55 protein-coding genes (2 of these 55 only partly in view) are annotated in these 56675 nt (G+C 61.0%); 8 read left to right on the forward strand and 47 right to left on the reverse strand.

Annotation, left to right across the window (positions count from 1 at the left end; all coding sequences use genetic code 11):
- Positions 1-153, reverse strand: the 5' portion of a protein-coding gene (locus tag AC1DUR_RS07430; RefSeq protein WP_477717725.1) for a Nif3-like dinuclear metal center hexameric protein. Its footprint begins 609 nt before the window's first position; the window shows 153 of its 762 coding nt (coding positions 1-153); the start codon lies at positions 151-153; its stop codon lies beyond the left edge, outside the window.
- A gap of 251 nt (positions 154-404) precedes the next feature.
- Between AC1DUR_RS07430 and AC1DUR_RS07435 the strand changes: the two genes are divergently transcribed.
- A complete protein-coding gene (locus AC1DUR_RS07435; RefSeq protein WP_477717724.1) occupies positions 405-1556 on the forward strand; it encodes a S1C family serine protease in 1152 nt (383 codons plus the stop codon).
- Positions 1557-1712: 156 nt separating this feature from the next.
- On the opposite strand, the gene tatC is transcribed toward AC1DUR_RS07435, so the two are convergent.
- From tatC to AC1DUR_RS07615, 36 genes are all read right to left on the reverse strand, one after another.
- Positions 1713-2531 carry a twin-arginine translocase subunit TatC gene (gene tatC / locus AC1DUR_RS07440; protein WP_477717723.1) on the reverse strand — a complete coding sequence of 273 codons (819 nt, stop codon included), beginning with the start codon at positions 2529-2531 and terminating at the stop codon, positions 1713-1715.
- 63 nt (positions 2532-2594) lie between these two features.
- Complete coding sequence (gene tatB, locus AC1DUR_RS07445) at positions 2595-3077, reverse strand: Sec-independent protein translocase protein TatB (protein WP_477717722.1); 483 nt, start codon at positions 3075-3077, stop codon at positions 2595-2597.
- Between the two features lie 106 nt (positions 3078-3183).
- Entirely contained in the window at positions 3184-3432 is a 249-nt protein-coding gene (tatA, locus tag AC1DUR_RS07450; RefSeq protein ID WP_477717721.1) for a Sec-independent protein translocase subunit TatA, read from the reverse strand.
- A gap of 189 nt (positions 3433-3621) precedes the next feature.
- Positions 3622-3981, reverse strand: coding sequence for a histidine triad nucleotide-binding protein (locus AC1DUR_RS07455; RefSeq protein ID WP_477717720.1), 360 nt, complete (start codon positions 3979-3981; stop codon positions 3622-3624).
- Positions 3982-4032: 51 nt separating this feature from the next.
- Positions 4033-4383: a DUF4870 family protein gene (locus tag AC1DUR_RS07460; protein WP_477717719.1), complete on the reverse strand. Its 351-nt coding sequence runs from the start codon at positions 4381-4383 to the stop codon at positions 4033-4035.
- 50 nt (positions 4384-4433) lie between these two features.
- Positions 4434-4817, reverse strand: a complete 384-nt coding sequence (locus tag AC1DUR_RS07465) for a phosphoribosyl-ATP diphosphatase (RefSeq protein WP_477717718.1) — start codon at positions 4815-4817, stop codon at positions 4434-4436.
- A gap of 17 nt (positions 4818-4834) precedes the next feature.
- Positions 4835-5224: a phosphoribosyl-AMP cyclohydrolase gene (gene hisI, locus AC1DUR_RS07470; protein WP_477717717.1), complete on the reverse strand. Its 390-nt coding sequence runs from the start codon at positions 5222-5224 to the stop codon at positions 4835-4837.
- A gap of 156 nt (positions 5225-5380) precedes the next feature.
- On the reverse strand, positions 5381-6160 hold the full coding sequence (gene hisF, locus AC1DUR_RS07475; protein WP_477717716.1) for an imidazole glycerol phosphate synthase subunit HisF: 780 nt from the start codon (positions 6158-6160) through the stop codon (positions 5381-5383).
- A 160-nt stretch (positions 6161-6320) separates the two neighbouring features.
- Positions 6321-7061 (reverse strand): 1-(5-phosphoribosyl)-5-[(5-phosphoribosylamino)methylideneamino]imidazole-4-carboxamide isomerase, encoded by a 741-nt coding sequence (gene hisA, locus AC1DUR_RS07480; protein WP_444825571.1) that lies wholly within the window; start codon positions 7059-7061, stop codon positions 6321-6323.
- 80 nt (positions 7062-7141) lie between these two features.
- The gene (gene hisH, locus AC1DUR_RS07485; RefSeq protein WP_477717715.1) at positions 7142-7813 is read right to left on the reverse strand and encodes an imidazole glycerol phosphate synthase subunit HisH; all 672 of its coding nucleotides are present in this window, start codon (positions 7811-7813) and stop codon (positions 7142-7144) included.
- A gap of 99 nt (positions 7814-7912) precedes the next feature.
- Positions 7913-8533, reverse strand: a complete 621-nt coding sequence (gene hisB, locus AC1DUR_RS07490) for an imidazoleglycerol-phosphate dehydratase HisB (RefSeq protein WP_477717714.1) — start codon at positions 8531-8533, stop codon at positions 7913-7915.
- Positions 8530-9606: a histidinol-phosphate transaminase gene (hisC, locus tag AC1DUR_RS07495; RefSeq protein WP_477717713.1), complete on the reverse strand. Its 1077-nt coding sequence runs from the start codon at positions 9604-9606 to the stop codon at positions 8530-8532. The genes hisB and hisC overlap by 4 nt, the downstream gene beginning before the upstream one ends.
- On the reverse strand, positions 9603-10946 hold the full coding sequence (hisD, locus tag AC1DUR_RS07500) for a histidinol dehydrogenase (RefSeq protein ID WP_477717712.1): 1344 nt from the start codon (positions 10944-10946) through the stop codon (positions 9603-9605). The genes hisC and hisD overlap by 4 nt, the downstream gene beginning before the upstream one ends.
- 15 nt (positions 10947-10961) lie before the next feature.
- A complete protein-coding gene (hisG, locus tag AC1DUR_RS07505; protein WP_477717711.1) occupies positions 10962-11600 on the reverse strand; it encodes an ATP phosphoribosyltransferase in 639 nt (212 codons plus the stop codon).
- Between the two features lie 138 nt (positions 11601-11738).
- A complete protein-coding gene (murA, locus tag AC1DUR_RS07510) occupies positions 11739-13013 on the reverse strand; it encodes a UDP-N-acetylglucosamine 1-carboxyvinyltransferase (RefSeq protein WP_477717710.1) in 1275 nt (424 codons plus the stop codon).
- A 6-nt stretch (positions 13014-13019) separates the two neighbouring features.
- Positions 13020-13277 carry a BolA family protein gene (locus tag AC1DUR_RS07515; RefSeq protein ID WP_477717709.1) on the reverse strand — a complete coding sequence of 86 codons (258 nt, stop codon included), beginning with the start codon at positions 13275-13277 and terminating at the stop codon, positions 13020-13022.
- A 180-nt stretch (positions 13278-13457) separates the two neighbouring features.
- Complete coding sequence (locus AC1DUR_RS07520) at positions 13458-14213, reverse strand: ABC transporter permease (RefSeq protein ID WP_477717708.1); 756 nt, start codon at positions 14211-14213, stop codon at positions 13458-13460.
- Positions 14214-14529: 316 nt separating this feature from the next.
- Positions 14530-15489, reverse strand: coding sequence for an ABC transporter ATP-binding protein (locus AC1DUR_RS07525; protein ID WP_477717707.1), 960 nt, complete (start codon positions 15487-15489; stop codon positions 14530-14532).
- Positions 15490-15590: 101 nt separating this feature from the next.
- Positions 15591-15860, reverse strand: a complete 270-nt coding sequence (locus tag AC1DUR_RS07530; protein WP_477717706.1) for an STAS domain-containing protein — start codon at positions 15858-15860, stop codon at positions 15591-15593.
- A gap of 14 nt (positions 15861-15874) precedes the next feature.
- Positions 15875-16510, reverse strand: a complete 636-nt coding sequence (locus AC1DUR_RS07535; protein WP_477717705.1) for an MlaC/ttg2D family ABC transporter substrate-binding protein — start codon at positions 16508-16510, stop codon at positions 15875-15877.
- A 183-nt stretch (positions 16511-16693) separates the two neighbouring features.
- Positions 16694-17455 carry an MlaA family lipoprotein gene (locus tag AC1DUR_RS07540; protein ID WP_477717704.1) on the reverse strand — a complete coding sequence of 254 codons (762 nt, stop codon included), beginning with the start codon at positions 17453-17455 and terminating at the stop codon, positions 16694-16696.
- A gap of 32 nt (positions 17456-17487) precedes the next feature.
- The gene (mlaD, locus tag AC1DUR_RS07545; protein ID WP_477717703.1) at positions 17488-17994 is read right to left on the reverse strand and encodes an outer membrane lipid asymmetry maintenance protein MlaD; all 507 of its coding nucleotides are present in this window, start codon (positions 17992-17994) and stop codon (positions 17488-17490) included.
- Positions 17995-18135: 141 nt separating this feature from the next.
- Positions 18136-18930, reverse strand: a complete 795-nt coding sequence (gene mlaE, locus AC1DUR_RS07550) for a lipid asymmetry maintenance ABC transporter permease subunit MlaE (protein ID WP_477717702.1) — start codon at positions 18928-18930, stop codon at positions 18136-18138.
- On the reverse strand, positions 18927-19772 hold the full coding sequence (locus AC1DUR_RS07555; RefSeq protein WP_477717701.1) for an ABC transporter ATP-binding protein: 846 nt from the start codon (positions 19770-19772) through the stop codon (positions 18927-18929). Before AC1DUR_RS07555 ends, mlaE begins: the two co-directional genes overlap by 4 nt.
- A gap of 524 nt (positions 19773-20296) precedes the next feature.
- Positions 20297-21763, reverse strand: coding sequence for a glutamate synthase subunit beta (locus tag AC1DUR_RS07560; RefSeq protein ID WP_477717700.1), 1467 nt, complete (start codon positions 21761-21763; stop codon positions 20297-20299).
- Positions 21764-21819: 56 nt separating this feature from the next.
- Entirely contained in the window at positions 21820-26559 is a 4740-nt protein-coding gene (locus AC1DUR_RS07565) for a glutamate synthase-related protein (protein ID WP_477717699.1), read from the reverse strand.
- A gap of 229 nt (positions 26560-26788) precedes the next feature.
- Positions 26789-27487, reverse strand: a complete 699-nt coding sequence (locus AC1DUR_RS07570; RefSeq protein ID WP_477717698.1) for a transposase — start codon at positions 27485-27487, stop codon at positions 26789-26791.
- A 125-nt stretch (positions 27488-27612) separates the two neighbouring features.
- A complete protein-coding gene (locus AC1DUR_RS07575) occupies positions 27613-28764 on the reverse strand; it encodes an ABC transporter substrate-binding protein (RefSeq protein WP_477717697.1) in 1152 nt (383 codons plus the stop codon).
- 282 nt (positions 28765-29046) lie between these two features.
- The gene (locus tag AC1DUR_RS07580) at positions 29047-30246 is read right to left on the reverse strand and encodes a deoxyguanosinetriphosphate triphosphohydrolase (protein WP_477717696.1); all 1200 of its coding nucleotides are present in this window, start codon (positions 30244-30246) and stop codon (positions 29047-29049) included.
- Positions 30247-30312: 66 nt separating this feature from the next.
- Positions 30313-31428: a 3-dehydroquinate synthase gene (aroB, locus tag AC1DUR_RS07585; RefSeq protein ID WP_477717695.1), complete on the reverse strand. Its 1116-nt coding sequence runs from the start codon at positions 31426-31428 to the stop codon at positions 30313-30315.
- Positions 31429-31519: 91 nt separating this feature from the next.
- Positions 31520-32044, reverse strand: coding sequence for a shikimate kinase (locus AC1DUR_RS07590; RefSeq protein WP_477717694.1), 525 nt, complete (start codon positions 32042-32044; stop codon positions 31520-31522).
- Between the two features lie 177 nt (positions 32045-32221).
- A complete protein-coding gene (locus tag AC1DUR_RS07595) occupies positions 32222-34342 on the reverse strand; it encodes a type IV pilus secretin PilQ (RefSeq protein ID WP_477717784.1) in 2121 nt (706 codons plus the stop codon).
- 35 nt (positions 34343-34377) lie between these two features.
- Positions 34378-34929 (reverse strand): pilus assembly protein PilP, encoded by a 552-nt coding sequence (locus tag AC1DUR_RS07600; protein WP_477717693.1) that lies wholly within the window; start codon positions 34927-34929, stop codon positions 34378-34380.
- Positions 34926-35600, reverse strand: a complete 675-nt coding sequence (locus tag AC1DUR_RS07605; protein WP_477717692.1) for a type IV pilus inner membrane component PilO — start codon at positions 35598-35600, stop codon at positions 34926-34928. The genes AC1DUR_RS07600 and AC1DUR_RS07605 overlap by 4 nt, the downstream gene beginning before the upstream one ends.
- A 25-nt stretch (positions 35601-35625) precedes the next feature.
- Positions 35626-36309: a PilN domain-containing protein gene (locus AC1DUR_RS07610; protein WP_477717691.1), complete on the reverse strand. Its 684-nt coding sequence runs from the start codon at positions 36307-36309 to the stop codon at positions 35626-35628.
- Positions 36306-37385 (reverse strand): pilus assembly protein PilM, encoded by a 1080-nt coding sequence (locus tag AC1DUR_RS07615; RefSeq protein WP_477717690.1) that lies wholly within the window; start codon positions 37383-37385, stop codon positions 36306-36308. Before AC1DUR_RS07615 ends, AC1DUR_RS07610 begins: the two co-directional genes overlap by 4 nt.
- 269 nt (positions 37386-37654) lie before the next feature.
- Between AC1DUR_RS07615 and AC1DUR_RS07620 the strand changes: the two genes are divergently transcribed.
- A complete protein-coding gene (locus AC1DUR_RS07620; protein WP_477717689.1) occupies positions 37655-40069 on the forward strand; it encodes a penicillin-binding protein 1A in 2415 nt (804 codons plus the stop codon).
- A 96-nt stretch (positions 40070-40165) separates the two neighbouring features.
- On the opposite strand, the gene cyaY is transcribed toward AC1DUR_RS07620, so the two are convergent.
- The gene (gene cyaY, locus AC1DUR_RS07625) at positions 40166-40513 is read right to left on the reverse strand and encodes an iron donor protein CyaY (RefSeq protein ID WP_477717688.1); all 348 of its coding nucleotides are present in this window, start codon (positions 40511-40513) and stop codon (positions 40166-40168) included.
- 12 nt (positions 40514-40525) lie between these two features.
- Here cyaY and lptM point away from each other — a divergent pair, with 12 nt between their 5' ends.
- The gene (gene lptM / locus AC1DUR_RS07630) at positions 40526-40768 is read left to right on the forward strand and encodes an LPS translocon maturation chaperone LptM (protein ID WP_477717687.1); all 243 of its coding nucleotides are present in this window, start codon (positions 40526-40528) and stop codon (positions 40766-40768) included.
- Between the two features lie 182 nt (positions 40769-40950).
- Positions 40951-42234, forward strand: coding sequence for a diaminopimelate decarboxylase (lysA, locus tag AC1DUR_RS07635; RefSeq protein WP_477717686.1), 1284 nt, complete (start codon positions 40951-40953; stop codon positions 42232-42234).
- 53 nt (positions 42235-42287) lie between these two features.
- Here the strand turns inward: lysA and AC1DUR_RS07640 are convergent, their stop codons facing one another.
- The 5 genes from AC1DUR_RS07640 to AC1DUR_RS07660 form a co-directional block, all read right to left on the reverse strand.
- Positions 42288-42938 carry a protein-methionine-sulfoxide reductase heme-binding subunit MsrQ gene (locus AC1DUR_RS07640; RefSeq protein WP_477717685.1) on the reverse strand — a complete coding sequence of 217 codons (651 nt, stop codon included), beginning with the start codon at positions 42936-42938 and terminating at the stop codon, positions 42288-42290.
- Positions 42939-42948: 10 nt separating this feature from the next.
- Positions 42949-43947, reverse strand: a complete 999-nt coding sequence (gene msrP / locus AC1DUR_RS07645; RefSeq protein WP_477717684.1) for a protein-methionine-sulfoxide reductase catalytic subunit MsrP — start codon at positions 43945-43947, stop codon at positions 42949-42951.
- Between the two features lie 84 nt (positions 43948-44031).
- Positions 44032-45429 (reverse strand): c-type cytochrome biogenesis protein CcsB, encoded by a 1398-nt coding sequence (gene ccsB / locus AC1DUR_RS07650; protein WP_477717683.1) that lies wholly within the window; start codon positions 45427-45429, stop codon positions 44032-44034.
- Positions 45426-47630, reverse strand: coding sequence for a cytochrome c biogenesis protein ResB (locus AC1DUR_RS07655; RefSeq protein ID WP_477717682.1), 2205 nt, complete (start codon positions 47628-47630; stop codon positions 45426-45428). Before AC1DUR_RS07655 ends, ccsB begins: the two co-directional genes overlap by 4 nt.
- A 176-nt stretch (positions 47631-47806) precedes the next feature.
- Entirely contained in the window at positions 47807-48478 is a 672-nt protein-coding gene (locus AC1DUR_RS07660; protein ID WP_477717681.1) for a c-type cytochrome, read from the reverse strand.
- A gap of 191 nt (positions 48479-48669) precedes the next feature.
- Here AC1DUR_RS07660 and yihA point away from each other — a divergent pair, with 191 nt between their 5' ends.
- Both yihA and AC1DUR_RS07670 read left to right on the forward strand, forming a co-directional pair.
- Positions 48670-49398 (forward strand): ribosome biogenesis GTP-binding protein YihA/YsxC, encoded by a 729-nt coding sequence (gene yihA, locus AC1DUR_RS07665; RefSeq protein ID WP_477717680.1) that lies wholly within the window; start codon positions 48670-48672, stop codon positions 49396-49398.
- A 122-nt stretch (positions 49399-49520) separates the two neighbouring features.
- The gene (locus tag AC1DUR_RS07670) at positions 49521-50471 is read left to right on the forward strand and encodes an alpha/beta fold hydrolase (protein WP_477717679.1); all 951 of its coding nucleotides are present in this window, start codon (positions 49521-49523) and stop codon (positions 50469-50471) included.
- 116 nt (positions 50472-50587) lie between these two features.
- Here the strand turns inward: AC1DUR_RS07670 and AC1DUR_RS07675 are convergent, their stop codons facing one another.
- A complete protein-coding gene (locus tag AC1DUR_RS07675) occupies positions 50588-51490 on the reverse strand; it encodes a lysophospholipid acyltransferase family protein (protein ID WP_477717678.1) in 903 nt (300 codons plus the stop codon).
- Positions 51487-52368: a lysophospholipid acyltransferase family protein gene (locus AC1DUR_RS07680; RefSeq protein WP_477717677.1), complete on the reverse strand. Its 882-nt coding sequence runs from the start codon at positions 52366-52368 to the stop codon at positions 51487-51489. The genes AC1DUR_RS07675 and AC1DUR_RS07680 overlap by 4 nt, the downstream gene beginning before the upstream one ends.
- Before the next feature lie 167 nt (positions 52369-52535).
- Here AC1DUR_RS07680 and metK point away from each other — a divergent pair, with 167 nt between their 5' ends.
- Positions 52536-53723, forward strand: a complete 1188-nt coding sequence (gene metK / locus AC1DUR_RS07685) for a methionine adenosyltransferase (RefSeq protein WP_477717676.1) — start codon at positions 52536-52538, stop codon at positions 53721-53723.
- Positions 53724-53958: 235 nt separating this feature from the next.
- Complete coding sequence (locus tag AC1DUR_RS07690; protein ID WP_477717675.1) at positions 53959-55353, forward strand: sensor histidine kinase; 1395 nt, start codon at positions 53959-53961, stop codon at positions 55351-55353.
- A gap of 536 nt (positions 55354-55889) precedes the next feature.
- Here the strand turns inward: AC1DUR_RS07690 and AC1DUR_RS07695 are convergent.
- Positions 55890-56399 (reverse strand): RidA family protein, encoded by a 510-nt coding sequence (locus AC1DUR_RS07695; RefSeq protein WP_477721493.1) that lies wholly within the window; start codon positions 56397-56399, stop codon positions 55890-55892.
- Positions 56396-56675, reverse strand: partial view of a PhzF family phenazine biosynthesis protein gene (locus AC1DUR_RS07700; RefSeq protein WP_477721494.1) — the 3' end only. The gene runs 626 nt beyond the window's last position; 280 of the gene's 906 nt are visible here — the last part of the coding sequence; its start codon lies beyond the right edge, outside the window; it ends in the stop codon at positions 56396-56398. Before AC1DUR_RS07700 ends, AC1DUR_RS07695 begins: the two co-directional genes overlap by 4 nt.

A 56675-nucleotide genomic window follows, 5' to 3' on the forward strand; every position in this document is an offset into this window, starting at 1 on the left:
GATCAGCGCGCGGCTGGCGGTGACGCCCGAGACGATTTTGTCAATCTGCGCCCGCCCCTCCACCTGCAGGCCGTTGGGGCCGTAGTCCTTGAAGCGGGCGGGCTGCAGCAGTGCATCAAACGCCTGCAGCAAATCCTGTCGGGTGGTAGTCATGGGCTGATTGTCTCAGCTACTGCGCGCAGCGGCATCCCGCCCGGCCCCCATCCGGACCTCGCCCAAACCACCCCGGGAGCCCGCACGGACCGTTGCACGCCAAAACGGCCCCGGAAGCAGCCCTGGAAATGCCGGCTTGAGGGACAATATGACCAGTGAGCAGGCGCTTAACCGGCGGTCGGCAATACATCTGGCTTTGGGACACCCCGTTCACCACCTTCCACCCTCACCTTCTACCCACCTTTTTCCCCATGAAGCGCACCTGGCTCCTGTTTTCCCAGACCGTCACTGTCCTGCTGGCCGCCTACTTTGTCGTGGCAACGCTCAAACCGCAGTGGCTGGGTACCTCCGTCGGTGGGGTATCCGTGATCGAGGCACCGGCCAGCATCGTGCCGCGCGGCGCCGGACCCGCCGGCAGCTTCAGTTCGGCCGCCAAAATCGCCTCGGCAGCGGTGGTCAGCATCAACACCAGCAAGGCCGCCGTCAAAAACCCGCATGCTGACGATCCGTGGTTCAAGTTTTTCTTCGGCGACCAGGGCCGTATCGAACCGCAGGGTGGCTTGGGTAGCGGCGTCATCATCAGCGCCTCGGGCTACATCCTGACCAACAACCACGTGGTCGAAGGTGCTGACGAGATCGAGGTCATCCTCAACGACACGCGCAAGGCCAAGGCCCAGGTGATAGGCACCGACCCCGACACCGATCTGGCCATTCTCAAGATCGACCTGGACAAGCTGCCCATCATTGTGCTGGGCAACTCCGACGCGCTGCAGGTGGGCGACCCAGTGCTGGCCATTGGCAACCCTTTCGGCGTGGGCCAGACCGTGACCGGCGGCATCGTGAGCGCCCTCGGGCGCAACCAGCTCGGCATCAACACCTTCGAGAACTTCATCCAGACCGATGCCGCCATCAACCCCGGCAATTCAGGCGGGGCACTGGTTGACGTGAACGGCCACCTGATGGGCATCAACACCGCTATTTACTCGCGCTCGGGCGGCTCCATGGGCATCGGCTTTGCCATACCGGTGTCAACGGCCAAGCAGGTGCTGGAGGGCATCGTGAAAGACGGCCAGGTCACGCGCGGCTGGATAGGCGTGGAGCCGCAGGAGCTCAACACCGAATTGGCCGAAACCTTCAACATCAAGCCCGCAGCCCTGAAGAACGGTGGGGTGATCATCACGGGCGTGCTGCAGAACGGCCCGGCCGCGCAGGCCGGCATCCAGCCCGGCGACGTGATCACTGCGGTCAACGGCAAGTCCGTGAGCAATGTGAGCCAGCTGCTGACCGCCGTGGCAGCCCTCAAGCCCGGCACGCCGGCACCCCTGACCGTGCTGCGCCAGGATCGCCAGACCGACATTGCAGTCACACCGGGCAAGCGCCAGCGACCCAAAGTACAGCGCTGAGGGATCAGCCGGGTGCAAGCGCCGAGGGCTGGCGGGAGGCTTTGTGCCCATGGGCAAGCCGACGAATGCACGACTGATTTATAGCGGAAGACGCGCATTGGGAGGGGAGCTGCGCGATGGAAGCTATATTGCCCGCCACCGGGCCGGCGCGCAGCCTCAGGGCTTGGCAGCTTCCGTTTCGCTGTCCGCGTCGGGTGCCTTGGTGTGCTTGACAAACACCTGCGCGGCCACAATGCCAATTTCATAGAGCCCACCCACCACCATCAGCAGCATGATCATCGAGCCCGCATCAGGCGGCGTGACCAGCGCCGTGCCAATGGCGGCAATCACCCAGAAATAGCCGCGGTATTCGCGCAGCTGGGCCACACTCAGCACGCCCATGCGCACCAGCAGGATCACGGCGATGGGCACCTCGAAAGCCAGGCCAAAGGCCAGGAACATGCCCAGCACGAAATTGAGGTATTCCTCAATGTCAGGTGCGGCGGTGATTGACTTGGGTGCAAAGCTCTGGATGAAGCGAAACACCTGGCCAAAGACAAAGTAGTAGCAAAACGCCACGCCCACAAAAAACAGCAGAGTGCTGGAGATCACCAGCGGCATGACCAGCTTTTTCTCGTGCGAATACAGGCCGGGCGCGACAAAGGCCCATACCTGGTAAAGCACCACCGGCAGCGCAATCATGAACGCGGCCATGAACAGTATCTTGATGGGCACCACAAACGGCGAGATGACGTTGGTGGCAATCAGCGTGGCCCCCTTGGGCAAGGTGGCCACCAGCGGCGCGGCCAATATGTCATACAACGCGCCGGGCCCCGGAAACAGCGCCAGGATAGCAGCGGCGACGCCGATCGCAATCACCGCCTTGATCATCCGGTCGCGCAACTCCATGAGGTGCTGAACAAAAGGCTGTTCAGTCCCTGCAAGTTCGTCGGGTTTGTCGGGTTTGTCGGGTTTATCAGTGTTGTGATCGCTCATGAAGGGAGTTTGCGCTGGATGAAGGGCGCCGCAATGCGCGGAAAGAGAAGAAGACCGGAACGATCAAAAAGAGGAGGAGCGCCCGGACTGTGGACGAAAACGTGCCACGCGGGCGGCGCCAGACTGCGCCTTGGTCCGCACGCCGGACCGAGCCTTGTACCACTGCGGAGTAGCGCCGGCTTTCAGCCGCCAGTTCTTTTTCGGGTGCTTGTATTCGGGAAAGACCACCATGCCGGGCAACTCGTCAGTAGCGGGTGACGCGGCAGTGCCCGTGGCTTCAGACCATGACTTTTCAAAATCACTGGCATTCGTCTGGATCGAGTTTTCGACGTCGCGGGCGGCGCCCTCCACCGTGTCTTTCATTTTCTTGAGCTCGTCGAGCTCCATGGACCGGTTGACCTCCTGCTTGACGTCGGCCACGTAGCGCTGCGCCTTGCCCAGCAGCGTCCCCACCGTGCGCGCCACGCGCGGCAGCTTTTCGGGGCCGATCACAATCAGCGCCACCGCACCGATCAACGCAATTTTTGAAACGCCGAGATCAATCATGCGGGCAGTCGAGGGTCAATCCGGCCGCCGGGCCGCCCCAACGCTGGCTGCGCCCCCTCGGGGAGCAACGCAGCACGCGAAGCCGCAAGTGGGGGACCAACATTTTTCAAGACTTCTGCTTGGCTTCGACGTCGATGGTGGTTTTGTCTGCAGCTTTGTCGACGGCTTGCGCGTTTGTGACCTGACCAACAGGTTTTTCGTCAGTGGCAGACTGCCCGCCGTCTTTCATGCCGTCCTTGAAGCCTTTGACCGCGCCGCCGAGGTCGCTGCCCATGTTTCTGAGTTTTTTGGTGCCGAACACCATCACCACGATCAACAGCACGATCAGCCAGTGCCAAATGGAAAGTCCACCCATGTTTTACTCCTAATCTGTAATTGCAGGTTTTGTCGGTTTGCAGACAACTGTAGTCATTCTAAATGCCCCACCTGCCCGGGCACCTATTACACACATTGACCTGCGGGTTAGAGGCCGGATCCCGCGCGAGGTTCCAGATTGTCTGACCCCGCCTGCCCGGCCCGCCGGTATTTTTCAGTTTACTTTTTGCTACCCCTTGAGCCACGGCCGGGGCCCGCCGATCACATGGAAATGCAGGTGATGGACTTCCTGGCCCCCTTCGGCGCCCGTATTGGTCAAAATGCGGAAACCGCCTGCAGGGTAGGGATTGCAACCCAGTTCCATGGCCAGCCGGGGCGCCAGCACCATCATGCGTCCCAGCACCCCTTCATGCTCGGGCCCCACCTGCGCCATGGACGGGATATGCACCTTGGGGATGATGAGGAAATGTACCGGCGCCCAGGGGTGGATGTCATGAAACGCGAACAGTTCGTCGTCTTCATACACCTTGCGGCTGGGAATGGCGCCTGCGGCAATTTTGCAGAAAATGCAGTTGTCAGAGTGGCTCATGCGATGGGTGAGGGGTCGGGAGAGTTTTTTGGGGAAGCGCGGCTACCGGAATCAGGACGGCCGCTGGCTGTTAAAGCGCATCCAGCCCTTGATGCAGCGGTACAGGTACCAGAGCCAGACAATGCCGTAAGCGATCGCACCGGGCAAAAACAGCAGCAGCCACAAGGGCGACAGCAGGACCAGCCACAGCAGCGTCCACCAGAACGTACGGATCATGTAGTTGTGATGGTCGACATAGAGCGCATCCGTCTCGTCGGCCCGCCGGATGTAGTTGGCAATGAGCGCGATGACAGCAAACACGCCGCCGCTGAACCAGGCCAGCGTGTGCAGGCCATACAGCACATGCATGAAGAGGCGATCGCCGCTGCTCTTGATTTCAAATTCGGCCAGATCAGTTTCCAAAGTTGGACCTCCACTCAGCAGGGAAAGGTGGCGGAAAATTCCGGAGAAAATCAGGTCTTTTCAGCCGCATCGCGATTTTGCGCCTTGCGCAACGCTTTTTCCTCGATGCCGCTGGTGCCCTCGCGGCGCTCCAGTTCGGCGATCACGTCGGCAGGCTGCAGGCCGTAATGGGCCAGCGCGATCATGCTGTGAAACCACAGGTCAGCCACCTCGCCGACCAGCTTGGCCCGCAACTCCGGGGTCGGGCCGCCATGGTCCAAATCCTTGGCGGCCATCACGGTCTCGGTGGCTTCTTCGCCAATTTTTTTCAGGAAGGCGTCGGGGCCCTTGTGCAGCAGGCGCGCCACATAGCTGGTGCCAGGGTCGCCGCCATTGGCCGGTTTACGGCTTTCGATGATCTGCGCCAGGCGCCGGAGGGAATCGTTGGAGGACATGCGTGGTACGGTTAGGGCTATTTGTAGATGCTGCCGGGATCTTTCAAGACCGGCTCGGTCACGATCCACTGGCCGTCTTTGTAGAGATGGAAAAAGCAGCTGTGGCGGCCGGTGTGGCAGGCAATGCCGGGCTCGTGGCCGAGTTGCGTGACCTTGAGCAAAATCACGTCGTTGTCGCAGTCCAGGCGAATCTCATGCACGGTCTGCAGGTGACCGGACTCTTCGCCCTTGTGCCACAGGCGCCCGCGCGAGCGGCTGTAGTACACCGCCTGCCCCAACTCGGCGGTCTTTTGCAGTGCCTCGCGATTCATCCAGGCAAACATGAGCACATCGCCGCTGGAAGCTTCCTGCGCGATGACCGGGATCAGGCCTTTTTCATCCCAGCTGACTTCGTCTAACCAGTTCATGGGTCTATTGTCGGGGATTTGAATACTTCAGGAGATTGCAACACAAAACCTTCCAGGCCAGGACATCGCGGGGCCGGCTTGGCCGGACCGCAGATGTCGCCCCAGCAGGGGGGAAGGTGTAGCGACACGCAGTGCGCGAAGCCTGCGGGGGTTGCGTCACATTCTGACCGGAATACCGCGCCTGGCCATGTGCTGCTTGGCCTGCTGCACCGTGTATTCACCGTAGTGGAAAATGCTGGCCGCCAGCACCGCGTCAGCGCCCCCCAGCTGGATGCCGTCAGCCAGATGGTCCAGGTTGCCAACGCCGCCCGAGGCAATCACCGGCACAGTCACGGCGTCGCTGACCGCACGGGTCAGGGCCAGGTCAAACCCCGACTTGGTGCCGTCACGGTCCATGCTGGTCAGCAGAATTTCGCCGGCGCCGCGTCGCGCCATCTCGGTGGCCCAGGCCACGGCGTCGAGCCCGGTGTTCTTGCGCCCGCCATGGCTGTAGACGTCCCAGCCGGGGCCGCGGGTTTTGGCGTCTTCTTCACTGCGCCGCTTGGCGTCGATGGCCACCACGATGCACTGCGCGCCGTATTTGGCCGAGGCGTCCTCAATCACCTGCGGGTTGGCCAGTGCGGCCGAATTAAAGCTGGTCTTGTCGGCCCCGGCATTGAGCAGGCGCCGCACGTCTTCCACCGTGCGTACGCCGCCGCCCACGGTGAGCGGAATGAACACCTGCGAGGCCACGGCTTCGATGATGGGCAGGATCAGGTCGCGCCCGTCGCTGGTGGCGGTGATGTCCAGGAAGGTGAGCTCATCCGCGCCCTGGTCGTTGTAGCGCGCGGCAATTTCCACCGGGTCGCCGGCATCGCGCAGCTCGACAAAGTTGACGCCCTTGACCACACGGCCGCCGGTAACGTCTAGGCAGGGAATGATTCGTTTGGCTAACATAAGCCCCCACGGTTGCCCACTTCGTGTGGCGCCCTGCTCCCCGAGGGGGCCGCTGCGCCTGCGGCCCGGCGAAGCCGGTTCCGCGGCCCTGGCCGGAATACCAAACCGTCATGCGCGTCCACTACAGCCCCTCTGCACAACCTGCCACTCGTTGCAGCGCTCATCCGTTCAGCTCATCCGCTCTGGCCTGCGCCGCGGCAAAGTCCAGATCACCGCTGTAAATGGAGCGGCCGCAGATCACGCCTTCAACGCCTTCTTCTTCGACGTCGCACAGCGCTTCGATATCAGCCATGTTCGACAGGCCGCCGGAGGCGATCACCGGGATCGTCAGCGCCTGCGCGAGCCTGACGGTCGCTTCAATGTTGATACCGCTGAGCATGCCGTCGCGGCCGATGTCGGTATAGATGATGGACTCGACGCCGTAGTCCTGAAATTTCTTGCCCAGGTCAATCACCTCATGGCCGGTGAGCTTGCTCCAGCCGTCCGTGGCGACCTTGCCGTCCTTGGCATCCAGGCCGACGATGATGTGGCCGCCAAAGGCGGTGCAGGCATCCTGGAGGAAACCGGGGTTCTTGACCGCGGCCGTTCCGATGATCACGTAGCGCAGGCCGGCGTCCAGATAACGCTCGATGGTGTCGAGGTCGCGAATGCCGCCGCCGAGTTGCACATCGATCTCGCTGCCGACTTCGGTCAGGATTTTCTTGATGGCCGCCTCGTTTTTGGGCTTGCCGGCAAAGGCGCCATTCAGGTCCACCAGGTGCAGGCGGCGTGCGCCCTTGTCGACCCAGCTGCGCGCCATGGCCGCCGGGTCTTCGCTGAAGATGGTGGATTGATCCATGTCGCCTTGTTTGAGGCGAACGCAGTGACCATCTTTCAGGTCAATCGCGGGAATAAGTAGCATGTTGCAGTAAGAGGAAAACAGGTTACGGGGTTAACAAAGACCTGGAAATTTTGACGAATCGCGCTGCTGCCCGGCAGCCTTCAGGGCTTCCAGTGCAGGAAATTACGGTACAGGGCCAGTCCGTGGTCGGCACTTTTCTCGGGGTGGAACTGGGTGGCAAAAATATTATCGCGTGCAATCGCCGCCGTAAAGCGGCCACCATAGTCCGCTTCTCCGGCGATGTGGCGCGCATCCGACGGACGGGCATAAAAGCTGTGAACGAAGTAAAAATAGGCACCGTCCGGCACACCAGCCCAGATCGGGTGCTGGATCGAGGCCGGGCGCCACACCTGGTTCCAGCCCATTTGCGGCACCTTGTAGCGGCTGCCGTCGGGCTGGATCTGCCCGACCAGGTCGAACTTGACGACTTCGCCGGGGATCAGGCCCAAGCCGGGCGTTGCAACACCGGCGGCCCCCTCATGGCTGCTGTCCAACAGCATCTGCATGCCCACGCACACGCCGAACAGGGGCTTGTGCGCGGCGGCGTGCAATACCGCATCCTTCAGGCCGGATTCAGCCAGGGCACGCATGCAGTCAGGCATGGCCCCCTGGCCCGGCAGTACCACGCGCTCGGCGTCCAGCACGTCCTGCGCACGCGAGGTGACCAATACCTCATAGCCGCTGCCCTGAGACACATGCTGGACGGCTTGCGACACCGAACGCAGGTTGCCCGAGCCGTAGTCGACGACCGCCACTCTTTTCACATTAGACATTCATCGATATTTGCTACGAATTCAGGAGCTGATAACGCCCATTCTACTGAGGCAACAAGCCAAAAACAGGGTAAATGCAATTCCATGGCGCGCCGGCGGCTAGAGCGAGCCCTTGGTCGACGGAATCACGCCCGCCGCACGCGGGTCGATTTCCAGCGCCATGCGCAGCGCCCGGGCGAAAGCCTTGAACACGGTTTCGGCCTGATGGTGGGCGTTGTCGCCGCGCAGGTTGTCAATGTGCAGTGTCACAAATGCATGGTTCGCGAAGCCCTGGAAGAACTCGTAGGCAAGCTGGCTGTCGAAGGTGCCTATCATGCCGCTCTTGAAGGGCACATGCATCTCCAGGCCCGGGCGGCCTGAGAAATCGATCACCACGCGCGACAGCGCCTCGTCCAGCGGCACATAGGCGTGGCCATAGCGGCGCAGGCCTTTTTTGTCCCCTACGGCCTGGGCCACGGCCTGCCCGAAGGTGATGCCGACGTCTTCCACCGTGTGGTGGCCGTCAATGTGCAGGTCGCCCTTGGCCTGGATGTCCAGGTCAATCAGGCCGTGCCGGGCGATCTGGTCCAGCATGTGGTCGAAAAAGCCGATGCCCGTCGACAGGCTGGACTTGCCCGTGCCGTCCAGGTTGAGCTTGACGGTGATCTGGGTCTCGGCAGTGTTGCGCGAGACTTCCGCCTTGCGCGGGGCCGGGGTCTGAGCAGTGGGAGGGGTGGTCATAGGGATTTTTCAAGCGCCGCCAGCATTTGCGTATTCTCGTCCGCGGTGCCGACGGTCAGGCGCAAACAATTGGCCAGCAATGGATGCATTTTAGAAACGTTTTTGACCAGCACATGGCGCGACTTCATGCCTTCAAAGGTTTTGGCTGCATCGGGCACCCGCACCAGGATCATGTTGGCGTCGCTTTTCCAGGCCTTGACGCCCTTCATGGCCGCCAGCGCGTCCAGCAGCATGGTGCGCTGCGCGACCAGGGCCGCGGCCTGCCCGGCGAACACTTCCCGGTGCTCCAGCGCAAACAGCGCGCACTCGTAATTGAGCACGCTGATGTTGTAGGGCGGGCGCACCTTGTCGATTTCGGCAATCAGGGCCTTCGGGCCCATCATGTAGCCGATGCGCACACCGGCCAGGCCAAACTTGCTGAGGGTACGCATCAGCAGCACATGGCCGTGTCTGGTAATGCGGTCGATATAGCTTTTGCTGGAAAACGGCTGGTAGGCCTCGTCCATCACCACCAGACCGGGCGCTGCGGCGATGATTTTCTCAATGACGGCATCGTCCCACAGGTTGGCGGTGGGGTTGTTCGGGTAGGCCAGGTAAATGATGGACGGCCGGTGCTCGGCGATGGCGGCCAGCATGGCAGCTTCGTCGAGCTCAAAGTCAGCCGTCAGCGGCACGCCAATGAATTTGAGGCCCTGCAGCTGCGCGCTCATGCCGTACATCACAAAGCCCGGCAGCGGCGCCAGAATGGAACCGCCTTCCACGTCGCAGGCCATGGCGAGCAGCGAAATCAGCTCATCCGAGCCATTGCCCAGCATGATGTCAAAGCCCTCAGGCATCCGGGCGTAGTCTGCCAGGGCCTGGCGCAGGTCGTTGACGCGGCCGTCGGGGTAGCGGTTCAGCGCCAGCGCACCCAGCCGCTGCCCGAGATGGGCCTGCAGCGCGGCCGGCAGCCGATGCGGGTTTTCCATTGCGTCGAGCTTGACCATGCCAACGGAGTCCTGAATGGCATAGGCATGCATGGACTGAACGTCCTGGCGAATCAGCTGTTTGAACTTCGGGTCCAGCGCGGTCATTTATTCACTTTCATCTCGGGTACGGTGTGCAGGCGAAACTCGGCGGCGCGGGCATGCGCCTGCAGGCCTTCGCCATAGGCCAGTTCAGCGGCAATCCTGCCCAGTGTCTGGGCACCCTGCTCGCTCACTTCGATCAGGCTGGAGCGTTTCTGGAAGTCGTAGACGCCCAGCGGACTGGAAAAGCGCGCCGTTCCGCTGGTAGGCAGTACGTGGTTGGGGCCGGCGCAGTAGTCGCCCAGCGACTCGCTGGTGTAGGCACCCAGGAAGATGGCGCCGGCGTGCTTGAGCAAGGGCTCCCATTCATGCGGCTGGCTGCTGGAGACTTCCAGGTGCTCGGGCGCAATGCGGTTGCTGATGGCGCAGGCCTCTTCCATGCTGCGGGTATGGATCAGCACACCCCGGCCGTTGAGCGATTTGGCAATGATCTCGGCGCGCGGCATGGCGGGCAGCAGGCGGTTGAGGGCTTCGTGCACCTTGTCGATGTAGGCCGCATCCGGACACAGCAAAATGCTTTGCGCCATTTCATCGTGTTCGGCCTGGCTGAACAAATCCATGGCCACCCAGTCGGCGGGGGTGCTGCCGTCGGCCAGCACCAGGATTTCGGAAGGGCCGGCAATCATGTCGATCCCCACCGTGCCGAAGACGCGGCGCTTGGCCGCGGCCACGTAGGCATTGCCGGGGCCGGTGATCTTGTCGACCGCGGGAATGGTGGAAGTACCGTAGGCCAGCGCAGCCACGGCCTGCGCGCCGCCAATGGTGAAGGCGCGCGTCACGCCGGCCACATGGGCGGCCGCCAGCACCAGCGGGTTTTTCTCGCCCTTGGGCGTGGGCACGACCATGATGATTTCGCCGACGCCGGCCACGTGGGCGGGAATGGCGTTCATCAATACCGATGAGGGGTAAGCCGCCTTGCCGCCAGGCACATAGATGCCGACACGGTCCAGCGGTGTGACCTTCTGGCCGAGCAAGGTGCCGTCTTCGTCACGGTAGCTCCAGCCTTCGCCATTGGCCTTCTTCTGAGCCTCGTGGTAGCTGCGCACACGGCGGGCCGCGGCCTGCAAGGCATCGCGCTGGGCTACGGGAATCGCATCAAACGCGGCCTTCAGCTCGGCCTGGCTGAGCTCCAGCGCGCTCATGGCCGCGACATTCAGGCCGTCAAACCGCGCGGTGTACTCAAGCACCGCGGAATCGCCGCGCCGCTGCACGTCCAAAAGGATGTCGGCCACCCGCTGCTCTATGGCCGCATCGGCCTCGGCAGACCAGTGCAGGCGTGCCTTGAATTCAGCGTCAAAAGTGCTGGAAGTGGTCGAAAGACGTGCGGGACTGGCTACTAAACTCATAGCATTCTTTGCGGACTATTGCGTGATGACCGAGGAAAAGGCGTCAATCAGCTTGCGGATGGGCGCCTGCTTCAGTTTGAGGGCGGTCTGGTTGACCACCAGATGCGAGCTGATGTCCATGATGCGCTCGACCTCGATCAGGTGGTTGGCCTTGAGCGTGCTGCCGGTTGAGACCAGGTCGACGATGGCGTCGGCCAGGCCGGTGAGCGGCGCCAGTTCCATGCTGCCGTAGAGCTTGATCAAATCCACGTGCACGCCCTTGGAGGCGAAGAAGTCGCGGGCAATGGCCACGTACTTGGTTGCCACTTTCAGGCGCGAGCCCTGCTTCACCGCGGCGGCATAGTCAAAGCCTTCGCGCACGGCCACGCTGACGCGGCATTTGGCAATTTGCAGGTCCAGCGGCTGGTACAGGCCCTGGCTGCCGGACTCCAGCAGGGTGTCCTTGCCGACCACGCCCAGGTCCGCGCCGCCGTACTGCACATAAGTAGGCACATCCGTGGCGCGCACCAGCACCACGCGCAAATCGGGCTGGTTGGTCCGCAGGATCAGCTTGCGCGATTTTTCAGGATCGTCCAGCACTTCGACACCCGCCGTCCGAAGCAGCGGCAGGATGTCATCGAAAATACGGCCTTTGGAAAGTGCGAGCGTGATCACGGTGATGCTTTCAAAGAATTGGGAGGCTTGGCAAGCCCTGTAGTAGCAAGTTCAAGCCGCAGGGCCGGCTTTGCCGGACTGCAGGCGGGCGGCCCCCTCGGGGGGCAGCGTAGTACGCGAAGCGACAAGCGTGGGGGCTCACGTCTTCACCCGTTCTATGTCCGCACCGATGCCGCGCAATTTGGCCTCCATCTGGTCGTAGCCGCGGTCCAGGTGGTAAATGCGGTCCACCAGGGTTTCGCCTTCGGCCACCAGGCCGGCGATCACCAGGCTGGCGGAAGCCCGCAGGTCGGTGGCCATGACGGTGGCGCCGGAAAGCTTTTCCACACCTTCCATGACGGCAACCTTGCCTTCGATCTGGATCTTCGCGCCCAGGCGCACCATCTCGTTGACGTGCATGAAGCGGTTTTCGAAAATCGTCTCGGTCACCGTGCTGCTGCCCTGCGCAATGGCATTGAGCGCCATGAACTGGGCCTGCATGTCGGTCGGGAACCCGGGGTATTCGGTGGTACGGAAGGACTGGGCCTTCATGCGACCCTGCGCCTGGATACGGATGAATCCCTCGCCGGCCGTGATGGTGGCGCCCGCCTCACGCAGCTTGTCGATGACCGCATCGAGGTGGTCGGCCCGGCCATGCCGGAGCACCACATCGCCGCCCGCAGCGGCCACCGCACACAAAAAGGTGCCGGTTTCAATGCGGTCGGCCACCACCTGGTGGGTACAGCCATGCAGGCGCTCCACGCCCTGGATGCGGATGCGGCGGCTGCCGTGACCCTCGATCTTCGCGCCCATCTTGATCAGCATGTCGGCCAGGTCACCGATTTCAGGCTCCTGCGCCGCGTTTTCAAGAATGGTTTCGCCCTCGGCCAGGCTGGCTGCCATCAAAAAGTTCTCGGTGCCGGTGACGGTCACCATGTCGGTGGTGATGCTGACACCCTTGAGGCGCTTTTGACCCGCAGGAAGTTTGGCAATCATGTAGCCGTGCTCGACCACGATCTCGGCACCCATGGCCTGCAGGCCCTTGATGTGCTGGTCCACCGGCCGGGAGCCAATGGCGCAGCCGCCCGGCAGCGACACCGTGGCTTCGCCAAAGCGCGCCAGCAGCGGACCCAGCGCCAGCACGGAGGCGCGCATGGTCTTCACCAGTTCATAGGGCGCTTCGGGCGAGCTCAAGGCGCCGGCATGGAGGGTGACGGTTCCCGGTACATGCGTGCTGCGTTCGGCTTCCACGCCCATATTGCGGATCAGCTTGAGCATGGTGGCCACGTCCTGCAGGCGCGGCACATTCTCCAGCGTCACAGTGTCTGCCGTGAGGAGCGCCGCGCACAACTCCGGGAGGGCGGCATTTTTGGCGCCCGAAATATCGACGGTGCCGGCGAGCGATCTGCCGCCCTTGATGAGTAGTTTGTCCATGCGTCTTTAGTCTGCTGCTTGGTTTGCGTTGTTGGCTGCCCACTCCGCGGGCGTGTAGGTTTTCATGGACAGGGCATGCACTTCGTCGGTTTGCAGCCGCCCGCCCAGCGTGGCATACACACGCTGGTGGCGCTGGATCAGGCGCTGGCCCTCAAACGCACTGGAGACAATGGTGGCGTACCAGTGCCGGCCGTCGCCGGAAAGCTCGATGTGCTCACAAGGCAGGCCTGCGGCAATGATGGTTTGGAGTTCTTCGCTGGTCATACAAGGTTTCAAAAAAGAGTTCGCAGTGCAGGGCCTCGAGAGCTACACGCAGTGAGCGAACGTGGGGGCTCCTCACCCCAGCAGGGGCCGCGGGACTGGCTTTGCCAGACCACAGGCGCAGCGGCCCCCTCGGGGGGCAGCGCATTACACGAAGTGAAAAGCGTGGGGGTCATATTTCTTCTAGTGCCTGATTTTGTAGCCGGTGCGCAGCATATTGACCGCCACCGCGCTGACGATCAGCAACGCGGCCAGCACGATCCCCAGGCTCAGCCAGGGCGACACATCGCTGACGCCGAAAAATCCGTAGCGAAAACCGTCAATCATGTAGAAAAACGGGTTCAGGTGGCTGACCTTTTGCCAGAACGGCGGCAGTGAATGAATCGAGTAAAACACACCGCTCAGGAAAGTCATGGGCATGATGACGAAATTCTGGAAAGCCGCCATCTGGTCGAATTTTTCAGACCATAGCCCCGCAATCACACCCAAGGCACCCAGCATGGCGGCGCCCAGCACCGAAAACAGCACAATCCACCATGGTGCCACAAAGCCGGGCTGGCCAAAAAGCACGGTGACGGCAAACACACCGGCGCCGACCAGCAGGCCGCGAGCAATCGAGGAGCCTACATAGGCAAAAAACCAGTGCCAGTGCGACAGTGGCGTGAGCAGCACAAACACCAGGCTGCCCATGATCTTGCTCTGGATCAGCGACGACGAGCTGTTGGCAAATGCGTTTTGCAGCACGCTCATCATCACCAGGCCCGGCACCAGAAACGCGGTGTAACTCACCTGGTCGTACACCTTCACCTGGTCCTGCAACACATGCCCAAAAATCAGCATGTAGAGCACGGCGGTCAGGACAGGCGCACCCACAGTCTGAAAGCCGACCTTCCAGAAGCGCAGGACTTCCTTGTAAAAAAGGGTCTGCCAGCCGGTCATACTTTGGCCCCCACGCTTGTCACTTCGTGTACTGCGCTGCCCCCCGAGGGGGCGCTGCGCCTGCGGCCCGGCAAAGCCGGTTCCGCGGCCCCTGCTGGAATGGTCTTGGCCCCCACGCTCTCCACTGCGTGTAGCTCTCGAGGCCCTGCGGGCCGCAGCTCGCCAGACGCTTCGCCTCTGTCGCCTGTCCAAACCTGCTCAAGCAGGTTTGGAGCCACAGGCTCCAGCGCCTCGGGGGCTGTGCTGGCTTGGGGCGGCCCAGCGCGGCGCACTGTGGCCCCCACGCTTTTCGCTTCGCGCAATGCGCCTCGCATGTTCATACTGCGACTCCCGTCAGGTTCAGTTCGACAGGCTCTTCCACGACTTTTTCCGCCATCACGTCGAGAAATACATCTTCCAGGTCGGCCTTGCGGATTTCCACATCTTTGGCCACCAGCCCGGCCTCGCGAATGGCCGCCAGGTATTGTTCGATCTCATGGGCACTGTTAGCGGGAAACTGCACGATACGGCCGGTGATTCTGGCCTGACGCGCCAGCTGCGGAGGCAACTCGCTGTCAATCTTGAAGCGCAGGACATTCGACGAAGCCGCCTCCAGCAGCTCCGAGGTAGGCGCCAGCGCCACCACCCGTCCCTGCTTGAGCATGGCAATGCGGCTGCACAGCGCCTCGGCCTCTTCGAGGTAGTGCGTGGTCAGCAACACGGTGCTGCCCTGCCTGTTGAGTTTGGCGATGAACTGCCAGAGGGTCTGGCGCAACTCCACATCAACCCCGGCAGTGGGCTCGTCCAGCACAATCACCGGCGGTTTGTGGACCAGCGCCTGCGCCACCAGCACACGGCGCTTCATGCCGCCTGACAGCTGGCGCATGTTGGCATCGGCCTTGTCAGCCAGCCCGAGACTGGCCAGCAACTCGTCAATCCAGGCATCGTTATGCTTGATGCCGAAATAGCCCGACTGGATGCGCAGCGCTTCGCGCACCGTGAAAAAGGGGTCAAACACCAGCTCCTGGGGCACTACGCCGAGTTTGCGCCGCGCATTGGCGTAATCGGTCACGACATCGCAGCCGTGCACCTTGACAGTGCCGCTGCTGGCCCGCGAGAGGCCGGCCAGAATACTGATGAGTGTGGTTTTTCCTGCGCCGTTAGGGCCCAGCAAGCCGAAAAACTCCCCTTGCCGGATGTCAAAGCTTACGTCGTCAAGCGCCCGGACCACAGGGCCGGTCTGATTTCGCGCGGATGAGTAGGTTTTGGAGACTGACTGGAATGAAATAGCTGGCATGAGCCCATCATTTTAAGGGCTGACGCTTTTTTCTCACGCCCGACCGCTGGAAGGCCCCGCGCAGCGCATGAGACGCCAGCAGAAAGCTGGAAAATCCGGCCTCAGGCTGCGGCAGGAATCAGGTCAGCTACCCCATAGAGCCGGGCCAGCTGTCCCAGGCGCGCCGGCGCACCGCGCACCGCGAACGCCTTGCCCACGGCCAGGGCCTCGCGCCGGCACGCCAGCAAAACCGCCAGCGCCGAAGAGTCAAACTCCTGCAACGCGCTGGCGTCGGCCACCACTTCCGCCGTCTGGGACAGAACGGCCTGCTTCAGCCCGCCCGTGAATTCGGCCGCCACGGCATGCGTCAGGACAGAAGGCAGGGTCAACATGGCAGACGATGCGTTCAGGATTTCTTTTCGCTCGCGTTGGACTTGTTGCGCTGCGCCAGCGACGCGATCAGGCCATCCACACCCTTGGCGCTGATTTCCTGGGCGAACTGGGTGCGGTAGGTTTCCACCAGCCACACGCCCAGCACATTGAGGTCATAGATTTTCCAGCCCGCAGCGGTTTTCTCCATCCGGTAGTCCAGTTGAATCGGGTCGCCGCGTCCAAGCACTTCCGTGCGCACAATCACCTCGGTATCAGCCGCCTCTGCCCGCAAGGGCTTGACGCTGAGCGACTGATCCCTGACTTGTGACAATGCGCCGGAGTATGTGCGGATCAGCAAGGTCTTGAACTCTTCCTGCAGACGGCTTTTCTGCTCCGGGGTGGCCTGGCGCCAGTTGCGGCCGACAGCGGAGGCTGTCATGCGCGTGAAGTTCACATTGGGCATGATCTTGCTGTCAACCAGCGAGATCACCTTGCTCATATCGCCGGCCTGCACCGACTTGTCAGCCTTGATGCTGTCCAGCACATCCGTCGAGACGCGCTTGATCAGCGCATCAGGGGCCTCGTCGGCAGCGTGAACGAAAGAGGCAGGCGCAAGCAGCGCCAGGCTGAGGGTGGCGGTCAAGAGTTGGCCAAGGGTTCTACGGTTCATGGTTTTCCTTCGGTAGAGAAACAGTGCCTGACAGCGACCTGCACGGCAACTCATGCATAGCCACTTCTGCCAAACAGTGATTCAGTAGCTATTTTCCGTGTTTGTTCGGGGCTAAAGATGAAGTTGTACAGCAGTCTTGTAAATCTTGTTTACATGGGCTCTTTGGCTCTTTTCTTTGGCTCTTTAATTCGCAGGCGCCGGAGCGGATGCGGTGGATGCCTGATCCGCGGGAGCCTCCGGCAGGTCGTAGCGCTCTTCTTTCTCGGCTGCCGCACCGCGAATCAGGTTGCGACGGCGCTGTAGATAGATGTCGCGGGAAAAACTGTATTTATCAAGCGCAGCCTCGTCCAGCAGGGTGCCCGCGCCCAGCAGGTTGGCCCGCAGGTCCACAGCACGCAAGGCGATCAGGGAGTTGCGAACCGAGACATCGCTCGTCCGGCTCACCAGATCCCCCTGAACATCAACAAGCGAGCCCACGGAATCACGCACGGTGGAGGGCCCCAGCAGAGGCAGCACCACATAGGGACCGGAGGCTACGCCCCAATAACCCAGGGTCTGACCAAAATCCTCGCTGTGTTTGGGAATCCCCAGGTCGCTGGCAACGTCGAAAATGCCGCCCAAGCCCCACAAGGTATTGACCGTGACGCGAAAAAGGCTGTCAGTGGCCTCTTCAGGCTTGGCCTGCAGCACGTTGTTGAACAGCGACCATACATCCGAGATATTGCCAAAAAAACTGTTGACGGCGGTGCGGATGGGTGCGGGTGTAACGTCCCGGTAGGCAGTCGCTACCGGCTTGACGAGGGCGCGGTCGACACCGTCGTTGAAATTGAACATCGCCCGGTTGAACGGCTCCAGCGGATCGGCCGGGTTGGCATTCGGTCCGGTTGCGCAACCCTGCAGCGCCAGCGTCATGGCAGCTACAGCCCACCACAGGGGCCATTTCATCGTGATTCGTGTCGTTGACGTCGTTCGTATCATCATTTTTTTTCTGGAGTCCCTGATGACGGCGCAGCCCCTGATCCAGAACTGCTGTCCGCCGCTTTACTGTATAAAAACTGGCTGATCAGACTTTCAAGCACCACGGCCGACTGGGTCTGTTTGATCACATCCCCCGCGGCGAGGTTTTTCTCATCCCCACCGGCCTCCACGCCGATGTACTGCTCACCCAGCAAACCGCTGGTCAGTATTTTCAGCGAACTGTCCTTCGGAAAGGCATAGCGGCTTTCCATGGCCAGGCGAACGCTGGCCTGGTAGGACTTGTCGTCAAAAGTGATATTTTCAACCCTCCCGACAACAACGCCAGCACTTTTGACCGCAGCCCGTGGTTTCAGGCCGCCGATATTGTCAAACTTGGCCGTGACGCGGTACGAGGTGTCAAAACTCAAGGTCAGCAAGTTGGCAGATTTGAGCGCCAGAAACAGCATGGCTGCGCCACCTATCAGGACAAACAAGCCAACCCACACGTCGTTTTTTGAGCGTTGCATCTTTTTTCTTTCAATGACTCAGGCCGGCCCCTGCAGCAATTGCAGGCCTGTCGGCCTTCCTGTCTTTGCGGAATCGCCGCATGGCGCACGCAAATGGATTAAATTTTCGCATGGCTGGCTTCAGAAGGTGCGCGCCGCGTTTTAAAGGCTGAACATCCAGGCCGTCAACAAAAAGTCCAGTCCGAGCACAGCCAGCGAAGCCACCACCACGGTACGGGTCGTCGCGCGCGACACGCCTTCCGGCGTGGCCTGTGCCTCAAACCCCTGGTGCAGCGCCACAAAAGTAACAGTTACACCAAATACAAGACTTTTGATCACGCCATTGCCGACGTCGCGCCAGACATCGACGCCGGCCTGCATCTGGCTCCAGAACGAACCCGCATCGACACCGATCATCAGCACGCCGACCACCCAGCCGCCGATGATGCCGACGGCACTGAACACCGCAGCAAGCAGCGGCATGGCGATCACACCCCCCCAGAACCGGGGTGCCAGAATGCGGCGCACCGGATCCACCGCCATCATTTCCATCGCGGACAGCTGCTCTCCGGCTTTCATGAGGCCAATTTCAGCGGTCAGGGAGGTGCCGGCACGGCCGGCAAACAGCAGGGCCGTGACCACCGGCCCCAGTTCACGCACCAGGCTAAGCGCCACCAGCAGGCCCAGCGCCTCCGAGGAGCCATAACGCTGCAGCGTGTAGTAGCCCTGCAGGCCCAGCACAAAACCCACAAAAAGGCCTGACACCGTGATGATGGCCAGTGAGTAATTGCCGAGGAAGAATATCTGGTCACGCACCAGGCCGAAACGGGCCAGCGCCGGGCCCGTCAGCGCCAGCAGGCGTGACATCAGGTGCGCGGCGTGGCCAAGCTCGGCAAGCTGGCTGCGCGTGGTAAAGCCCAAACTGGAAAGCAGGTGGACAGGGCTGTAGCGACTCATGAACGGCCCCTGCCCGCTGCAACCTGATTGCCAAAATCAGTGGCGACATCCGGCCCGGGGTAATGGAATTTCACGGGGCCTTCGCTTTGCGCGTTGACAAACTGATGGACCAGCGGGTCGGTGGAGTTCCGTACCTCGTCGGGCGTGCCCTGCGCGGCAATGCCGCCATTGGCCAGAATGATGACTTTGTCGGCGATGTGAAAGGTTTCTTCGAGGTCGTGTGAAACCACGATGCTGGTAATGCCCAGCGTGTCGTTGAGCTGGCGGATCAGCTTCGCAGCCGTTCCCAGCGAAATCGGATCCAGCCCGGCAAAGGGCTCGTCGTACATGATGAGTTCCGGGTCCAGCACGATGGCTCGCGCAAGCGCCACACGTCGCGCCATGCCGCCTGAAATTTCGCTGGGCATCAGATCGCGCGCGCCGCGCAGCCCCACCGCATTGAGCTTCATCAGAACGATGTCCCGAATCAGTGCATCGCTCAGCGCGGTGTGCTCGCGCAAGGGAAACGCCACGTTGTCAAACACGCTCAGATCGGTGAACAGCGCACCAAACTGGAACAGCATGCCCATGCGGCGCCTCGCCTCGTAAAGTTCGGACTGCACCAGTTTGCCAATATTTTTGCCATCGAACAGGACTTCGCCCTGATTGGCTTTTTGCTGCCCGCCAATCAGGCGCAAGACCGTGGTCTTGCCACCGCCCGACGCTCCCATCAGCGCCGTGACCTTGCCCCGCGGCACCGACAGGGTGACCCGGTCGAGAATGACGCGGTCCCCGGCAGAGCCCGGATAGGAGAAGGTCACATCCTTGAATTCGACCAGCGATGAAGCGGAAATGTCGGCCATGGGAAAAGAAAGGGCCAACGAGCGCGTCGGCATTGCTAGGGAATGCCCTAATGATACGGGGTTTGCCCTGTCTTATCCGCGGCGCCCAGGCCGCACGCCTGCCTCAGAAATGAGCGAATGCCGTCGTCCCGCCACAGCAAGCCGCAGCGATGACACGAGAATCGCCCATCAACCCACTGTTTACGGGCTTCAATCGCTCCTCTTTTTATAGCAATTAACCACTCTGCAACCATCGCCCATCTCAGCGCATCAGGTCGCTCGACAATCACCCGCACATCACATGGTGGCCTTCGCGCAACACAAGCGCCAGCCTGCGTTGTGCTCAATACGAGCCGTGGGTGATGGGTGATGGGTGATGGGTGATGGGCGAAAGGCGTCGCAGCGCTTAGTGTGGCAGGTCACTGTACCCCATGAGGAACTCGTCAACGGAGCGCGCGGCCTGACGGCCTTCGCGCACTCCAAGCGCAAGCTTGGGGTTTATTTAACCGCCCCTTGGGGCGATTTGCGAAGGCCGGGCACAGCGCTTAGCGAGGCAAGTCGCTGTAGCCCATCAGAAATTCGTCGGCAGCGCGCGCGGCCTGGCGGCCCTCGCGAATCGCCCACACGACCAGGCTTTGACCGCGCCGGATGTCGCCGGCCGCAAACACCTTGGGCACATTGGTGGCATAACCGCCCGTGAAGTCAGTGCTCGCTTTGGCGTTGCCGCGGTTGTCCTTCTCGACACCAAAAGCCTCCAGGACCGAAGCGACCGGTGAGATAAAACCCATGGCCAGCAACACCAGGTCGGCCTTCAGCGTCTGCTCCGACCCCGGCACTTCGACCATCTTGCCGTCCTTCCATTCGACGCGAACGGTTTTCAGGCCGGTGACCTTACCTTTTTCGCCCATCAACTCCTTCGTGGAGATCGCGAACTCGCGCTCGCAGCCTTCTTCGTGGCTGGAACTGGTGCGCAGCTTGATCGGCCAGTACGGCCAGGTCATCGGCCGGTTTTCCTCTTCGGGGGGCTGGGGCATCAGTTCAAACTGGGTCACGCTGGCCGCACCGTGGCGGTTGCTGGTCCCGACGCAATCGGACCCGGTGTCTCCGCCGCCAATCACGATGACATGCTTGCCATCGGCCTTGATCTGGCCTTTGACCTTGTCACCCGCATTGATCTTGTTTTGCTGCGGCAGGAACTCCATGGCGAAATGCACGCCGTCCAGATCCCGGCCGGGCACAGGCAAATCGCGAGACTGCTCGGCGCCACCCGTCAGGATGATGGCGTCAAAGTCCTTTTGCAACTGCTCGGCCGATATCGTTTCCTTGGCCCAATTCGTGACTTTGGAATCCTTGGGCAGGCTGCCGATCATCACGCCGGCGCGGAAAGTGACACCTTCGGCCTGCATCTGCTCGACGCGGCGGTCAATATGGATTTTCTCCATCTTGAAGTCGGGAATGCCGTAGCGCAGCAAGCCGCCAATACGGTCGTTTTTCTCAAACAGCGTGACATCATGGCCGGCGCGCGCCAACTGCTGTGCCGCGGCCATGCCGGCGGGGCCGGAGCCCACTACCGCCACTTTTTTGCCGGTCTTGTGCTTGGGCAACTCGGGCCTGACCCAGCCTTCGGACCAGGCACGGTCGATGATGGCATGCTCGATTGACTTGATGCCGACCGGATCGTTGTTCACGTTCAGTACGCAGGCTGCCTCGCAGGGCGCGGGGCAGATGCGACCGGTGAACTCCGGAAAGTTGTTGGTGCTGTGCAGCGTGTCGATCGCGTTTTTCCAGTCGGCACGAAACACCATGTCATTGAAATCGGGAATGATGTTGTTGACCGGACAGCCGCTGTTGCAAAAGGGCGTGCCGCAGTCCATGCAGCGTGCCGCCTGCTTGCCGGCCTGCGCATCGTTCAGCCCGATGACAAATTCCTTGTAGTTTTTCAGGCGCTCGGGCACAGGCTTGTAGCCCTCCTCGATGCGCTGGTATTCCATGAAGCCGGTGATTTTTCCCATGATCAGTCCTGTCGGTTCCGTTATCGTGATGAGTACAAGTTTGCTGCGGCCAGGCCTTACTTGGCCGCCACGGCTTCCTGGTTGGTAGCCACTTGCGAGCGGGTGGTTTCAGTCGCAGCTTCGAGCCTGCGCTCCTTGCGCTCGATCAACGCCCGTTTGTACTCATTCGGGAACACTTTCACAAACTTCAGACGCGCCTCGCTCCAGTTGTCGAGCAATTCCCTTGCGCGTTTGCTGCCCGTCCAGCGGTTGTGGTCCTGCAGCAGGCGCTTGAGCAATTCCTCGTCACTCTCACCGGCATGCCAGTCCGATTCATGGGCGTGCTGCTCGACGGTGCTCACCACCCGGTCCATGGACACCATGGAGGTATTGCAGCGCGTTGCAAACAAGCCGTCTTCGTCGTAGACATAGGCCACGCCGCCGCTCATGCCGGCGGCGAAGTTGCGGCCGGTCTTGCCCAGTACCGCCACCGTGCCGCCGGTCATGTATTCGCAGCCATGGTCGCCCGTGCCTTCCACCACCGCCGTGGCACCCGACAGTCGCACCGCAAAACGCTCACCGGCCACACCGCTGAAAAACGCTTCGCCGGTGGTGGCGCCATACAGCACCGTGTTGCCGACGATGGTGTTTTTATGCGACTCACCCCGGAAGTCAATACTGGGTCGCACCACGATGCGGCCGCCGGAAAGACCCTTGCCGGTGTAGTCGTTGGCATCGCCAATCAGGTACATGGTGATGCCCTTGGCGAGGAAAGCGCCAAACGACTGGCCACCGGTACCCTCAAGCTGGATACGCAGGGTGTCATCAGGCAGGCCTTCAGGATGGCGGCGCGTCAGCTCGCCCGACAGCATGGCGCCGACGGTGCGGTTGACGTTGCGCGCCACCTCAATAAACTGCACTTTCTCGCCTTTCTCCAGAGCGGCTTTTGACTTCTCGATCAGGCGGACGTCCAGTGCCTTGTTCAGCGCGTGATCCTGCTCCATCACATGCAGGCGCGGCACATCGGCCGGCACATTGGGCTGGTAGAACAGGCGGCCGAAGTCCAGGCCGCGGGCCTTCCAGTGCTCAATGCCTTTTTGCGTATCGAGCAGGTCGGCACGGCCAATCAGGTCATCGAACTTGCGCACGCCCAGCTGGGCCATCAACTGACGCGCCTCTTCAGCCACAAAGAAGAAATAGTTGACCACATGCTCAGGCTTGCCGCTGAATTTCTGGCGCAGCACCGGGTCTTGCGTGGCCACACCCACCGGGCAGGTGTTCAGGTGGCACTTGCGCATCATGATGCAGCCCTCGACCACCAGCGGCGCCGTGGCAAAGCCGAATTCGTCGGCGCCCAGTAGAGCGCCAATGACCACGTCACGGCCGGTTTTCATCTGCCCGTCAGCCTGCACGCGAATGCGGCCACGCAGGCGGTTGAGCACCAGCGTCTGCTGGGTCTCGGCCAGGCCGATTTCCCAGGGAGAACCGGCGTGCTTGATGGACGACCAGGGCGAAGCGCCCGTACCGCCGTCATGGCCGGCAATCACCACATGGTCGGACTTGGCCTTGGCCACGCCCGCGGCAATCGTGCCCACACCGACTTCGCTGACCAGCTTGACGCTAATGCTGGCGCGCGGATTGACGTTCTTCAGATCGTGGATCAGTTGCGCCAGATCTTCGATGGAATAAATGTCATGGTGCGGCGGTGGCGAAATCAGGCCGACACCGGGCACGGAGTAACGCAGGTGGCCGATGTAGTCACTCACCTTGCCGCCGGGCAATTGGCCGCCTTCGCCGGGCTTGGCGCCCTGCGCCATCTTGATCTGGATCTGGTCGGCTGACACAAGGTATTCAGCCGTGACACCAAATCGGCCGGAGGCGACCTGCTTGATGCGCGAACGCAGGGAGTCGCCGTCCTGCAACGGAAGATCCACCTCGACCTGCTTGGGGCCGATGACGCTTTTGAGCGTTTCACCCTTTTTGATCGGAATGCCCTTGAGCTCCTGGCGATAGCGGTTCGGATCCTCGCCGCCTTCGCCGGTGTTGCTCTTGCCGCCGATGCGGTTCATCGCGACGGCCAGCGTGGCATGGGCTTCGGTGCTGATCGAGCCGAGCGACATCGCGCCGGTCGCAAAACGCTTGACGATTTCCTTGGCCGGCTCGACCTCGTCGATCGGGATGGCTTTCGACGGATCGATCCTGAACTCGAACAGTCCGCGCAAGGTCATGTGGCGACGGTTCTGGTCGTTGATCAGCTGGGCATATTCCTTGTAGGTGTTCCAGTTGTTGGAACGTGTGGAATGCTGCAGCTTGGCGATCGCGTCTGGCGTCCACATATGGTCCTCGCCGCGCACGCGCCAGGCGTACTCGCCGCCGGCGTCCAGCATGTTGGCGAGCACCGGGTCATCGCTGAACGCCGCCTTGTGCATGCGCAGGGCTTCTTCGGCGATCTCGAACACGCCCATGCCTTCCACCTGGCTGGCGGTGCCGCTGAAGAATTTGGCCACGGTGTCGCGGTTCAGGCCGATCGCCTCAAACAGCTGGGCACCGCAGTAGCTCATGTAGGTCGACACGCCCATCTTGGACATGATCTTGGACAGTCCCTTGCCAATCGCCTTGGTGTAGTTGTAGACCGCCTTGTCGGTGCTCAGGTCGCCGGGCAGGCCCCTTGACAGCTCGGCCAGGGTTTCCATGGCGAGGTAGGGGTGAACGGCCTCGGCGCCATAGCCCGCCAGCACCGCGAAGTGATGCACCTCGCGCGCCGAGCCGGTTTCCACCACCAGTCCGGCCGTGGTGCGCAGGCCCTCTTTCACCAAGTGCTGGTGAATCGCGGACAGCGCCAGCAAAGCCGGAATCGCCACCTGCGTGGCGCTCACGGCGCGGTCGCTCACGATCAGGATGTTCTTGCCGTCCTTGATCGCATCCACCGCTTCGGCGCACAGTGACGCCAGCTTGGCCTCCACGCCCTCGTGGCCCCAGGCCAGCGGGTAGGTGATGTCCAGCGTATAGCTCTTGAACTTTCCCTGGGTGTGCGCCTCGATGTCGCGCAGCTTTTGCATGTCGGCCACGTTGAGCACGGGCTGGCTGACTTCCAGCCGCATTGGCGGGTTGACCTGGTTGATGTCCAGCAGGTTGGGCTTGGGGCCGATGAAGGACACCAGCGACATCACGATGGCTTCGCGGATCGGGTCGATCGGCGGGTTGGTGACCTGCGCGAACAGTTGCTTGAAGTAGTTGTAGAGCGGCTTGTTCTTGTTGGACAGCACGGCCAGCGGGCTGTCGTTGCCCATGGAGCCGGTGGCTTCTTCGCCGTTGGTGGCCATAGGCGACATCAGGAACTTGATGTCTTCCTGGGTGTAGCCAAAAGCCTGCTGGCGATCGAGCAGGCTGAGATCGGTCGCTGGCGTTGTTGCAGCCACTGCGGCTGCCGTCTTGCCCGCCACATCGTCGAGCTTGATGCGCAGGTTTTCAATCCACTGCTTGTAGGGCTTGCTGTGTGCCAGCGTCGCCTTGATTTCCTCATCGTCCACCATGCGGCCCTGCTCGAGGTCGATCAGGAACATCTTGCCGGGCTGCAGACGCCACTTGCGCACGATCTTGTGCTCGGGAATCGGCAACACGCCGGATTCCGAGGCCATGATGACCAGATCGTCGTCAGTGACGCAATAGCGTGAAGGACGCAGGCCATTGCGGTCCAGCGTGGCGCCAATCTGGCGGCCATCGGTGAACACGATGGAGGCCGGGCCATCCCACGGTTCCAGCATCGCGGCATGGTATTCATAGAAGGCCTTGCGGCGCTCGTCCATGGTGGTGTGCTGCTCCCACGGCTCGGGGATCATCATCATCACGGCCTGGCTGATCGGGTAGCCCGCCATGGTCAGCAACTCCAGGCAGTTGTCAAAGGTCGCCGTGTCCGACTGACCCGCGAAGCTGATGGGGTAGAGCTTTTGCAAATCGGCCCCCAGCACGGGAGAGGACATCACGCCCTCGCGCGCCTTCATCCAGTTGTAGTTGCCCTTGACGGTGTTGATCTCACCGTTGTGCGCCACATACCGGTACGGGTGAGCCAGCGGCCACTCGGGGAACGTGTTGGTCGAAAACCGCTGGTGCACCAGGCCGAGCGCCGAGACGCAGCGGGTGTCAGTCAGGTCACGGTAGTAGGTACCCACCTGATCGGCCAGCAGCAGGCCTTTGTAAACCACCGTGCGGCTGGACATGCTGGGAACGTAATATTCCTTGCTGTGCGTCAGGCGCAGGTTCTGGATGGCCGCGCTGGCCGTTTTGCGGATCACATACAGCTTGCGCTCGAGGGCGTCCTGCACGATGACGTCGTTGCCGCGGCCGATGAAGATCTGGCGCAGGATAGGCTCTTTTTCGCGCACCGTCGGCGACATGGGCATGTCGCGATTGACCGGCACATCGCGCCAGCCCAGCAGCACCTGGCCTTCCGCCTTGACGGCGCGTTCCAGCGCCTGCTCGCAAGCCAGACGTGAGGCATGCTCTTTCGGCAAGAACACCATGCCCACGCCGTACTCACCCGGCGGCGGCAGCGCGACACCCTGCTTTGCCATTTCCTCACGGTACAGCGCATCCGGCAGCTGGATCAGGATGCCGGCGCCATCGCCCATCAGTTTGTCGGCACCCACCGCGCCCCGGTGATCGAGGTTTTCAAGGATTTTCAGACCCTGCTGAACGATGGCGTGGGATTTGTGCCCCTTGATGTGCGCGACAAACCCAACCCCGCAAGCGTCATGCTCATGGGCTCCGGAGTACAAACCGTGTTCTTCAAAATGTTTGATTTCAGCAGCCGTGGTCATGGCGATTCCTCATCGGTTTGGGAGAAAAGCGGCACAACAGGCACGCGCCCTCTTCTCCGCAATGTTCATAATTTTTTGCAGGGACTGAGAGCATAGTGCACTGCAACAACAATGCCAAGCACTTTAATTAGGGTCAGACTCTAATTAATGCCATATAAAAACAATCAAATAATAATTGGGGACACATATCAATCACCCGGAAATACCCGACAGGCGCCACCTGGGGCACTCAAGAGGATGCTGATTTGCGAGCCGGACGGCCGGCCCGGTTTTTTTGGACGCGACGCGCGGTCCGCTTTTGCAATTCAGCCACAAAGCCCTCCCCCCCCAGCGCCCAGCCGCCGAGGACTGACCGGGTCAGTGCATCCTGCTGCGCCGGCGAGATTCCCGCACGCACCAATTCGGCGTAAGCCACTTCCCGCTCAAACGGCGTGTTGCCCAGCGCCCAGAACAGCGGATGGGGCGTCACGAGCCTGTCGGCCCGCAAACCGGCGTAATGGCCATGGCTGGACCAGGGGTAGTCTTTGGGATCCCCTGCCAGCCCGTTTCGGACCGGATTGAGGTCGATATAGGCCATGCAGGGCAGCAGATAGCGCTCCGCTTCTATCAAGGTCGAGCGGTAACGCCCTTCCCACAAGGTCCCGGAGCGTGCCTGGCTGTCATTGAAGTAACGCACATAGCGCCGGCCGACAGCCTGCATCATCTGGGGCAGGCCCTCGGCGCTTGCCGGTGTAGCAAGCAAATGAAAATGATTGCCCATCAATACATAGGCGTGCAATGCCACCCCGAATTTGCGGGCGTTTTCTTCCAGCAGGGCCAGCAGCATCTGGTAATCGGCTACCGATGAAAAAATGTCCTGCTGGTTATTGCCGCGCTGAAGGATGTGATGGGGGCAGCCTGCAAGCGTGAGGCGGGGAAGACGGGCCATGGATGGGGTGACTGGAGGTGCCTGGAGTGATGCGTCATGATAATTGGAATCCGACCCCAATATTGACCGCGATAACCAGGCCCCCCTCATTTCGATCTCCAGCGGCCGATGGCCCGGTCGGGAATTTATCGAACGACCTTTCCGTCGGGTGTGATCGTGACCAGGTCGATCGCCCGCACGGATTCATATTTTTTGGCGCGAAGATTGACGCGAAAGCCGCCCACGTCGTAGTCCGTCATGGATTCGAAGGCTTTTTGCAGGCCAGCACGGTCCGGCTTGCCACCGCCCGAGACACTGCGGCGCACACCTTCGGAAAATGTACGGGCGGCGATGTACCCCTCCACGCTTTCGTAGCTGGGTGTCTGGTCGGTCTGGTTCAGCACATCCAAGTATTCCTTGATGATGGGTGTGGCGGTGCTGCGCGGCGAGGGTACAACCTGGGAAATGACGATGCCGCCAATCTCTTTGCCCAACGCACTGAACAAGGGGTCTATGCCGACCACCGAAAAGTTCAGGAACTGGCCACCAAAGCCGGCCCGCCGCATTTTGCGGATGAAGGCGGCCGATGAATTGAAGAGGCTGACCTGAATGATGGCCTGGGGCTCTGCCTTGAGCAGCTGGGCCACTGCCGCATCGACCTTGTCGCTGTTGACCGGCGACAGGGCACTGGCCACGATGGGTGGACGTTTGAGGTCGAGCAGCGCCTGGTTGATGGCGGCCAGCCCGGCGCGTCCCATCGCATCGTCTTCGGCAAACACGGCAATGCGGTCCTGGTTAAGGGTGGCGCAGTGGCGCGTCACCTTGTAAGCCTCATCCGCCAGCGCCGGACGAACATGAAACACATGGGCGAGGGCCGGATCGTGCAGCGCATCCGAGGCGGCAAAAGGTGCAAAAAACAGGGCACCCGTCGGTTTGGCGACAGCAAAGGCGGAATCGCAACTCGCGGTGCCGACAAAGCCGAACAGCGCATCGACGCCCTGATCCAGCAACTGCCGGGCATTGCCGGCCGCCCGGACGGGATCGTAGCCATCATCCAGCGCCTTGACGTCGATCCGATAGCCGCCCGCACCATTTTTTGCATTGATGGCGTCAAAGTAAAGTTTGGCGCCGTTGAGGTAAGCCAGCCCGATCTGGTCGGCTGCGCCCGTCAGCGGCACGGACTGCCCCACGACCACCTTTCGCGCAGCCTTGACAGTTTGCGCCCGGAGCGCGGGACTTGCCACCAGGGCACCTGTGAAAACACCACCCAGAATTAATTGCCGCCGATTGGGAATCATGAAAACACCTTTCCAGATACAAGACAACCAAGCAGCTTTAATGCCTGCGCTGCTACGGGTGCCCAGCACAAATTTTGGGCAGGCCATGCAGGGTAATCCGTGAATCCATCCAAAGCCAGCCCGGAAAATGCTGACATGTCATAAGGCTATGCATTTCCCTCTGCATGCGCGGGTTTCTACCAATCGTGGGGGTCTACTTCATTTCTGCAGCTGTTACGTCCGCGCTGACAACTGGCGATGGATCTGCCACGCTGGCAGGCCGGTGGCATCAGACGCGCGCTGTCAAAGCGAAAAGGCGGCGCGACCCTTGAGGCGCTCATGCTCCCTGGCGGCGAAACGGTCCGTCATGCCGGCGATGTAGTCAGCCACCACACGCTCGGGTTTTGCCCCAGCGGAATAGGGCATGTCGATCCCGGCTGCACGGTCTATATGTGCCTGTGGCATCTGCGCGGGGTCGGCCATATAGGCCTCGAACAAATCGCGAACCACTTGCTTGGCCGCCTGCGTGGTTTGCACCACTTGCGGGTGCCGGTATAAATTTTGTAGCAAAAATCGCTTGAGGGACGCGGACTGTGCCGCCATCTCTTCGGTAAAACACACCAGCGGGGGATGCTGGCGTACGGCCTGGACGTCGGCCGGCGCGGCTGCCTGCAAAGCCATCCGTGTCGCATCGATGACGTTGTAGACCTGCGCACTCAGCATGCGGCGTATGGTTTCAAACAGCAGCCGCCGGCCCTGCAGGCCCGGATGTGCCAGGCCCGTTTCGTGGCGGTACTGGCTGAACAGCGCCACATCCTCCAACTGTTCCAGGCTGAGCAAGCCCGAACGGACACCATCATCAATATCGTGGGCGTTGTAGGCAATTTCATCCGCAAGATTGGCCAGTTGCGCCTCCAGACTGGGTTGCAGCCATCGAGGGCTCGTTGATGCCGATGCGACAAAACGCCGGGCTACGCCACCGGGTTCACGCGCCTCGATATGGCGAGCATTGCGCTTTGAGCAGTGCTTCAAAATTCCTTCGCGTGTCTCAAACGTCAGATTCAGGCCGTTGTAGTTGGGATAACGCTCCTCCAGCGTGTCCACGACCCGCAGGCTCTGCAGGTTGTGCTCGAAGCCCGCGCTCCGCGGATTGTGGTTTTTCAGGCATTGGTTCAGTGCATCCTGGCCGGCATGTCCGAATGGCGTGTGACCCAGGTCGTGCGCAAGGGCAATGGCCTCAACCAGATCTTCGTTGAGCTGCAGGGTACGGGCAATTGACCGCCCCAGCTGTGCGACCTCCAGCGAATGGGTCAGGCGTGTGCGAAAGAGATCACCCTCGTGGTTCAGAAATACCTGGGTTTTATAGACCAGGCGGCGAAACGCCGTGGAATGCACAATCCGGTCGCGGTCGCGCTGGAACTCAGAGCGTGTCGGCGCCGCAGGCTCGGGGTAGCGGCGGCCGCGCGACAGCGCCGGATCACAAGCATAGGCCGCAGCACTCATGACTCACTCATCCAGACAGCTTCCAGCCTTCATGAAATCGGCCACATTTACCGGCCCCATCGCCCATCACGCACAACAGGCATCGATGACTTCGCGCACGAGCGCATCGGGTGCGCCACGCACCGCCGCCTTGCCAGGCCCATCAATCACCACGAAGCGGATTTCACCGGCCTCGGATTTTTTATCGACGCGCATCAGCTCGAGATAACGGCCGGCATTGTCAGTGGCGGACAGCACAGGTCCCTTGACGGGCAGGCCAGCACGCAGGACGAGCCCTGTCAGGCGCTCCACAAAAGCCATATCGACCAGGCCCAGGCGCTGCGACAAATGCGCAGCCATCACCATGCCGCAACCCACCCCCTCGCCGTGCAGCCACTCGCCATAGCCCAGCCCCGACTCAATCGCGTGGCCAAAAGTGTGGCCGAAATTCAAGATCGCCCGCAAGCCCGACTCGCGCTCGTCCTGCCCCACCACCCAGGCCTTGATCTCGCAGCTGCGCTGAATGGCATGCGCCAGTGCGGCTGGGTCTTTGCCCAGCAAGGCATCGAGGTGCCCCTCAATCCAGTCGAGAAACGCCATGTCGGCGATCGGCCCGTATTTGATGATCTCGGCCAGGCCCGCGCTCAGTTCACGCGAAGGCAGTGTGACGAGTACATCCAGGTCGCAAACGACCAGGAGAGGCTGGTAAAACGCGCCGATCATGTTTTTTCCCAGCGGGTGGTTGATGGCCGTTTTGCCGCCCACCGATGAATCCACCTGCGCCAGCAAGGTCGTGGGAACCTGCACAAATGGCACGCCGCGCATGTAGCTTGCGGCGGCAAATCCGGTCATGTCGCCGACCACCCCCCCACCCAGCGCGAACAGCACGGTTTTTCGGTCACAACCGTTTTCCAGCAGCGCATCAAAAATCAGCTGCAGGGTCGGCCAGTCTTTGTGGGCCTCGCCATCGGGCAAAGTCACCTGCAAGACCTTCTCATAACGCGCCCGGAGGGCCTGCGTGAGCCGGGCCGCATACAAGGGAGCCACGGTGGTATTGGAAACAATGAGCGCCGTGCTCGCTTTGGGCAGCTGCTCGTAGGTCGAAGCGTCGCCCAGCAGGTTCACGCCAATGGCAATCGGATAGCTGCGTTCGGCCAGATGGATACGAACCTGCGCCGCAGCGGGGGAGGAGTTTGCTTGCATAACCGCAAGTGTAGAGGCACTCCACCGCCCAGCGGGTGCCGCCGGTCTTTGCGCCGCCACCGCAACAGCGCGGCCGGCGCGTGACATCAGACTAAGGCGCAGGAACCACGCCCGCCAGTTCCAGCTGTATGAGAATCATGTTGACCAGGGTCGACACCGAAGGACGGCCGGTTTCAATCACGAACCGGGCGGTTTCCCGATACAGCGGGTCGCGCGCGATGTAAAGGTCGCGCAATCGCGCCAGTGGATCGGCGACCTGAAGCAGCGGCCGGTTCTGGTCATGCCGCAAGCGCCGAAACACCTCTTCCGGCGCCGAATGCAAATACACGACCTGCGCCCGCACCCGCAAGTGCTCGCGGTTCACGGGACGGAGCACGGCGCCGCCGCCGGTGGAGAGCACACAGGGCGCTCCCTGGGTCAACTCATCGATGACCAGCTGTTCAAGATCGCGGAACGAAACCTCGCCTTCGCGCTCAAAAAACTCGCGAATGGAGCAACCGATACGCTGCTCTATGACCTGGTCTGAATCAACAAACGGCAGACCCAGCCTGCGGGCAAGCTGCCTGCCCACGGTGGACTTCCCGGATCCCGGCAGGCCTACACAGGCGATTTTCAACAGGTTTGCATTCACTTGAATAGGCAGTATGCCAGCGCTGAAGGCATCGGAAAGAAACGCCTCAAAAATTGGGACGCTCAACAAAGAAGCGAAGCTGACGTCCTCCCAGGCAATGTCAGCTTTCGCCCTCAAGCGACTTCCTCTCTATTATCGGCGTGTCCGATACAGACTTTACGTTCAGCGCAATGCGGCCCCGTTCGTCAGCATTTTGGGCGTAATGAACACCAGCAGTTCAGACTTGGTGGCTGAACGGGTTTTGGTTTTGAACAAGTTGCCAATAGCAGGCAAGTCGCCCAGCAGGGGAACCTTGGTCTCATCTTCCCTGTCGTTCTGCTCAAAGATGCCGCCGATCACCACCGTGCCACCGTTTTCAACCAATACCTGCGTCTGGATGTGCTTGGTGTCGATGGCAAAACCATTGGAAGTGGCCCGACCAACGCTGTCCTTGTTGACATCAACATTCAGGATGATGTTGCCCTCGGGTGTGATCTGGGGGGTAACTTCCAGCTTCAGATTGGCTTTGCGGAAGGCGATCGAGGTGGCGCCGCTGGAGGTTGCCTGCTGATAGGGCAGTTCGGTGCCCTGCTCGATCAGTGCCTTCACCTGGTCCGCCGTCACGATTCGGGGGCTGGACACGATTTTCCCTTTTCCGTCAGCTTCCGCCGCCGAAATCTCGAGATTCAGCAACCTTGTCACCGAAGAATTGAACAGGGAGATGGCGAAGGTGGATGCGGGATAACCATTCTGTCCAACGCCAGGTAAATTTACAAAGTCGCCCGCATTGGTTCCAAAGTTCCCCCCGGCGACCGGTGCGGTACCAGCTGGAATGTTCGGCGCAATGTAAGTGCTGCCAAACATGGCATTGCGATTTCCGTTCAAGGTAAATGGCCGACCGCCAAGCCTGACGCCCAACGATTTCCCAAAGCTGTCAGAGGCCTCAACGATGCGCGCCTCGATCAGCACCTGCCGCACGGGAATATCAAGTTTGGCAATCAAAGCCTGAACCTGTTCGAGTTTGGCCGGTATGTCGGTCACAAACAATTGGTTGGTACGCGATTCCGAGATCACGCTGCCCCGCGTGGACAATATCTTGGTGGCACCTGCACCACTGCTGCCCAACAATCCCGCAGCGATATCAGCCGCCTTTGCATAGTTAAGTTTGAAGTCCTGGGTACGGAGCGCTTCCAGGCTCTGGATCGCATTTCTTGACTCGTGGTCCTGCTTGTCCTTCGCGGCAAGCTCGTCCTTGGGGGCGATCAGCAAGACATTGCCCGTTTTACGCATGCCTAATCCCTTGGCCTGCAAAATAATGTCCAGCGCCTGGTCCCAAGGAACGTCTTTCAGGCGCAGGGTCACGGAACCTGACACGGTATCTGAGGTGACGATATTGAAGTTGGTGAAGTCCGCAATAACTTGCAGCAGCGAGCGGATTTCAATGTTCTGGAAATTCAGGGACAGCTTCTCACCGGTGTATCCGGGGCCTTGGCTGAGCTTGTTGGGGTCAACTTTCTGCGGGCGCACTTCCAGCACAAACTGATTGTCGCTCTGATAGGCGCTGTGCTCCCACGAGCCTTTGGGCTCCACGACCATTCGCACCTTGTCACCGGTCTGGAAAGTGGTGACGGTCTGAATCGGCGTGCCGAAATCGGCCACATCGAGACGACGGCGCAAGCCCTCAGGCAGAGCCGTTTTCAGGAACTCAACCACGAGGGTCTGACCCTGCTGGCGAATATCAACACCGACCTGGTTGTTGGCAAGATCCACGACCACCCGACCCGCGCTGTCAGTGCCGCGGCGAAAATCGATATCCTTCAACGGAAGGACGTCGCGGTTGCGGCTCTCGGCAAACACCGGCGTCGCCGCCGCAGAAGGCGCGGCCAAGGCAGCCGGCTCCAGGGTAATCAGCAGGGACTTGCCTTGTATCTCGGCCTTGTACGCCGTAGGAGCCTTCAGATTGAGCACAACCCGGGTTCGCTCCCCCGCCTGCACCACGTTCGCGGAGCGCAGATTTCCGAGGTTGAGGTCAACCGCAGAGCGTCCCATGGCATTGCTCACGCCCGGAAAGTCAAGCGCAATGCGTGCAGGCGCCTGGATGCTGAAGCCGGTAGGTACGGCTGCAAGCGGTTCGGCCAGATCAATACGGATCACCTCCGCGCCGCCCTGGACGGAGCCAGAGAGGGACTGGATGGTATTTTGCGCCTGCGCCGTCGTAGTAGTCAGCGATGCCGCAAACAGCACCACACTCAGAGAAGCGCCGCGCAACACGCATCCAAGCAAACGTTGCAGGCCGCCTCGCATCGCCTCTGCCTTTAATGCCGATGTCTGCTTGTTATTCATTTTGATCCCTCTAATAACTGTAAAGTCGCTGGCCGCTCTATCCATTCACCTGCAGCGTCTTGCACGATTTCCCGCAGGGCAACACTGGTTTCAGTCACCTTGGTAATACGGCCATAGTTCTGACCCAGATAGTTACCCACTCGAACCTGGTAAATCAGGTTATCGACCCGCACCAGTGCCACGGGCTGGCCGACTTTGATCAGGCTTCCGACCATGACCACGGCGTCCAGAGGAGACGCTTCCAGAGGCTCCTTGCGCCGGCTCAGCTCAGGGGCTACCAGGGCCGCGTTGGCCGTCCCCCGATTGGATTCGCGCTTCAAGGCCTGTGTCAGTTTCTGGTTGCTGAAAGGCTCTATCGAGCCGTCCTGGTTATAGGCTTGCGGCGTGAACTTGGTTGGCTCAGGTAAGGGCTCGACCTTGGGCTTGGTTGCGTTTCGCTGATCCACCATCCACTGTTTCAGCTCCTCCTGTTCGGACGAACTGCAACCGGCCATTCCGAATAAAAACAGCGTCAGGCTGGCGATCAATGCAGAGCGACTGATTCTCATTTCTTGGCCCCCTTGGCAGGAGCGCTCTTGCGCTGCAAGGCCACCTCTTCACCGTCGAGGTAACGAAAAGTCTTGGCCGTGGTATCCATTGTCAGATTGCCATCCTTGGCCGGCAGGATGCTCAGATTGTTCAGGGTGACAATACGGGACAGATTGGCAATATCCGCCGCAAACGCCCCAAGATCGTGATAACGCCCCGTCACGCGCACCGCAATCGGTAATTCCGCGTAGTACTCCTTGACGCTCACCTGACCCGGGCGAAACAACTCAAACTGCAGGCTGCGGCCCAGACCGGCCTGATTGATATCGGACAGCAGGGCATCCATCTCGGCTTTGCTCGGCAGCTGCTTTTCAAGCTGCGTCACATATTGCTGAACCTGCTCACGCTGCTTCTTCAGGGCATCCAGATTGACGGCCTGCACAAGTTTCTTCTTGTAGTCATCCCTGAGCTGAACTTCTTTTGCTTTTTCTGCAGTCAATTCTTCGTCAGAGGCGTTCAGCCCCAAAAACCAGATGGCGACCACCACCAACACAGTCACGGCAAGGCATAGGAGATAGCGCGGTAAAGCCGGCCACGAGGGTGGATCATTCGGATCAAGCCCGCTGAACTGGGCTTTCAGGCTGCGTTGGAAACTGCCTAAATCGACAGAAGATTTTGGTTTTTTTGCCATGATCAGTTTCGTTCAACCCTGGTCTTCATATCTTGGCCGCTGCCGACGCCGAGGCGACGGCAGCTGGCTTGGCTGCGGCAGAAGACGCCGCAGGAAGCGCACGCCCAGCCACTGAACTTGAGGCTGCAGAATTTGCAGCTTTCGGATCACTGGCCCGCTTGAGCCCTACGCGCATGGAGAAGTTGGCTACCCGCCGCTGGTCACGCTGGCTCAGCGCGACCGAGCCGGCGACGATTTCCACGAGTTCCGGTCTCGTCAACCAGGGGCTGTTGTTGGAAAAATTGCGCAACAGTTCGGAAACCCGCTCGTTGGACTGCGCAGTACCGGTGATGAGGACGGTCTGGTTGTCCTGCTTCATGCTGTTGATATAGACGCCATCAGGCAATTGCTTGACCAATTCGCTGAGCAGGTAGACCGGCAGGTTGCGGTTTCCCTGCAAATCTTCCACTGCGCTCTGGCGAGCCCTCAGCGCGGCGATCTCCGCCTGCAAGGTCGCGATCTCCTTGATTTGGCCCTCAAGGCGGGTGATTTCGGTTTTCAGGAAGTTGTTTTTCGCCTGCTGGCTTTCAATTTGAGCCAGATACCAGGTGTACACAGCACCGGAAATCAGCACGCCAACCAGTGCGGCGACACCCAAGGTCGAAAAAAATACCTCGCGCCTGCGCTTGCGCGCCGCTTCCCGGTGCGGGAGCAGATTGATCAGAATCACTGCACGAACCTCCGCAAGGCCAGACCGCAAGACGTCAAATAAGATGACGCTTCACGCCGCATTTTCTTTTCCCGGACATCGCTGCCCAGCTCCATGCCTTCAAAGGGATTGGCCAGCAGGCAGGCAAAGGAAGTCTGCTGCGTGACGGCATCATTGAGCCCAGGCAATGCGGATGAGCCGCCCGCCAGCATCACGTAATCGACTTTGTTATGGGGCGTGCTGGTGAAGAAGAACTGGAGCGCCCGGCCGATTTCCTGTGCCATGCTCTCGACAAAAGGTTTCAGGACACCCGATTCGTAATCTTCTGGCAGGTCGCCACTGCGTTTTTTGCTCTCCGCTTCTTCGGACGAAAAACCGTATTGGCGAACAATCAACTGGGTGAGTTGCGCGCCACCAAAGGCCTGATCGCGCTCATACAACACATCATCGTTCTTGATGACCTGCATGCTGGTGGTCAAGGCGCCCACTTCAAACAGGGCAACCAGCGTATCCACTCCCTTGTTGGGCAGGCTCTCGATCAGCCGTGCCGTTGCCAGCCGGGACGCGTATGACTCCACATCGATCACAATGGGTTTCAGCCCGGCGGCTTCGGCCAGACCCTGCCGGTCCTGCACCTTCTCCTTGCGGGAAGCGGCAATCAGCACCTCGACATCGCCGCTCGATGTGGCGCTGGGCCCCACCACGCAGAAATCCAGACTGACCTCGTCGAGCGAAAAGGGTATGTACTGGTTGGCTTCGGTTTCGACCTGAAGCTCAAGTTCGGCATCGCTCAGGCCACCTGGCAGGACGATTTTCTTGGTGATCACCGCTGAGGCAGGTAGCGCCATGGCCACATTTTTGGTTCGCGTTCCGCTCTTTTTAACCAGCCGGCGCACCGCTTCGGCCACCTCGTCGAATTTCTCGACATTGCCATCGGTGATCCAGCCCCGTTCCAGCGGCTCTATCGCGCAGCGGTCAAGCACCAGGTTACCGGCCTTGTCACGGCTCAACTCCACCAGCTTGACGCTGGACGAACTGATATCGAGGCCCAGCAGAGCTGGCTCTTGACTGTTAAATAACGATCCCAAAGAGATCAAGGCGGTCCCCAAATGACGGCTAATATGTAGCCCTGCATACTTAAGAAATCACTTGAATAGTAGCAGTAAGCTCTTTGTGCTGTAAGGATTTTTCTCATTTCAGGCACCCAGAACGTTGTCAAAAGCAGACGGTTTTGACGGACCACACCGACAGCAACTGAGGCAAAGAGCTGTCTGCAAACGTAAAAGTATGGCGCGCTGGAAGGCACCAGATACGTACGTGTTTCAGGGATTTTTATAATGAGCTTCGCGACTTTACGATTGCCTACATGCCCACCAAGCCCTCCTCTTCGAACTCAAACGCCCACGCAGTGATGCAGCCCTCCTGGCAACGCTGGCTGACCAAGCTGGTTTTGTGGGGCGCCGGGCTGGCGCTGGCGGGGGTGGTCGGCATCGTTCTGTTTGTAGCCGTCGCCTTGTCGGTGGCCTACCCCAACCTGCCAGACATCTCGGATTTATTGGACTACCGGCCCAAGTTGCCGCTGCGCGTGTATTCCGCAGATGGCGTGGTGATTGGCGAGTTTGGCGAAGAACGCCGAAACCTCACGCCCATCAAAGACATCCCGCAAGTCATGAAGGACGCCGTACTGGCGATCGAGGATGCCCGCTTCTTTTCGCATGGTGGTGTGGACTACCTTGGCGTGATCCGCGCCGGCTTTGCCAATGTGGGCCGGGCAAAAAGCCAGGGCGCCTCCACCATCACCATGCAGGTGGCCCGCAATGTGTACCTGTCCGCCGAGAAAAGCTATACCCGCAAGATTTATGAAATCCTGCTGACCTTCAAGCTGGAGCACCTGCTGACCAAGGACCAAATCCTGGAGATCTATATGAACCAGATTTTCTTGGGTAACCGGGCCTATGGCTTTGCCGCTGCTTCAGAGGCTTATTTTGGCAAACCCCTCAAGAACATCTCCATTGCCGAAGCCGCGATGTTGGCCGGTTTGCCCAAAGCGCCCTCGGCATACAACCCGATCATCAACCCCAAGCGCGCAAAAGCCCGCCAGCTCTACATCATTGAGCGCATGCAGGAGAACGGTTTCATCACGGCAGAGCAGGCCAAGGCCGCCAAGGAGGAGGAGCTTCAGGTCAGGAACGGGCGCGATGCCGGCCGTGTGCATGCCGAATATGTCGCTGAAACTGTTCGCCAACTGGTCTACAACCAGTACGGCGACGAAACCTATACCCGCGGCCTCAATGTTTACACCACCTTGCGCGCGGACGACCAGACGGTAGCCTACAAGGCCTTGCGCAAGGGCATCATGGACTACGAACGCCGGCAAATTTACCGGGGCCCTGAAAAATTCATCGACCTTCCCGCCAACCCGCAAGAGACGGAAGATGCGATTGACGACGCACTGACCGACAATCCCGATAACGGCGACGTGATGTCGGCTGTGGTGCTTGAAGCCAATCCGAAACGGATTCTCGCGATGCGCCAGAACAGCGAAACGGTTGAAATCACCGGCGAAGGCCTCAGACCGGCACAATCTGGCCTGGCCGACAAGGCCGGCCCCAGTATCAAAATCCGCCGTGGCGCCCTGATCCGGGTGGCCAAAACGCCTAAAAACACCTGGGAAATCACCCAACTACCTGAAGTTGAAGGGGCATTTGTAGCGCTGGACCCGCGTGACGGCTCCATCCGCGCGCTGGTGGGCGGGTTTGATTTTGAGAAGAACAAGTTCAACCACGTGACCCAAGCCTGGCGGCAACCGGGCTCCAGCTTCAAGCCGTTCATCTATTCGGCGGCCCTGGAGAAGGGCTTCACGCCGGCTACCGTGGTCAATGACGCGCCACTGTTTTTTGACGCCGGAGTGACGGGCGGCCAGCCCTGGGAGCCCAAAAACTATGACGGTACCTTTGAGGGCCCGATGAATTTGCGGACCGGCCTGAAGAAATCAAAAAACATGATTTCCATCCGCATTCTGCAATCCATAGGCGCCCCCTATGCGCAGGACTGGATCAGTCACTTCGGGTTTGAGGCGGAAAAGCATCCGGCTTACCTGACCATGGCACTGGGTGCCGGGTCCGTCACGCCCATGCAAATGGCCACGGCTTATTCGGTGTTTGCCAATGGCGGCTACCGCGTCAACCCCTACCTGGTTACCAAAATCACCGACCAGCGCGGCAAGGTGCTGCTCGAAGCCACGCCGCCAGTCCTGGACGAGTCGGCCAGGGCCATCGATGCCCGCAATGCCTTCGTCATGGACAGCCTGCTGCAGGAAGTGGCGCGCTCAGGCACGGCGGCCAAGGCGCAGGCGACCCTCAAGCGTCCCGATCTTTTCGGCAAAACCGGCACCACAAACGACTCGATCGACACCTGGTTCGTGGGTTTTCAACCTACCCTGGCGGCAGCTGTCTGGATGGGTTACGACACGCCCAAAAAGCTTGGCGATCGGGAAACTGGCGGCGGCCTGAGTTTGCCCATCTGGATCAACTTCATGGAATACGCCCTGAAAGGCGTACCGGTCACCGAATACCCGCCGCCCGAAGGCGTGGTGAACGTCAGTGGCGAGTGGTACTACAACGAGTATGCGAAGGGCTTGGGGGTGAGCAGCGTGGGAACGCAGGATCCGGCAGCTGTCAACGCTGGCCAACTGCCAGCCCCGGGCACGCCAGGCGGCCCCATTCAGGTATTGCCGCCCTCCGACGAAAAGAAACGGATTCTGGATCTGTTCAAAAACTGACAGGCACAAGCTGCGGGGAACGATCCAGTCTCCTGGTCCGATACCGAGGCCATGGTCGGTGCGGACGGGGCCGGCGCGTGCTGCGGCCCCGCCCGTTCACCCGGTCAGTTGGGCTGGCGCCCTGAACACCAGCGACTGGCCCGCCTGCTCACTGGCGTAACGCGACAAACCGGTGAAAAACTCGCTGGAGTCCTTGGTGTCCCTCCACTGGCCGTCATGAAATTTATAGTGAAAGCCACCCGCCCTGGCAGCCATCCAGATTTCCTGCAATGGTTTTTGCAGATTGATGACGATCTGGCTCCGGTTTGAAAATGTCAGCGTGATCATGCCGCCGGTGCGCTGGTTGTCGATGTCAGCATCGGTTTCATCGTTGATCCGGTCGCAGGCCGTCTCAACGGCCCTGAGCGCGCTCTCAGCCAGGTCCTGGTATTCAAGGTCCGTCATTACAATCCCATCATGGTTTCTTCACATCATTCGTGGTTTCAAATTTTAGGCTGCCTTCGGGCTTTTGCTTCCAGGCATGGCCTTGCAGCCATCGTGGTTGGCGCTGCGGCAGCACTCGCCGGTTGCGGCCAGAAAGGCCCGCTCTTCCTTCCCGCGCCGCCCAAGGCGCCCAATGCTACGGCAACAACCCCCGTTAATCCGGGCGCAGCAGCGACGGCGGTGGCACCGGCCACATCTGCTTCGGCCGCCCGATGAATTCCGCCGTCTGGCCAGCCGGTGCACATCCCTCGCCTGGCAGGAATACAGGTGCCCACGCTCCTGAAGCTTGAAAACAAAGGCGGGGACGGCTTGGGGCCTTGATTCCATCATGGCTTTCGATGCTGACACTCCGTAAGATCAACCGCCCTAGACCCAACGTTTTGACAACCGGCTCATTCATGACAGACCACAAGCTCCCAGGCCACCCTCATTTTGCATACCGTGGCAAGGACCTGTTTGCCGAAAACCTGAAGGTCAGCGAATTGGCGAGCAGGCACGGCACGCCGCTATTTGTTTATTCCAGGGCTGCAATGCTGTCGGCCCTGGCCGCTTACCAGCGCGGCTTTGCCGGGCGCGATGTGCAGATCTGCTATGCCATGAAGGCCAACTCGTCGCTGGGCGTGCTGCAAGTGTTTGCCCGGGCCGGCTGCGGTTTTGACATCGTTTCGGGAGGCGAGCTGGAGCGCGTGCTCGCGGCTGGTGGCGAGGCCGGAAAAATCATTTTCTCCGGTGTCGGCAAAACGCGCGCCGAAATGCGGCAAGCGCTGGAGGCCGGCATTGGCTGCTTCAACGTCGAGAGCGAAGCCGAGCTGGATGTGCTGTCCGGCGTCGCCGCGACGATGAACTTGCGTGCACCGGTGAGCATTCGCGTGAATCCGAATGTCGACCCCAAGACGCATCCCTATATTTCCACGGGGCTCAAAGACAATAAATTCGGCGTTGCCCATGAAGACGCCCTGCGCATTTACCAGCACGCGGCCTCCCTGCCCGGCTTGCAGGTCGTGGGTATTGACTGCCACATCGGCTCCCAGATCACGGAAACCACACCCTACCTCGACGCCATGGACCGGGTGCTTGATCTCGTCGCCTCCATTGAAAACGCGGGCATCGCACTGGACCACATCGACTTCGGCGGCGGTCTGGGCATCAATTACAACGGTGACACCCCGCCCGAAGCCGACGCGCTGTGGCGGCAACTGCTGGCCAAACTGGACGCCCGCGGCTATGGCAACAAGAAGCTGATGATTGAGCCGGGTCGTTCGCTGGTCGGCAACGCCGGCATTTGCCTGACCAAGGTGCTCTACCTGAAACCCGGTGAGCAGAAAAACTTCTGCATCATCGACGCGGCCATGAACGACTTGCCGCGTCCGGCCATGTACCAGGCTTTTCATGCCATTGTCCCGGTGGTATCCGGCAGCCACTCCCCGGCCAGCACATACGACGTCGTGGGTCCGGTCTGCGAGAGCGGCGACTGGATCGGCCGTGACAGGTCGCTAGCCGTCAGCGCGGGCGACATGCTGGCGGTGTTGTCAGCGGGCGCTTACTGTATGAGCATGGCCAGCAACTACAACACGCGCGGCCGCGCCGCCGAGGTGCTGGTCGATGGCAACCAGGCGCACCTGATACGCCGCCGCGAAGATGCGCAGGACCAGATGCGCCATGAGCAGCTGGTGGCCGAATAAAGCCAGCGAGGGCACTGGCAGGGGCGCCCGCATCAGGCGATGCAGCCAGCCATTCAAGACGATAGTTTGACGCGCCCGCTGGGCAGGGGCTGCGGCCTCTTTTTCTTCAGGTACTGCTGCAAGCGCCAGCCGAGAAGCAGCGCAATGATGACGGCATACACAAACACCTCGGCAAAATTGTTCTTGGCCGCGCGCATCCAGAAGAAATGCAGCAGCCCCAAACCGGCAATCAGATAGACCAGCTTGTGCAGCCATTGCCAGCGCCTGGCGCCCATGGCCTTGATGGCGGCATTGAACGACGTGGCGGCCAGCGGCGTCAGCAGCATAAACGCGGTAAATCCCACCAGGATAAAGGGCCGCTTGGCGATGTCTTTGGTGATGTCCGGAATATCGAAACCCATGTCAAACCAGCTGTAGCTCAGCAGGTGGGTCACCACATAAAAATAGGCAAACAGCCCCAGCATGCGCCGAAATCGCGCCAGTGCCGGCGTGTTGCTGATGACCCTCAAAGGCGTGACCGCCAGCACAATACAGATAAAGCGCAGCGTCCAGTCTCCGGTGGCCCGAATCAGCGCTTCAGCCGGGTTGGCGCCCAGCTGGTCGTTCAGCGCGCTGTAAAACAGCCAGGCAAAAGGCAGCAGGCAGAGGACGAACAACAACGGCTTGGCGGCGGAATGCAGCAACAGCCTTTGGCGCGAAATCATCTGGGAACCTTCAGAAAAACTTCTTGAGATCCATGCCGGCATAGAGCTGGCCCACCTGCGCTTCATAGCCGTTGAACACCAGGGTCTTGCGCTTCTTGGCGAACAGGCCGTCTTCGCCGATGCGGCGTTCGGTGGCCTGGCTCCATCGGGGATGGTCCACGTTCGGGTTCACATTGGAATAAAAGCCATACTCCTGTGCCGCCGCCTTGTTCCAGGCGGTCCGTGGCTCCTTGTCGGTGAAGCGGATCTTGACGATGCTCTTGCCACTTTTAAAGCCGTATTTCCAGGGCAACACCATGCGCACCGGTGCGCCATTCTGGTTGGGCAGCACTTCACCATACATGCCGAAGGTCAGCAAAGCCAGCGGATGCATGGCCTCATCCATGCGCAGGGCCTCGACGTAAGGCCAGTCAAGCACGCGGGAACCGACAAAGGGCATGGTTTTAGGGTCGGCCTGGCTGATGAATTCCACATATTTGGCGCTGCCCAGCGGTTCGACTTTCCTGATCAGCTCGGACAGCGAGTACCCCACCCACGGAATCACCATGGACCAGCCCTCCACGCAGCGCAGGCGGTAAATGCGCTCTTCCTGCGGGCTGAACCTGATCAGGTCTTCCAGCGTGTAGGCTTTGGGCTCCTTGACCAGCCCTTCAATGGCCACCGACCAGGGCTTGGTCACCAGCGTATGGGCGTTTTTGGCCGGGTCGGCCTTGTCCGTGCCAAACTCATAAAAGTTGTTGTACGTGGTGACGTCTTTGTAGTCGGTGACTTTGTCCATGACTACTGCACCCGCCACGGCCGATTTGCCGCCGGCCAACAACGCCAGCTTGCCGGGCTTTGGCACCGCCTGCGCCAAAGCCTCGCGGCCGGCCCAACCGGCCAGCGCGGCACCCGCCGTACCCGTAGCCATCAGCTTGATCAGTTCGCGCCGGGACTGGTAAATGCCCTGCGGTGTGATCTCGCTGGGAACCGGGTGGTCAAACCCGCTGGCGTTCGTCTTGATGAGCATCTGAGGTCCTTGAAGTTGCTTTAGTGGTTAGTCTGATGACGCAGCCAACCCTTACATGGATGTTTACAAGGACCCGGTTCGCGGCTACAAGGTTCCGTAACTGTGCAGGCCCGACAGGAACATGTTGACACCCAGAAAGGCAAAGGTGGTGACCGCCAGACCGACCAGTGCCCACCAGGCGGCGACCGTTCCGCGCAGGCCTTTCATAAGCCGCATGTGCAGCCAGGCGGCGTAGTTCAGCCAGACAATCAGGGCCCAGGTTTCCTTCGGATCCCAGCTCCAGTAGCCACCCCAGGCCTCAGCGGCCCAGAGTGCCCCCAGCACGGTCGCAATCGTGAAAAAGGCAAAGCCAACAGCGATGGCCTTGTACATCACGTCGTCAAGTATTTCGAAGCTGGGCAGGCGCGCGGCAATGCGCTGGCGGCCCAGCAAGAGCCCGCCGGCAATCAATCCGGACACCAGCAGATAACCGGCCCAGTAATTACCGCCGCCTACCTCGGCGGGCGACTTGCGGAAAACAATCGGCACGAAACACAGCACGACGCCCAGCAGCCACAAGGGGGTGAGTTTGTACCAGCGGGTTTCGCCGGCCTGCTGCTTGATCAGGTAGGACAGCGACACCATGGCCGACAGCGAGAACATGCCGTAGCCGATGAAATTGGCCGGCACATGCAGCTTCATCCACCAGCTTTTGAGGGCCGGCACCAGGGGCTGGATCTCATGGGCTTCGCGCACCACGGTGTACCACAGGAGGAAGCCGACGGCGGCACTCACCACCAGCATCACGAAGGCACCCAGGGCGCGGGTGTCGTACTGCGCTTCAAAGTAAAGGTAAAACGCCGCTGTCATCCAGCAAAACAGCACAAACACCTCATACAGGTTGCTCACGGGGATGTGCCCGATGTCGGCGCCGATCAGGTAGCTTTCGTACCAGCGCACCAGCGTGCCGATCAAGGCCATGCCCACGGCCACCCAGGCGATTTTCGAGCCCAGCGATTCCAGCGTGGCGCTCTGGCCCGAGCCCTCACGCCCGGCAAACATCCCGAGCCAGTAAAAAATCGTGCTCATGAAAAAGAGCACGCTCATCCACAGGATGGCCGACTGGCTGGAGAGGAAATACTTGAGCCAGAACACCTGCTCCGCCCGTGCCAGGTCGCCCTGGTAAGACACGATGCCGAGCAGGGCAAAGCCGGTGACGGCCGCCATCAGCACCCGCAGGGGACGCCAGAACCAGCCCATGGCAATGGCGGCCGGCATGGCAGCCAGCAGGATGCCCTTTTCGTACACATCCATGAAAGCGTTGTAACGGGCAAAGGCGTACAGGCCGCCCGCCAGAACCAGCGCCGCGAACACCCAGTCCAGCGCGTTACGCCGGGCGAAATAGCCTTCATGCAGGTTGAGCGTACTGTCTTGCCCCGAACGACGCCCCGCCGTCAGCGTGGTGGTGTTGATGGCTGCTGTGTAGCTAGAGGGGGTGTTCATAAAGGCGCCTGCAACAGTTTCGTTTTCAACATCTCAAACTCCCTGTCACCATCCATGGTTTTGCGGTTGGTGGACAAGGCCATGGTGGCGTGGCTGCTGGAGCCTGATTCTGGCACTGAATGCGCCGGGCCGCCGCCCTCGCCGGAATGACCCGGATTACCCGGATTGCCACTGCCTGGCGCCAGCCAGACCCAGACACGGCGCTCCCGCACGTACAGCATCGCGAACACCCCCAGGATCAGGAAGGCACAGCCCAGGTAAACAATGTTCCTACCCGGCGCCCGGGCCACCTGGAACACGCTGGCCTGGACCTGCGTGAAGTCTTTCAGCGCAAAGGCCATGGGCGCAGGATAGTGGTGGGCATCCGACAGGCTGAGCACCATCTGGGACATGAACCCCTGCGTCTTGTCGTCCTGCGCCAGCGGCTTGAGGCCGTTTTGCGCCCGCGTCATCTGGGTCAGCTCAAACAGCACACCGTTGAGGATGCGGATCAACACCTCACCCGCGCGGTTGCGCTCGGCCTCGGGCACATTGGCTTCCATGAAGTCGGAGATAGCCTGCAGGCCGGCCGGCGTTTTGACATTGCCCGACGGCGCGCCATCAGGCCCCGCCCCCGCAAACAGGGCCAGTGCGCGCGAGGCCGACGCCGTCAGCTGCTGCGCCAATTCCGGCCGGTCAGCGCCAATGGCCTGGCTGGCATAACGCTTGACCGCCAGCTCGCGCTGCACGGGGTCGGCCAGCGCGGCGCGCACGCGCAAAAAGGTGTCCATGCCGCCTTCGGCATCCACGGGAATGCGCAGGTACTGAAATGGGTCGGCTGGCGTTTCGCGCACACCCATCAGGTACACCGCCGGACTGTCAGTGCCGTCCTCCATCTTGACGGGCAACATGTAATTGTTGAATTCACGGGCCTGGCCCGCGGCATCGCGCAGCTTGTAACTCACGCTGGGGCCGATATTGCGCAGTTCCTTGCGTGTCACCGTCTTGTTGGCCGCCCCCAGCCGCGTGTCAATGGCCTGGTGCAGGTCAACCTTGCGCACATCCGTCCCCGAACCCGCCCCCAGGGTGCTGGCCGACGCGAAGTTCTCCACGTTGATGACGCGCAGCCCGGTGTACTCGAGTGTGAGTTTGTCCGCGCCGTTGGTCAGGTTACTGGCGCCGCCGATCGTGCCCTGGATTTCAAATGCCTTGGCCGCAGGGGCCATGGGAATGGCCTTGAGCGTGACACTGGAGCCACCGTCGTCAAAACTGGACTGGTAAATCTCTATGCCCTTGTGGCGTGCCGGATGATTGACTTCCACCCGCGCCGGAATCTTTTCGCCGGTTTCCCGGTCATGAATGATGATGTCGCTGGCAAACAGCTTGGGCATGCCGGTGGAGTAGTACTCGACGATGAACTTCTTCAACTCGATCGAAAACGGCAGCTCCTGCAACAGCACTCCGCCCGGCTGGTTCAGGATGGCGGTGCCCGATTGCGTGCCTTCGGCCACCAGGAGGTTGCCCCGAAAGGTCGGGTTGCGGTCGCTCAGGCGGTGCTGGGCCGGCACGTCGGCAATCAGCCCGCCACCGGTGTAGGTGGACTTGCCGCCCAGCCACATCTGCGCGCGCACCACCATGTCGCCATCCAGCAAGCCGCCCACGCACACCAGCACGATGGCGCTGTGCGCCCCGATGTACCCGAGTTTGTTGGCGGCCCCCTTTTTGGCCGCCACCATCCAGCCGGCGTCACGGCGCTGCAGCTTGACCTTCCAGCCGCTTTGCACCAGCGTCTGGCCAATGCGCCGGGCGGCCACTTCGGGCGCCTCGGAAAGCGCGCCCTCTGCGCGATGGCCAAAAGCCTTCAGGCTTTGCTCGCGGACGTTTTCCTTCAGGTGGTTCAGGTCAGCCAGGATTTTCGGCGTGTTGCGGGCAATGCACAGGCTGGTGCTGGTGACCAGAAAAGCCAGGATCAGCAAAAACCACCAGGCACTGTAGACCGTGTTCAGGCTCACCAGGCTGAACACCTGTGCCCAGAACGGTCCAAACTGGTTCACGTAATTGCCAAGCGGCTCCTGCTGCTTGAGCACCGTGCCAATGACCGAGGCAATGCAGATGACGGTCAGTAACGAAATGGAAAACCGCATGGACGACAGCAACTCCACGGACGCCTGAAGGGAGCGGGAGCCCCAGTGGACTTTCATGCCTTGGGTGGAAACTGTCATGCGTGAAATGGGGCCGTATGCCGGTTCAAAGGGTCAACAAAAAAGAAAAAGGCGGGGCTTTCATCAGAAAGACCCGCCATGGTGTGATTGGTTTTGGAGGCTTGGGTTCAATACAGCGGACGATCTGGCGTCCTTTTCTGCGGAAAAGGGTTTACCGGCCTGGCAAACCCACCTGTTCAACGCAAGCCGGCAATGTAATCGGCCAGTGCGCGGATCTCGCGGTCATTGAGCTTGACAACGACCTGGTTCATTTGCGGGCTGTTCTTGCGGGCTCCGTCGCGGAAGGATGTCAACTGCGTGGCGGTGTATTCAGCATGCTGGCCCGACAGGCGGGGGTATTGTGACGGGATGCCGGCGCCCGTCGGGCTGTGGCAGCCGGCACACGCGGCGATCTGGCGGTCGGCCACGCCGCCGCGGTAAATGCGCTCACCGAGAGCCACCAGTTCCTTGTCTTTGGCGAAACCGGTTTTGGCTTTTTTCGAACTGACCCAGTAAGCGATGTTTTTCATGTCCTCATCGGACAGCGCCGAGGCAAAACCCTGCATGATGGCGTTTTTGCGCTTGCCGGATTTGAACTCCTGCAACTGCTTGACCAGGTATTCCGGGTGCTGCTGGGCCAGCTTGGGGTTGGCAGGTGTACCCGAATTGCCGTCGGCGCCGTGGCAGCTGGCGCACACTGCGGTAAAGCTGGCTTCGCCCTTCACCAGGTCGGGTTTGGCGACCTTGGCAGGGGCTGCCGCAGCGGGCGCCGCGGCCGCGTCGTGCGCAGGCGCCTCGCCGGCAGCAAAAGACGACACGGCAGGCATGGCCAGCAAGGCGGCCAGTAGGGAAGTAGCAAACAGCTTCATATCGGGGTGTTTTAATTGGTTGGCGCACAAAACTTCGAACTTTCTGATTTTACAATGGCTTGGAGGCGGCCCCGCTTATCCGGGTATTGCCTGCACTCCTGCCTCTGGCCACCGACCTGCTGGCTGACACCCCTTCACCGCATGCCAGTCCACGCCACCGCATGCAAACGACCTCGAGGGACTGCCCGACCATGACTTCATCCTCCCCTGCCAGCCCGCCCGTTGCCGCCCCCCCAGATTCCAAGATCGCCATGGGCTGGCTGCACACGGCCAAATTCCTGACCACGGCGCCTGAACTCAAGCACCTGCCGCGACTGGACGTGCCTGAAATCGCTTTTGTGGGGCGTTCCAACGCCGGCAAGTCGACCTGCATCAACACCCTGACGCAGCAGCACCGCCTGGCCTTTGCCTCCAAGACGCCGGGCCGCACACAAAGCATTAACCTGTTCTCGCTGGGCAAACAGGGGGTCACCGACGCGGTGCTGGCCGATTTGCCGGGCTACGGCTATGCGGCCGTACCCAAGGAAGCCAAATACCGCTGGCAGCAAGTGATGGGCAACTACCTGCAGACCCGCGACAACCTCAAGGCCGTGGTGCTGCTGTGCGACCCGCGGCTGGGGCTGACGGAGCTGGACGAAATCCTGCTCGACGTGCTTCGCCCCCGGGTCGAAGAAGGACTGAAATTCCTGGTGTTGCTGACCAAGTCGGACAAACTCAACAAGACCGAAGCGGCCAAGGCGCTGTCCATTGCGCGACTGCAGGCCGGTGGCGGAGACGTCAAACTCTTTTCTTCGCTGAAGCGCAAGGGCGTGGAAGAGGTGGCCCAGCATCTGTGGGACTGGGCCCATCCGCCAGAAAAACCGGCCAAAAAGCAAAAGGCCGAACCTGGCACCGAGGCCGCTGCAACCGACGACGCCTGAGCCGGCCCGGTTGCCATTGCCGGCCATGGTGCCGCGCCGCTGAAGCATCAAACCAAAATGACTGCAGTCCAGATCTGACGTGGACCAACAGCTATTGAAAGAGCTCTTGAAAGCGCAGCACCATGATTGAAACCAGTTTGCAGGAACTGCCGCATGGCATCACCCTGTCGTGCCGCAGCGCCGGCGCGAGAGGCCGGCCGGTGCTGATGTTCCTGCATGGCTTCCCGGAAGCCGCCTTTGTGTGGGACGGCCTGCTCACCCACTTTTCCCAACCCGGCAATGGCGGCTTTCGCTGTGTGGCACCCAACTTGCGGGGCTTTGAGCACTCGAGCGCCCCGGCCGACGTGGCCGCCTACCGCGCCAAACACCTGGTGCAGGACATTGCAGCCCTCATTGCGCTGGAGTGCGCTGAGGACCCGCGCGGCGGCCAGCTGGCCTGCCTGGTGGCCCACGACTGGGGCGGCGCGGTAGCCTGGAACCTGGCAGCGAGCCAGCCCCATTTGATGAAAAAACTGGCCATCATCAATTCACCGCATCCCGCTACCTTTCTGCGCGAACTGCAGCACTCTGCCGACCAGCAGGCGGCCAGCGCCTATATGAATTTCCTGATCCGACCGGATGCCGAGGCGCTGCTGGCGGAAGACGACTTCCGCCGCCTCTGGGAATTCTTCAGCAACATGGGCGCTGTCAACGGGCCTCACGCCTGGCTGACTGAAACAGTGCGGGCCCGGTACCGCGAGGTCTGGCGCCTGGGCCTTCGCGGCCCCTGCAATTACTACCGGGCCTCACCCCTGCGCCCGCCCCGGCCCGGCCCGCCGCACCACGACCCGGCCGCTGCGGGCGTGACCCTTCCGCGCGAGATGCTCGAAGTCCACCTTCCCACCCTGGTGCTCTGGGGCACGGGCGACGTCGCGCTGCCCCCCGCGCTGCTGGACGGCCTGGGTGACTATGTACCGCAAATGGATCTGCGCCGCATGGAAGGCGCCACGCACTGGGTCGTGCATGAGCAGCCGGAACGGGTAGCCGCTCATCTGCAGCAATTCCTGCAGGTCACCAGACCGAATTACGATTGAGTGATTGAGTAGAGCTTAAAGCGCCAGTCTCCGGTCCATATACTGGATCAAAGGCTGGATCAAAGGCTGGATCAAAGGCAACTTTCGCCTGAAAAAACGCCAAGCCGCGGCCTGGTTTAATACAGCGAAGGCGCGCCCTCGGGCCGCGTCTTGAAACGTTTGTGCACCCAGTAGTATTGCGCCGGCATGGTGGCAATGTAGTCCTGCAGGCGGGCATTCATCCGGGCGGTGTCAGCCACCGGATCATTGCTAGGATAATTTTCCCAGGTGGGCAGCACCTCGATCTCGTAGCCCCTCGCAGTGATGCGCGGCAATATGGACAAGACCTTGGCCCGGCCCAGCCTGGCAAAGCGCGGCAGCGAGGGCACGGTCGCCGTGGGAATACCGTAAAAAGGCACAAACACCGAATCTTCCGGCCCAAAATCCATGTCGGGCAGCAGGTACAGCGGTTGCCCTTCGCGCACCGCCGCCACAATGGGTTTGACGCCGTCGATCCTGCCAAACAGGCGCAAATGGCCAAAACGCTGGCGGCCGCGCAGTATCCACGCATCGACCAGCTTGTTGGACTGGTCCGTGTAAATCGTGGTCGATGTCCGCGGGACCTGCAGCTGCAGGGCCACGCCCGCCCACGCTGCATCCATGCCCACAAAATGCGGACAAAAAGCCACCGTCGGTTCATTGCCCGCCAGTTCCTGCACGGCACCTGTCAGTTGCACCCGCCGCTGGACCCAGGCCTGCGGCGCATGCCACAGCCAGCTGCGGTCCAGCCAGGCTTGCGCGAAATAGATGAAGGTCTGTTGCGCAAGCTTGCGTCGCTCGGCCTCGGAGCGTTCGGGAAAGCACAGGGACAAATTGGTCTGCACCACCCGCCGGCGCGACCCCACCAGGGCATACAGCATCCACCCCAGCACCACACCCAGCGCCCGGATCCAGGACAAGGGCAGGCAGGCCAGCACCTGCATGAAGAGGATGCCCGCGCGGGTGGCGAATTCGCTGGCTATTTGACGGGGTGTTTTCAAAGGGTGTCCTTGCGGGATGCTTCATGGCGAGGGGTCTTGTAGCGCGCATAACCCCACAAATACTGCCCAGGCTGGCTCAGCACGATGGCCTCGATCGCCTGGTTGATCAGCGTCACGGCACGCAGCATATCGGCTTCGCGAGACACATCGGTCGTGCCGCGCGCATCCAGTCCCGCCACCGGTGGCCAGATTTTCAGCCAATAACCCCGCCCGCGCGGCAACCGCTCACAACTCACGGGCAGCAGTGCGGCACCGCTTTGCAGCGCCAGCCGGGCAGCCAGTGTCATGGTGTAGGCCGGTCGGCCAAAAAAAGGCGCCCAGACACCCAGCCCTTCCGGCGGCACCTGGTCGGTCAACATCGCCACCGCGTGATTAGCCTTCAGGGTTTTGTGCATCAGGCGGATACCGCTCAGGGAGGCGGGCAGCACGGTGAGATTCGGCCGGTCGCGGGCAAGCCGCTCCAGCCGCGCCAGCCAGGGCTTGCGCGCCGGGCGGTAAATGGCCGCGATCGGGCCATACAGTTCGGCCAGCGCCTGCGGTCCCAGCTCAAAACTGCCGCAGTGGGGGCCGAAAAAGATCACCCCCTTTCCCCGCGCAAAACCCTCGGCCGCATGGGACTGGCCCTCCAAGCGGACATTGGCCAGGCAGGACTGCTCCCGGGGGCGCAGCCACAGCTTGGGCAACTCGGCCACAAAGCGCCCCGCCTCGGCAATTGCCGGCCGGGCGGTCTCAAACGGCAACCCGGCCTGCGCCACATGGGACCGGAACTGCGTCCGGTAGCGTGGACTTAAGGCCCATACCAGCCAGCCCAGCAGCCCGCCCAAGGCGTGCAGGGCGGCCAGCGGCCAGAGGGAGAAAAAATGGAATAACCAGCGCATACAAGGGGTGTTGGGGAGCAGCTTCAGGCAAAAACGCAAGGTCTTATAATGCAGGGGTCGCCGAGTTACTGAACAACTTGCAGGGCGACATTAAACCAAACTGCTAAAGCGTTCGCCGAGGCACCCCAAGCCGGCAACGCGCCGACAAACTTTATGGAGTGTACGCAATGGCGAACGATTTTCTTTTTACTTCCGAATCCGTCTCCGAAGGCCATCCCGACAAGGTCGCCGACCAGATTTCCGATGCCATCCTCGATGCCATTTTCAAGCAGGACCCGCGCAGCCGCGTGGCGGCCGAGACGCTGACCAACACCGGCCTCGTCGTGCTGGCCGGTGAAATCACCACCAATGCGCATGTCGACTACATCCAGGTCGCGCGCGACACCATCAAGCGCATCGGCTACGACAACACCGAGTACGGTATCGACTACAAGGGCTGCGCCGTGATGGTCTGCTACGACAAGCAGTCCAACGACATCGCCCAGGGCGTGGACCATGCCAGCGACGACCACCTGAACACCGGCGCCGGTGACCAGGGCCTGATGTTCGGCTACGCCTGCGACGAGACACCCGAGCTGATGCCCGCACCGATTTACTACGCCCACCGCCTGGTGGAGCGCCAGGCCCAGTTGCGCAAGGACGGGCGGCTGCCCTTCCTGCGCCCCGACGCCAAAAGCCAGGTGACCATGCGTTATGTCGACGGCAAGCCGCACAGCATCGACACCGTGGTGCTGTCGACCCAGCACAGCCCCGACCAGAGCGAGACGCAAACGAAGATGAAGGCATCGTTTACCGAAGCCATCATTGAGGAGATCATCAAGCCGGTGCTGCCCAAGGAATGGCTCAAGGAGACCAAATACCTGATCAACCCGACCGGCCGTTTCGTCATTGGCGGCCCGCAGGGCGACTGCGGCCTGACTGGCCGCAAGATCATCGTCGACACCTATGGCGGCGCCTGCCCGCACGGCGGCGGCGCCTTCTCCGGCAAAGACCCTTCAAAAGTGGACCGCTCGGCCGCCTATGCAGCCCGTTACGTCGCCAAGAATATCGTGGCGGCCGGCCTGGCGCGCCAGTGCCAGATCCAGGTGGCCTACGCGATTGGCGTGGCGCACCCGATGAACGTGACGGTGTACACCGAAGGCACCGGCGTGATCTCTGACGAGAAACTCTCGGCACTGGTCAATGAGCACTTTGACCTGCGTCCCAAAGGCATCATCCAGATGCTGGACCTGCTGCGCCCGATTTATGAAAAGACGGCGGCTTATGGCCACTTCGGCCGGGATGAGCCCGAGTTTTCCTGGGAACGTACGGATCGAGCCGCTTTGCTGCGAAACGCAGCAGGCCTGAAAGGCTGAGCCGCCGGCCGCGGCAGAGCGATAGGCCGGCGATCTCACCCTGCCAGGAGGCATCCCTTCCCACGGCGGGCCACGCTCCAGAAAGCCACCTGCGGGTGGCTTTTTTCATGTGCGCATTTTTTGTGCAGGACTACAATTTTGAGCACCCGGCCGGATTGGCCAGCCCGCCCAAACGCGCAATAGCCCGACCCGGTTGGGCGAAAGTGGCCGTTTCGAGATCATCACGAAAGTCCGCATGCGACGAATTACCAACCAGATGACGGTCAACATTGCCTGTGCGTTGATGGCCGTATTCACCCTCATTGGCATCAGTGAGTTGTCCTACCAAAAATCCGTCCACGCGATGGATGACCTGACTGAGGCGCATGTCACGCGCACCCATCTTCAACGGTTGCTGCGCGACATGCTGGATGCCGAAACAGGACAAAGAGGCTATCTCCTGACGGCGGACACCGCCTACCTGGAGCCCTACCGGACGGCGATTGCCGACCTCAGCCAGACGCAGGACTTGCTGACCAACCTGTTTGCCAACCAGCCCGAGCAGAGCGCCGCGCTGGCCGTACTGGGCCGGACCGTGCAGCGCAAACTGGCTGAAATGGACCTGTCCATCCGCATGAAAAATGAGGACAAGGAAGACGCCTGGAAGTTTGTCCTGACCTCCGACGTGGGCAAGGAACAAATGGACACCATACGTGCCAGCTCCACGCAATTGATCGAAACGAGCCTGACGCGGACCTCGCAAAGGCATGCGGACATCCGGCGGTCACTGTTGCTGTCCCGGGTGGGCATCACGCTGGTGGCCGCCGTTGGGCTGCTGGCATTCTGGCTGTATTTGCGCCAGACCGCCGTGCTGAAACTGGCCGATCAGCATCAGCAGGCCGCGCTGCAGGCCGAACGCGACTTGCTCGATGCCCAGGTTCAGGAACGCACCGAGCGCCTCGCCGAACTGGCCACGCACCTGCAACAAGTCCGTGAGGACGAGCGAGGGCATCTGGCGCGGGAACTCCATGACGAACTCGGCGCGCTGCTGACTGCCGCCAAGCTGGATGTCGCCCGTATCAAGGCCAAGTTGCCCGGCGACACGGGCGATCTGCAGACGCGGGTTCAGCACCTGGTTGAGACGCTTAACAGCGGTATCGCACTCAAGCGGCGCATTATTGAAGACCTGCGCCCCTCCTCCCTGGCCACCCTGGGCTTGCTACCCTCCCTCGAAATTCTGGCCGGCGAGTTCGGCCAGCATGCCGGCTTGGCCATCACCACCGATCTTGAGCCGGTTGACCTGGATGGGGCGACGGAATTGACGGTTTACCGGATCATCCAGGAAGCACTCACCAATATTGCCAAACACGCCGAAGCGCAGCTCGTGGAGATTGCCGTACTCAACTACAAGGACCATGTCATCGTGACCGTGCGCGACGACGGCAAGGGGTTTGATCCGCAGGCTATCGGCGCTTCCAGCTATGGCCTGCTGGGAATGCGCCACCGGGTGGAGGCTTGCGGCGGCCGTCTCACCATCGAGTCCATGGGCAGCACCACCATTCGGGCAGTGTTTCCGTCTGCCGCCCGTAAAAAGCCCGGGCAGCCCGCCCTGGCTGACGAAAGCGCTGTCACGGACAAAGGGCTGGCCTGAGCCCCAAGGGCGACCACGCCCACCGGGCAAGCAATCGCGGCAACCAGCCCCATCCCCGTGCAGGGTGATTTTCAACGGGGCGTGCGCCCAACTCCCCGGAGGGCGCCTTATCGGATCCGGGCTGGGCCATGGTCTTGCTCATACCCCGGCCATACTCACTCGCCTGACGGTTGAATAAAAATATTCAATAAAATCAATAACTTAAACGGAATTTCTTGCCAGAATGAACACCGATAGGACTGGAGAAGTTAAAAGTCAGCTGTCGATTCTCATTTAACTGTGCATCCTTGATTTATATAAATCAAGGACTTACCGGAGTTTTATGCAGGCAGCTTTGAACTGCCGTTTCACTTAACTCTGAATTTTCCGGTATTAAATTCATTTAACTTTGAATTTTCTTTTGATTAGGCGATTTGCAACGGACGCCCTCCATAGTGAGCCGGTCGCACTCGAGAGCTTCTAGCCTCATCGGAAACCGAGGGGGTTGGGCTTCCCCGATTTCACGGACACACATGGCTGTGTGTCATAACCTCTGGTTAATGCCGCCGGCCACCTTGGGTTTCGGGTGGCGCAGCCGGGTCTTGCAAGGCCATGACCGCGGAGATTTCCACGGCAGCGTGACGAGGCAATTGCGCCACACCCACTGCGGTGCGTGCATGACGACCTTTGTCGCCCAGCACGGCAATGAGGAGATCCGAGGCCGCATCGGCCACTGCACTATGGTCCGCAAAACCCGGTGCGCCGCACACGTAGACCTTCAGTTCCAGCACCTGCGCGACGTGGTCCAGTGAGCCCGCCATATCGTTGGCAACCGAAAGAAGCCTCAGGGCGCAGATTTGCGCCGCACGCCGGGCCTCTGGCAGACTCACTTCAGCACCCACCGCGCCGGTGACAGCGACGGCGGGCCCCTCGCGCGGAAGCTGCCCGCTGAGATACAGCAGGTCGCGCAAGCGGACCGCCGGAACGTAATGGGCCGCTGCCGTGATGCCACTAGGTAGTGCAAGTCCCAAGGCCCGCAACCGCTCGAACGCGCCATGGCTATTCATAGCTGCGTCCAGTCGACCCGGCCGCTGACCCAGCAGCCCTGCACTTGCCCTGATGCGCCGAAGCGCGCGCGCACCACGATCGCCGAGGGCTTGCCCATCGCATCGCCCTGGCGCACGACACAGTTGGCCAGCGCTGTCGGCGTCCCAGCGGCGATCTGGCCCGTACCTTCGAGATACCCCCAAAGCGCTGCCGCGGCGATGCCGGTGGCAGCGTCCTCGGGATAGCCAGAGGCCCTGGGGAACTGGCGTGCAAACAGCATCGAAGCCCCGAGCCCC

This window comes from Polaromonas sp. P4_F4 (assembly GCF_056401355.1).

What these genes read in the sequence shown, in the direction of transcription:
- AC1DUR_RS07455 (WP_477717720.1), bottom strand. Translation starts at nt 3,981, where the DNA reads ATGAGCCACTCTGACAACTGCATTTTCTGCAAAATTGCCGCAGGCGCC.
- aroB (WP_477717695.1), bottom strand. Translation starts at nt 31,428, where the DNA reads ATGCAAGCAAACTCCTCCCCCGCTGCGGCGCAGGTTCGTATCCATCTG.
- hisC (WP_477717713.1), bottom strand. Translation starts at nt 9,606, where the DNA reads ATGACCGCGCTGGACCCGAAGTTCAAACAGCTGATTCGCCAGGACGTT.
- AC1DUR_RS07560 (WP_477717700.1), bottom strand. Translation starts at nt 21,763, where the DNA reads ATGGGAAAAATCACCGGCTTCATGGAATACCAGCGCATCGAGGAGGGC.
- AC1DUR_RS07695 (WP_477721493.1), bottom strand. Translation starts at nt 56,399, where the DNA reads ATGAATAGCCATGGCGCGTTCGAGCGGTTGCGGGCCTTGGGACTTGCA.
- AC1DUR_RS07620 (WP_477717689.1), top strand. Translation starts at nt 37,655, where the DNA reads ATGCCCACCAAGCCCTCCTCTTCGAACTCAAACGCCCACGCAGTGATG.
- AC1DUR_RS07540 (WP_477717704.1), bottom strand. Translation starts at nt 17,455, where the DNA reads ATGAAATGGCCCCTGTGGTGGGCTGTAGCTGCCATGACGCTGGCGCTG.
- AC1DUR_RS07575 (WP_477717697.1), bottom strand. Translation starts at nt 28,764, where the DNA reads ATGATTCCCAATCGGCGGCAATTAATTCTGGGTGGTGTTTTCACAGGT.
- AC1DUR_RS07580 (WP_477717696.1), bottom strand. Translation starts at nt 30,246, where the DNA reads ATGAGTGCTGCGGCCTATGCTTGTGATCCGGCGCTGTCGCGCGGCCGC.
- mlaE (WP_477717702.1), bottom strand. Translation starts at nt 18,930, where the DNA reads ATGAGTCGCTACAGCCCTGTCCACCTGCTTTCCAGTTTGGGCTTTACC.
- hisA (WP_444825571.1), bottom strand. Translation starts at nt 7,061, where the DNA reads ATGCTACTTATTCCCGCGATTGACCTGAAAGATGGTCACTGCGTTCGC.
- AC1DUR_RS07680 (WP_477717677.1), bottom strand. Translation starts at nt 52,368, where the DNA reads ATGCGCTGGTTATTCCATTTTTTCTCCCTCTGGCCGCTGGCCGCCCTG.
- metK (WP_477717676.1), top strand. Translation starts at nt 52,536, where the DNA reads ATGGCGAACGATTTTCTTTTTACTTCCGAATCCGTCTCCGAAGGCCAT.
- tatC (WP_477717723.1), bottom strand. Translation starts at nt 2,531, where the DNA reads ATGAGCGATCACAACACTGATAAACCCGACAAACCCGACAAACCCGAC.
- mlaD (WP_477717703.1), bottom strand. Translation starts at nt 17,994, where the DNA reads ATGCAACGCTCAAAAAACGACGTGTGGGTTGGCTTGTTTGTCCTGATA.
- AC1DUR_RS07655 (WP_477717682.1), bottom strand. Translation starts at nt 47,630, where the DNA reads ATGACAGTTTCCACCCAAGGCATGAAAGTCCACTGGGGCTCCCGCTCC.
- hisI (WP_477717717.1), bottom strand. Translation starts at nt 5,224, where the DNA reads ATGAACTGGTTAGACGAAGTCAGCTGGGATGAAAAAGGCCTGATCCCG.
- AC1DUR_RS07435 (WP_477717724.1), top strand. Translation starts at nt 405, where the DNA reads ATGAAGCGCACCTGGCTCCTGTTTTCCCAGACCGTCACTGTCCTGCTG.
- hisF (WP_477717716.1), bottom strand. Translation starts at nt 6,160, where the DNA reads ATGTTAGCCAAACGAATCATTCCCTGCCTAGACGTTACCGGCGGCCGT.
- hisB (WP_477717714.1), bottom strand. Translation starts at nt 8,533, where the DNA reads ATGACCACCCCTCCCACTGCTCAGACCCCGGCCCCGCGCAAGGCGGAA.
- yihA (WP_477717680.1), top strand. Translation starts at nt 48,670, where the DNA reads ATGACTTCATCCTCCCCTGCCAGCCCGCCCGTTGCCGCCCCCCCAGAT.
- AC1DUR_RS07465 (WP_477717718.1), bottom strand. Translation starts at nt 4,817, where the DNA reads ATGTCCTCCAACGATTCCCTCCGGCGCCTGGCGCAGATCATCGAAAGC.
- AC1DUR_RS07690 (WP_477717675.1), top strand. Translation starts at nt 53,959, where the DNA reads ATGCGACGAATTACCAACCAGATGACGGTCAACATTGCCTGTGCGTTG.
- AC1DUR_RS07600 (WP_477717693.1), bottom strand. Translation starts at nt 34,929, where the DNA reads ATGAGAATCAGTCGCTCTGCATTGATCGCCAGCCTGACGCTGTTTTTA.
- lysA (WP_477717686.1), top strand. Translation starts at nt 40,951, where the DNA reads ATGACAGACCACAAGCTCCCAGGCCACCCTCATTTTGCATACCGTGGC.
- AC1DUR_RS07525 (WP_477717707.1), bottom strand. Translation starts at nt 15,489, where the DNA reads ATGCCAGCTATTTCATTCCAGTCAGTCTCCAAAACCTACTCATCCGCG.
- AC1DUR_RS07570 (WP_477717698.1), bottom strand. Translation starts at nt 27,487, where the DNA reads ATGGCCCGTCTTCCCCGCCTCACGCTTGCAGGCTGCCCCCATCACATC.
- ccsB (WP_477717683.1), bottom strand. Translation starts at nt 45,429, where the DNA reads ATGAACACCCCCTCTAGCTACACAGCAGCCATCAACACCACCACGCTG.
- tatA (WP_477717721.1), bottom strand. Translation starts at nt 3,432, where the DNA reads ATGGGTGGACTTTCCATTTGGCACTGGCTGATCGTGCTGTTGATCGTG.
- AC1DUR_RS07595 (WP_477717784.1), bottom strand. Translation starts at nt 34,342, where the DNA reads ATGCGAGGCGGCCTGCAACGTTTGCTTGGATGCGTGTTGCGCGGCGCT.
- msrP (WP_477717684.1), bottom strand. Translation starts at nt 43,947, where the DNA reads ATGCTCATCAAGACGAACGCCAGCGGGTTTGACCACCCGGTTCCCAGC.
- AC1DUR_RS07555 (WP_477717701.1), bottom strand. Translation starts at nt 19,772, where the DNA reads ATGGCCGACATTTCCGCTTCATCGCTGGTCGAATTCAAGGATGTGACC.
- tatB (WP_477717722.1), bottom strand. Translation starts at nt 3,077, where the DNA reads ATGATTGATCTCGGCGTTTCAAAAATTGCGTTGATCGGTGCGGTGGCG.
- AC1DUR_RS07605 (WP_477717692.1), bottom strand. Translation starts at nt 35,600, where the DNA reads ATGGCAAAAAAACCAAAATCTTCTGTCGATTTAGGCAGTTTCCAACGC.
- murA (WP_477717710.1), bottom strand. Translation starts at nt 13,013, where the DNA reads ATGGACAAACTACTCATCAAGGGCGGCAGATCGCTCGCCGGCACCGTC.
- hisH (WP_477717715.1), bottom strand. Translation starts at nt 7,813, where the DNA reads ATGTCTAATGTGAAAAGAGTGGCGGTCGTCGACTACGGCTCGGGCAAC.
- AC1DUR_RS07520 (WP_477717708.1), bottom strand. Translation starts at nt 14,213, where the DNA reads ATGACCGGCTGGCAGACCCTTTTTTACAAGGAAGTCCTGCGCTTCTGG.
- AC1DUR_RS07670 (WP_477717679.1), top strand. Translation starts at nt 49,521, where the DNA reads ATGATTGAAACCAGTTTGCAGGAACTGCCGCATGGCATCACCCTGTCG.
- lptM (WP_477717687.1), top strand. Translation starts at nt 40,526, where the DNA reads ATGGTTTCTTCACATCATTCGTGGTTTCAAATTTTAGGCTGCCTTCGG.
- cyaY (WP_477717688.1), bottom strand. Translation starts at nt 40,513, where the DNA reads ATGACGGACCTTGAATACCAGGACCTGGCTGAGAGCGCGCTCAGGGCC.
- AC1DUR_RS07530 (WP_477717706.1), bottom strand. Translation starts at nt 15,860, where the DNA reads ATGTTGACCCTGCCTTCTGTCCTGACGCATGCCGTGGCGGCCGAATTC.
- hisD (WP_477717712.1), bottom strand. Translation starts at nt 10,946, where the DNA reads ATGAGTTTAGTAGCCAGTCCCGCACGTCTTTCGACCACTTCCAGCACT.
- AC1DUR_RS07640 (WP_477717685.1), bottom strand. Translation starts at nt 42,938, where the DNA reads ATGATTTCGCGCCAAAGGCTGTTGCTGCATTCCGCCGCCAAGCCGTTG.
- AC1DUR_RS07515 (WP_477717709.1), bottom strand. Translation starts at nt 13,277, where the DNA reads ATGACCAGCGAAGAACTCCAAACCATCATTGCCGCAGGCCTGCCTTGT.
- AC1DUR_RS07660 (WP_477717681.1), bottom strand. Translation starts at nt 48,478, where the DNA reads ATGAAGCTGTTTGCTACTTCCCTACTGGCCGCCTTGCTGGCCATGCCT.
- AC1DUR_RS07565 (WP_477717699.1), bottom strand. Translation starts at nt 26,559, where the DNA reads ATGACCACGGCTGCTGAAATCAAACATTTTGAAGAACACGGTTTGTAC.
- AC1DUR_RS07535 (WP_477717705.1), bottom strand. Translation starts at nt 16,510, where the DNA reads ATGAACCGTAGAACCCTTGGCCAACTCTTGACCGCCACCCTCAGCCTG.